Consider the following 57671-nt stretch of genomic DNA (forward strand, 5'->3'; position numbering starts at 1 on the left):
CATCCGCTGCATCTCGCGCTCTGGCACGGCTTCACCCCGGCCCTGGGCATCAGTGCGATCGTCATCGCACTCGGAGCGCTGCTCTTCGTGCTGAGACGACCCGTGGCGAAGCTCCAGGCCAGGGTGCCGGACTGGATCGAACTCTCCCGGTGGTATTCGGCGACACTCGCCGCAACCGACTGGATCTCGGCTCGGGTGACGCTGTTCGCACAGCGCGGCGGTCTGCCCGGCTACCTGGGCACCGTCTTCGTCGCCTTCGTCGCGGCGCTCGGACTGGCCCTGCTGCGCGTGCAGCTCTGGCCCGGCGAGATGGTGCCGTTCCACTCCGTCGCACAGCTCGGCATCGCCGCCCTGATGGCCGTCGCGGCCCTCGCCGCCGTCCGTGCCCGGCGCCGTCTGCTGGCCATGCTCTTGGTCGGAGCCACCGGCTACGGCATGGTCGCGCTCTTCACGCTGCAGGGCGCCCCCGACCTCGCGCTCACGCAGCTGCTGGTCGAGACCGTGACCCTCGTGATCTTCGTGCTGGTCGCGCGTCGCCTTCCTCGGCATTTCGAACGAGCCGAGGGAATCAAGCGGGTCTGGCCCAAGGCCGTCATCGCCGTCGCCGTCGGGGCGGTCATGGCCGGCGTCGCACTCGCCGTCGTGGGTGCGCGCAGCCAGACGTCGATCTCAGCGCAGATGCCCGATCTGGCATATCTCGAAGGGCACGGTCGCAACGTGGTCAACGTGCTTCTCGTCGATCTGCGTGGCTGGGACACCATGGGCGAGATCTCGGTGCTGGTCGCCGTCGCCACGGGTGTGGCCAGTCTGGTCTTCGTCACCCACCGCACCGGCAGAGTCCCTTCGATCAGCGCCCAGGGCCACCGGCGCCGTCGTCTGCAGCGTCTGGCACCCGTCGTCGAACCGGTCACCGGGGCCCTGCCCGTGGTCGACCCGAACACCGGCCGTCCCGTCAGTCAGACGGCGCTGCAGCGCACCATTGACGCGCACGACGAGGTCGACGACGACAGCACCCGCCGGAGCTGGCTGATGGCCGGCCGAACCTTGGCCCCCGATCATCGGTCGCTGATGGTCGAGGTCGTCGTCCGGCTGCTCTTCCTGCCGCTCATGCTGATCTCGGTGATGCTGCTGATCGCCGGGCACAACCAGCCCGGCGGCGGCTTCGCCGGCGGACTCGTCGCCGGTCTCGCCCTGGTGCTGCGCTATCTGGCCGCCGGCCGCTACGAGCTCGGGGAGGCCCTTCCGGTGCCACCAGGTGTCCTGCTCGGCACCGGGCTCGCCACAGCGGTCGGCACGGGAGCCCTCTCCATGCTCTTCGGCGAGCCGTTCCTCACCTCGCTGTGGTGGCAGGCGACGCTGCCGATCATCGGTGAGGTGAAGCTCGGCACCCCCACACTCTTCGACATCGGCGTCTATCTCGTCGTGCTCGGGCTGGTGTTCGACGTACTGCGCTCACTCGGCGCTGGCATCGACGAGCAGTCCGTCTCAGACGAATCGATCGTCGACGACTGGGCGGAGGGCGTGCGATGAGCGTCTCCCTCACTCTGATCGTCTTGATGGCCGTCATGTACGCCTGCGGCGTCTATGCGATGCTCGAGCGCAGCCTCAGTCGAATCCTGATCGGCTTTCTGCTCATCGGCAACGCGACGAACCTGCTTCTCATCATCGTCGCAGGCCCGCCCGGAGAGGCACCGATCGTCGAAGACGGCGTCACCAGCGATCAGATGGCCGATCCCCTGCCGCAGGCCCTCACGCTCACCGCCATCGTGATCACCTTCGGCATCACCGCGCTGCTGCTGGCCCTGATCTACCGAAACTGGCGGCTGTCTCGCCAGGAGCACACCGAGGAGCACACGGCAGTGCCCGGCTCAGACCTGCATGCCGATGACGAGACCGCCATGCTCGTGCGACAGGCCGCGGGCGACGACGCCGCTCTGCACCAGGCCATCGACGCCAGCGACGCGAACGACAGCGGCGACGATGTCTCCGACGCAGACGACTCGAGCACCGCATCCGCACGAAACCGCCACGATCGACAGAGAGGCCATCGATGAACATCGCACAGCTGCTGCCGATCATCGTCGCACTGCCGCTCGCGGCTGCGGCGACCTCGCTGCTGCTCGGGCGGCGCCCCAAGACACAGATCGTGGTCACCCTCGGCACCCTGCTCGTCGTGCTCGGCATCGGCGTCGCCACTCTGGTGGCCGCCGACCATGACAACGTCGTGAGCATCGTGCTGGGCGGCTGGCAGGCGCCATGGGGCATCTCGCTGGTGGCCGACCGGCTCAGTGCTCTGCTCGTCGTCGTCGCCACGACCATGCTGCTCGGCGTCTTGGTCTACGCCATCGGTCAGGGCATCACCGACGGAGACGCCGAGACGCCCGTGACGATCTTCCAGCCGACCTACTTGGTGCTCGCAGCCGGTCTCTTCAACGCCTTTCTGGCCGGCGACCTGTTCAACATGTTCGTCGGCTTCGAGATCATGCTCGCGGCCAGCTATGTGCTGATCACCCTCGGCGGAACCGGCCCGCGCATCCGTTCGGGAGTCATCTACATCGTCGTCTCGCTGGTCTCGTCGGTGTTCTTTCTCGTCGCGATCGCGCTGCTCTATGGCGCGACCGGCACCGTGAACATGGCGCAGCTCGCCCAGCGCATTCCCGAACTGCCTGCCGAGACGCAGACCATCGTGCATCTGTCGCTACTGCTCGGCTTCTGCATCAAAGCGGCGGTCTTCCCGCTGTCGTTCTGGCTGCCCGACTCATACCCGACCGCACCGGCGCCTGTGACGGCGGTGTTCGCCGGCCTGCTCACCAAAGTCGGCGTCTACGCGATCATCCGCACCGAGACGCTGCTCTTCGCCCATCACGACGTGAGCACGCCGCTGATGACCCTCGCCTTCTTCACGCTGCTGATCGGCATCATGGGTGCGATCGCTCAGGCCGACATCAGGCGACTGCTCTCGTTCACCTTGGTCAGCCACATCGGCTACATGCTCTTCGGCATCGCCCTGGGCACGCAGGCGGGCATCGCAGCCACGATCTACTACATGGTGCATCACATCACCGTGCAGACCACCCTCTTCCTGGCGGTCGGCCTGGTCGAACGAGTCGGCGGCACCACGTCGCTGACGCGGCTCAGCGGAGTGCTCAACGCCTCGCCGCTGATCTCGGCGCTGTTCCTGGTGCCCGCGCTCAACCTCGGCGGCATCCCGCCGTTCAGCGGGTTCATCGGCAAGCTCGCCCTGATCCTGGCCGGCGTGCAGACGGCCAACTGGCTGACTTGGGTGGTCATCGGAGCGATGATCCTCACTTCGCTGCTGACGCTGTACCCTCTGGCCCGGGTCTGGAACCTCGGTTTCTGGCGACCCGCGATCGACCCCGACCGCCGGCATAGCCGCATGCTCCGATCGCTGCAGGAGAACCCGTTGGCCCCGCCCCGCAGAGTCGCGCAGCGTGACGTGTCGAAGCTGATGATCTCGGCAACCGCAGGCATGGTCGTGCTCACCCTCTCGCTCACGGTCTTCGCCGGGCCTTTGCTGGGCTTCGCCGACCGGGCTGCGACCACCGTGGCAGACCCGCTCTGGGTGATCGCCGCCCTGCTCGGCCCGCTGAGCGGAGGTGCCGTATGAGACAGAGGCTCAGGGCCGGCTGGCAGGAGCTGCTCACCGTCATCATGCTCACGGTCGTCTGGTGCCTGCTTTGGGGCAAGCTCGACGCGTTCACCGTGATCGGCGGGCTGGTGATCAGTTGGATGCTGGTCGCGATGTTCTATCTGCCGCCGCTCGAGATCACCGGGCGTCTGCATCCGATCTCGGCGGCCTACGCCTTCGTGCGACTGACCCTCGACATCATCCGCGCCTCGATGATCGTCGCCGCGCAGGCGCTCTGGCCCTGGTGGCGGCCCACCGGTGCCGTGGTCAAATTCGATCTGCACACCACCGACGACCTCATCATCACCCTGACGGCCGAGGCGATCTCGCTGGTGCCGGGCTCACTGGTCGTCGAGATCGACCGCAACAACGGAGTGCTGTACGTGCATGCCTTCGGCGTGCGGACTGCGGCCGACATCGAACGCGCCCGCTGTCAGGCGCTCGATCAGGAGGCTCGCATCATCATGGCGTTGGGAAGTTCCGCCGAGCGACAGGCGGTGCGGGGTCTGGCCGCCCGTCGGCGTGCGGATGCGCGAAGGGGCCCGCATCACGAGAGCGGCTCCGACTCGACGCCGGCTCACACATCACCCGTCGATCTGTCGACGCCGACGTCACGAGAGGAGCGCTGACATCATGCCCACCTGGCTCACGATCCTGCTGGTGGTCGTCTACGGGGCGACTGCTGCACTGTGCATTCTGCGCATCGTGCGCGGACCGAGCGTTCTCGACCGCATCGTCGCCTCAGACGTGCTGCTGGTGACGCTGATGTGCGCTCTGGGCACCGAGATGGCCGTGACCGGACACACGCACACCATGCCGATTCTGATCGTGCTCGCGATGTTCGGGGTGATCGGGTCATTCGCCGTGTCACGCTTTCTGGTCACGGCGAAAGATCCGCTGCGCGACGAAGCACCGGAGGAGGCCGCAGATGGACGGTGACACGATTCGCTTCACGATCGCCGGGGTTCTGCTCGGCCTGGGCGCGCTGCTCTCGCTCTCGGCCGCAGTCGGCCTGCTGCGCTTTCCCGATCTGCTCTCGCGCATGCATGCGGCCACCAAGCCGCAGATTCTCGGGCTCCTCTGCGTCACCGCGGCGATCGCCGTGCTGAACCCCACTCCCCTGGTGATCGGCACCGCGATCGTGCTCATCACTCTGCAGATGCTCACCGCCCCCATCGCAGCCCATATGGTCGGGCGCGCTCACTATCGCAGCGACGATCTGCGAGACGATCTGCTCGTGGTCGACGAGCTCGCCGAGCACATCGCCGAGGCCGACGAGGAGCACAGCGGCTCCCCGAACGTGCGCTGAACGGTGCCGCGGGGCGATGATCAGCGGATGATCGTCTCGCGACTCTCGGTGACTGCGCTCTGCATCATCTGTGCCGTGGTCTGCCGGTACCCCGGCGCGGCCTGTCCGACCGCCTCGCCGACGGTGAGCACCCGCAGGTCGTTGGTCGACCCGGGGATGCCGGGCGGGCTCCCGGCGGCGACGATGACGCGCTCGCCCGGTTTCGCCCGCCCCGAGTCGATCAGGTAGGTGTCGACGCTCAGCACGATCTCGTCCGTGGTCTGCAGAAACGGCACGAGCACCGACTCCACGCCCCAGATCGGCGTCATCGCACGCCGAGTCGAATCGTCATAGGTGAAGACCAGCAGCGGCAGCTCGTCGCGCAGGCGCGAGACCCGACGTGCCGTGTTGCCGCTGGCGGTGAAGACGCACAGATACTTCGCATCGACATGGTGCGCCACCTCGACGGCCGCGCGGGTGATGGCGCCGGCCAGCGTGTGCGGCTGAGTGCCGAGCGGCGGAATGCGATGCAGGCCGTGCTGCTCGATCGACTCGATGATGTTCGACATCGTCTGCACCGTCTCGACCGGGTGGGCGCCCACTGAGGTCTCGCCGCTGAGCATGAGTGCGTCGGCACCGTCCAGCACCGCGTTCGCGCAGTCTGACGCCTCGGCGCGGGTCGGGCGTGCGCTGGTGATCATCGATTCGAGCATCTGTGTGGCGACGATCACGGGGCGGGCACACTGGCGCGCGAGCTCGATGGCACGCTTCTGCACGACCGGCACCTGTTCGAGGGGCAGTTCGACCCCCAAATCGCCGCGAGCCACCATCACCATGTCGAAGGCCTCGGTGATCGCGTCGAGCACCTCGACGGCCTGGGGCTTCTCGATCTTGGCGATCACCGGCAGCCGCACGCCATGGGCGGCCATCACTTCGCGCACCGCGGTGACATCGTCGGGGCTGCGCACGAACGAGAGTGCGATCAGGTCGACGCCGAGGTCCAGTGCCCAGTGCAGGTTCTCTTCGTCGCGATCGCTCAGTGCGGGAACATCCACCGCCACACCGGGCAGATTGATGCCCTTGTGGTCTGAGACACGGCCGCCCACGACCACCTCGCAGGTGACGTCTGTGGCGTCCACAGCAGTGGCGCGCAGCGAGATGTTCCCGTCGTCGATCAGCAGCTGGTCGCCGACGCTCACGTTCTTGGGCAGATCGGCGAAGGTGGTGCCCACGATGTCGGCGTCACCCGGCACATCGCGCGTGGTGATCGTGAACGTGTCGCCGACGGCGAGGATCTGCGGCCCCGCAGCGAACTGCGCCAGCCTGATCTTCGGCCCCTGCAGATCGACCAGCACGCCGACCGGTTTGTGCAGTCGAGCGGCGACTTCGCGCACCGTCTCGATGTAGCGCCGGTGCTGCTCGTGGTCGCCGTGGCTCATGTTGATGCGGGCGACGTCCATGCCCGCACGGATCATGCTCTCGATGACCTCGGCGTCGTCCGTCGACGGCCCCAGTGTCGCGATGATCTTCGCTCTGCGTCGCATGCCACTCCAATCGGTTCGACAGTTCGTTCTGCCGAGTCAATTCTAGGCCGCTGCGTTGAACGTGAGACGAACGTCGCGGGTCACCGCCGATGTCGGGTCACCGGACGTTCACCGCACACTCACCGCACGCTCATCGCTCGGTCGTTGGCCGCGACCGGCCGCGGAAGCACCGTCTCGCCCTCGAGGTACTGGTCGACCTGCGCGGCGGCGGCCCGGCCCTCTGCGATCGCCCAGACGATGAGCGACTGTCCGCGTCCGGCGTCGCCCGCGACGAACACGCCGTCGACGTCGGTCGAGTAGTCGTTCTCGCGCTCCAGCGCGCCCCTGCCCGTCGTCGACAGGCCGATCTGCTCGTCTGCGCCGTTGACCTCGGGACCGGTGAAGCCCATCGCGATGAAGACCAAGTCAGCCGGCAGATCGCTCTCGGTGCCGTCTTTCGGGCCTCGCGAACCGTCGGCGCGGTACTCCGTCTCGGCGATGCGCAGCGCACGTACGTGTCCGTCATCGTCGCCGACGAACGCCTCGGTGCAGGCCAGGAACCTCCGCTCGCCGCCGTGTCCGTCGGCCTCTTCGTGCGAGGTCGAGACCTCGAAGAGCTTCGGCATGGTGGGCCAGGGCTCGTGATTCGACCTGGTGATGCCCGGCTGGCGGCCGATGGCGAGGTTGGTCACCGATGCCGCCCCCTGCCGGATCGCGGTGCCGATGCAGTCTGAACCGGTGTCGCCGCCGCCGATGACGATGACGTGCTTGCCACACGCGTTGATCTGGTCGGCGACCTCGTCGCCGGCCACGACTCGGTTCGCCTGGGTGAGATAGTCCATCGCGAAGTGGATGCCGTGGAGCTCCCGCCCCGGCATCGGCAGGTCTCGCGGCGTGGTCGCGCCCGTGGTCACGACGACCGCGTCAAAGCGCTCGCGCAGCTGCTGCCACGAGATGTCGGTGCCGACGTTCACGCCGCTGCGGAAGCGGGTGCCCTCAGCCATCATCTGGTTCAGCCGGGCGTCGAGCACTTTCTTCTCGAGCTTGAAGTCGGGAATGCCGTACCGCAGGAGCCCTCCGATGCGGTCGTCGCGTTCATAGACGACCACAGTGTGCCCGGCACGAGTGAGCTGCTGCGCCGCGGCGAGTCCTGCCGGGCCTGAGCCGACGACGGCCACGCTCTTGCCGCTCAGACGCTCCGGCTGATGCGGCTCGACCCAGCCGCGATCGTAGGCCTGGTCGATGATCGAGACCTCGATCTGCTTGATCGTGACCGCCGGCTGATTGATGCCGAGCACGCAGGCCGACTCGCAGGGCGCCGGGCAGAGACGTCCGGTGAACTCGGGAAAGTTGTTGGTCGCATGCAGCCGTTCGATGGCATCCTGCGGATGCTGGCGCCAGACGAGATCGTTCCATTCCGGGATCAGGTTGCCGAGGGGGCAGCCGCTGTGACAGAAGGGCACGCCGCAGTCCATGCAGCGCGACGACTGCTCCTGCAGCTGCAGCGGATCCTGGCGCTCGTAGACCTCTTTCCAGTCCATGATGCGCACGTCGACCGGACGCCGCTTGGGCAGGGCGCGATTGCGAACGGTGAGAAAACCATGTGGGTCAGCCACGAGTGACCTCCAAGATCGTGTTCCAGACCTCGGCGCCGTCGGGGTCAAGCCCCTGCGCCTCGGCGTCCGACCGAGCTCGCAGCACACGAGCGTAGTTGGTCGGCAGCAGTTTGGTGAAGTGCGTGACCGTCTCGTCGAAGTCGGCGAGCATGCGCTCGGCGACCGTCGACCCGGTCTCAATGCGGTGGCGCTCGAGCAGGTCGTGCAGCAGCGCGATGTCGTCGGCGTCCAGCTCGAGCAGCTGCAGCTCGTTGCCCGCCAGCGCCTCGACGTTGATGCGATCGCGCTCGAGATCATGCACCAGAGCGATGCCGCCCGACATGCCTGCGCCGATGTTCCGGCCTGTGCGGCCGAGAATGACGGCCACGCCGCCCGTCATGTACTCGAGCGCGTGATCGCCCACGCCCTCGACCACGGCGGTCGCTCCCGAGTTGCGCACCAGAAAGCGTTCGCCGACGAGCCCGCGCAGCAGCATCGTGCCGCTGGTCGCCCCGTAGCCGATCACGTTGCCAGCGATGACGTTGTGCTCGGCGACGAAGCGGGTGCCTGCAGGCGGGTACAGCACGAGCTGTCCGCCGCTGAGCCCCTTGCCGACATAGTCGTTGCTGTCGCCTTCGAGACGCAGCGTGACGCCGTGCGGCAGAAAGGCGCCCAGTGACTGCCCGGCTGAGCCGTGCAGGGTGACGTCGATCGTGCCGTCGGGCAGCCCTTCGGCTCCGTGTGCCATCGTCACGTGGTAGCCGAGCATGGTGCCGACCGCACGCTCCGTGTTGCGGATGCCCAGGTCGATGTGCACTGGTTCGCCGGTCTCGATCGCGGCCTGAGAGAGTGCGATGAGCTGATTGTCGAAGTGCTGCTCGAGCTCGTGATCCTGGTTGACGAGATGTCGTCTCGGTGCGTCGGCGGGCAGTTCCGGTCCGTGCAGAATCGGGTCGAGATCGAGCCCCTGTGCCTTGAGCTCTGTAGCGGCCGGGGCCACGTCGAGCAGATCTGTGCGACCGATCAGCTCTTCCATGGTGCGCACACCGAGCTCGGCCATGTACTCGCGCACCTGCTGGGCGATGAACTCGAAGAAGGTCACCACGTACTCGGCCTTGCCGGTGAAACGCGAACGCAGCTCAGGGTTCTGCGTCGCGACGCCGACCGGGCAGGTGTCTTTGTGGCAGACGCGCATCATGATGCAGCCCTCGACGACCAGTGCCGTCGTGGCGAACCCGAACTCCTCGGCCCCGAGCAGTGCGGCGATGATCACGTCGCGTCCGGTCTTGAGCTGGCCGTCGGCCTGCACGACGACGCGGTCGCGCAGCCCGTTGAGCTGCAGCGTCTGCTGCGTCTCGGCTAGGCCGATCTCCCACGGAGTGCCCGCATGCTTCAGCGAGTTCAGCGGGCTGGCGCCGGTGCCGCCGTCATGGCCCGAGACCAGCACCACGTCGGCCTTGGCCTTGGCGACGCCTGCGGCCACCGCGCCGATGCCGTTCTCGCTCACAAGCTTCACATGGATGCGCGCGTTCGGGTTGGCCCGCTTCAGATCGAAGATGAGCTGTTTGAGATCTTCGATGGAATAGATGTCGTGATGCGGGGGCGGCGAGATCAGTCCGACTCCCGCCGTCGAGTGCCGCGTGCGCGCGATCCACGGGTACATCTTCGCCCCCGGCAGCTGGCCGCCCTCACCGGGCTTGGCTCCTTGGGCGAGCTTGATCTGCAGGTCGTCGGCGTGCGCCAGGTACATGCTGGTCACCCCGAAGCGCCCCGAGGCCACCTGCTTGATGGAGCTGCGCCGTTCGGGATCGAGCAGCCTTTCGAGGTCTTCGCCGCCCTCACCGGTGTTGGACTTGCCGCCGATGCGATTCATCGCGATCGCGAGAGTCTGGTGGGCCTCCTGCGAGATCGAGCCGTAGCTCATCGCGCCGGTCGAGAACCGCTTGAACAGCTCGCTGGCCGGTTCGACCTCGTCGATGGGGATGCTCTGGCCGGGCTCGGTGCGCAGACGGAAGAGCCCGCGAATGGTCTTGAGCTCGCGAGACTGGTCGTCGACGAGATCGGTGTACTCCTTGAAGATGTCGTAGCGACGGGTCTTGGTGGAGTGCTGCAGACGGAAGATCGTGTCAGGGTTGAAGAGGTGAGCGGAGCCGTCGCGGCGCCACTTGTACTCTCCGCCGACCGGCAGCTGCTGATGCACGGTGGCCGCAGGTTCGAGCGGGTACGCCAGTGCATGGCGTCGGGCGTTGTCGTGCTCGATCTCGAGCAGGCCGATGCCGCCGAGCTTCGAGACGGTGCCGGTGAAGAACTCGTCGATGACCTCTTGCGAGATGCCGACCGCTTCGAATGTCTGTGCGCCGACGTAGGAGGCCACCGTCGAGATGCCCATCTTCGACATGATCTTGAGCACGCCCTTGCCGAGCGCCTTGATCAGGTTGCGCACCGCGGTGTCGGCCGAGACGCCCTGCACCAGCCCGGAGCGCACAAGATCCTCAGCACTCTCCATGGCCAGATACGGGTTGACCGCACTCGCGCCGTAGCCGAGCAGAGTCGCGACGTGGTGAACCTCGCGCACATCGCCGCCTTCGGCGATCAGACCGACTCGGCGTCGACACTCCTGTCGCACCAGGTGGTGGTTGATGGCGCCGATGGCCAGCAGCGAGGGAATCGGAGCCTGTTCGGCTGTCGAGTCGCGGTCGCTGATCACGATGAACTCCACGCCGCGCTGCACGGCGGCAAGCGCTTCGTCGCACATCTCGTCGAGGCGACGGCGCAGACCGGTGACGCCGTCGTGCACCGGGTAGGTCGAGCGCAGCGTGACGGTGCCGGTGAAGCCGCTGCGGCGACCGACGTGCTGGATCTTCGCGAGCTGGTCATTGGTGATGACCGGAAAGTCGATCCGCACCTGACGAGCCGACGCCGGTTCGAGGCTGAGCAGGTTCTGCTCTGGGCCGATGCCCGCCGAGAGCGCTGTCACCAGCTGCTCACGAATCGAGTCAAGCGGCGGGTTTGTGACCTGGGCGAAGGTCTGGGTGAAGTAGTCGAAGAGCAGGCGCGGCTTCTCGCTGAGTGCGGCGATCGGCGTGTCGGTGCCCATCGCGCCGAGCGGTTCGGCGCCGGCCTTGGCCATGGGGCCGATCAGCATGGTCAGGTCTTCTTCGGTGTAGCCGAAGGTTCGCTGACGACGGGACACCGAGGCACGGGTGTGCAGGATGTGCTCGCGCTCCGGCAGATCCTTCAGAGAGACCTGCACATCGTCGAGCCATTTCTTCCACGGCTTCTGCTCGGCGAGCGTCTGCTTGACCTCGCTGTCGGGAACGATGCGACCGGCCTTGGTGTCGACCAGGAACATACGACCGGGCTGCAGCCGCCCGCGGCGCATCACGTTCTCTGGTGCGACGTCGATGACGCCGGTCTCGCTGCCGACCACGACGAGCCCGTCGCGGGTGATCACGTAGCGTCCCGGGCGCAGGCCGTTGCGGTCAAGCGTCGCGCCGACGAGCGTGCCGTCGGTGAACGAGATGGCGGCCGGCCCGTCCCAGGGCTCGATCAGGGTGGCATGGTAGGCATAGAACGCCTTGAGCTCCGGGTCCATGTGCTCGTTGTGCTCCCACGCCTCGGGCACCATCATCAGCACCGCGTGCGGCAGCGAACGACCGCCGAGGTGCAGCAGCTCGAGCGTCTCGTCGAACGACGCGGAGTCGCTGCCGCCGTCGGAGACCAGCGGAGTGAGACCGCTGAGGTCGCCGAGCAGCGGGCTGGAGATGTCCGCCTGACGGGCCCTCATGGAGTTGCGGTTGCCCTTCACCGTGTTGATCTCGCCGTTGTGCGCGATCATGCGGAACGGCTGCGCGAGGGGCCACGACGGGAAGGTATTGGTCGAGTACCGGGAGTGCACGAGGGCCAGTTCGGTCTCGAAGCGTTCGTCAGAGAGATCGGGAAAGAAGGGCTCGAGCTGCAGCGTCGTGACCATGCCTTTATAGACGATGGTGCGGCTCGACAGCGACGGGATGAAGACGTCTGTGGTCTTGCTGGCACGGCGCCGAAGTCGGTAGACGATGCGGTCGAGTTCGATGCCGCGAGCGGTCGGCCCGTCGACTCCCAGCCGAGCCACGAAGATCTGCTCGAAAGCCGGCATCGTCTCCCGCGCCTGGGTGCCAATGGCGCTGTCGTCGGTGGGCACTTCGCGCCATCCGAGCACGGTCAGCCCCTCTTCGCGGGCGATGAGATCGATGGTGCGCTTCGCGCGCTCGCGCTGCACCTGATCAAGCGGCAGATAGATCATGCCGGCTGCGTACTCGCCTTTGTCTGGCAGGGCGAAATCGACGACCTCGCTGAAGAAGCGATGCGGAATCTGCAGCAGGATGCCGGCGCCGTCACCCGTGCCGGCGTCAGATCCGACGGCACCGCGGTGTTCGAGGTTGCGCAGTGCGTTGAGCGCGTGATCGACGATGTCATGGCCGGGTGTTCCACGCAGGGTGGCCACCATGGCCAGCCCGCAGGCGTCTTTCTCTGCTTCACGTCGGTAGAGACCGGCATCGCCGGGGATGTGACTGAACCGGGTGAACTCGGAGTCGGGCGCTGTGCCCGAATGGCGATGCTCTGCAGTGGATGCGGAGTGACTCTGCATTGTAGGACTCCTTCATGCGCGCCGGCTCAGAAGCGTCTGCTCGTATGCGCTCATGGTCACGAGAGCTCGTGTTCATGACGGCCGTGTTACGGCGCCATGACATCGCATGCTGATCCAGCGAGGAAGTCCAACTTTATCCGGCTATTGTTACCGGGATCTCACATTGTGTTACAGGCACGTTACAGAACCTGCGCCGATGTCAGCTGCGCTCGCTGGCTTTCGACTCTGCTGCGGAGGCGACCTCGGCATCCGCCGAATCGGCATCGACGGCAGCAGACGAGACGGCGACCTGTTCGAGCGCCTCGAGCCGGGCCAGATGCTCCGGCCGGTACGGGCTCGGCTCGGCACCGGGGTGCCGGCGCGCCTGCACGAACATGATGACCAGGCCGATGACGACGACCGCGACGGCGCCCCACTGGTTCAGACGTGCGCCGAGGAAGACGGCGATCGGGTCGAGTCGCATGCCCTCGACGAAGAATCGGCCGATGCCGTACCAGACCAGGTAGAGGCCGAAGAGCCGGCCCCACTGCAGCGCGAAGCGGCGCCCGGCCCAGAGCAGCACGAGCACGCCGATGAGGTTCCACAGCGATTCGTAGAGAAAGGCCGGGTGGAAGAGCGTGCCTTCGGGCAGCCCGACCGGGAAGGCGCTGTTGCTCGCCGGGATCTGAATGCCCCACGGCAGGTTCGTCGGGGTTCCGAAGAGCTCGTTGTTGAAGTAGTTGCCCCACCGGCCGAGTGCCTGCGCGAGCAGGATGCCGGGGGCCGCCGCATCGAGCAGCGTGGTCAGCCGCAGGCCGGCGAGATGCGTGCCGATGACGGCTCCCACCACGCCGAGCAGCAGAGCGCCGAAGATCGCCAGACCGCCCTCCCAGATGTAGAGAAAACGCAGCGGGTCGCCGGTGCCGGTGAAGTAGTCGGCCGGATGCGTGAAGACGTGGTAGAGGCGCCCGCCGATGATGCCGAACGGCACCGCCCACAGCGCCACGTCGAGCACGGCCCAGCCGTCGGCCCCACGGTGTTTCAGGCGCACACCCGTGACCCAGCAGGCGAGCACGATGCCGATGGCGATGATCACACCGTAGTAGTGGATGGTGAGCGACCCTATGGAGAACGCTCCGGTGCCGGGGGTGGGAAAGCTGGCGAGATTCACGACTCGTATCCTAGTCTCTTCTGCTCGAGCGGCGGTCTAAGCGGTCGCTCGGGATGTCTTGCCGGCAGCGAGCTGCTCGGCGAGCGTCGCGACGGCGGAGGCTCCCCCGTCTCGCAGAGCCCGCACGAACGCCGAACCCACGATGGCGCCGTCGGCGTAGCCGAGCACGTCGGCCACCTGATCGGGGCGCGAGATGCCGAGGCCGACCGCAAGGGGGCGATCGGTGAACGCACGCAGTCGGGCGGTGAGCTTGCCGGCGCGCTCGTCGACCTCGGTGCGGGTGCCGGTGACGCCCATGGTCGACACCACGTAGACGAAGCCGCGCGAGGTGTCGGAGATCAGCCGCAGTCGTTCGTCCGACGACGTCGGAGCAGCGAGAAAGACGTGGTCGAGATCGTGCGCTTCAGCCGCGGTGATCCAGTCGGCGCCCTCGTCGGGCACCAGGTCGGGAGTGATGAGCCCGGCGCCGCCCGCCTGCTGCAGGTCGCGGGCGTACTCTTCGACGCCGTGCTGCAGAACGAGATTCCAGTACGACATGACCAGCACGGGCACGTCGACACGACGGCGGATCGCCTCGATCGCACGAAAGACGTCCGAGATGCGGAAGCCGCGCTCAAGCGCCGCACCGGTCGCCGCCTGGATGACCGGGCCGTCCATGACGGGATCCGAGTACGGCACGCCCAGCTCGATCACGTCGACGCCGTGCTCGGCCATCGCGACCACGGCGTCCACACTCGCGTCGAAATCGGGAAAGCCGACCGGCAGGTATCCGATCAGGGAGCCATGAGCACCGTCGTCACCGGATTCGGCACGGGTGCGCAGCAGCGGTTCGACGCTCATCGGCGTTCCTCCTTGGTCGCGGACTGATTCGTGTCGGCGGGCCTCTGCTCGCCGGGTCCGGCCATCTGCTCGGGGTCGGTGATGTACCCGAAATAGCGTGCCGCGGTCTCCATGTCTTTGTCACCGCGGCCGGAGAGCGAGACCAAGAGCACGGCGTCGGGTCCGAGCCGGCGGCCCTCACGGATCGCACCGGCGACGGCGTGTGCGGATTCGATCGCCGGAATGATGCCCTCGGTGCGCGACAGGTCGCGGAAGGCGCTCATGGCCTCGTCGTCGGTGACGGCCTCGTAGCGGGCACGTCCGATGTCAGAGAGCCATGAGTGCTCCGGGCCGACGCCCGGGTAGTCGAGGCCGGCAGAGATCGAATGGCTCTCGATGGTCTGGCCGTCGTCGTCCTGCAGCAGATAGCTCTTGGCACCGTGCAGGGTGCCGGAGCGGCCGCGCTCGATCGTCGCCGCATGGTGAGGTGTGTCGATGCCTTCGCCGCCGGCTTCGATGCCGAGCAGTGCCACCTCGGGGTCGTCGAGGAACGCGTTGAAGATGCCCATGGCATTCGAGCCGCCGCCGACGCAGGCGATGACTTCGTCGGGCAGCCGACCGATCTTCTCTGACAGCTGCTCGCGTGCCTCGTCGCCGATGACCTTCTGCAGATCGCGCACGATCTCGGGAAAGGGATGGGGGCCGGCGACGGTTCCCATCAGATAGTGCGTCGTGTCGAGGTTGGCGACCCAGTCGCGCAGCCCCTCGTTGATGGCGTCTTTCAGCGTGCGCGAACCGGTGCGTGCAGGCACCACCTCGGCTCCCAGCAGCTCCATGCGAGCGACGTTGAGCGCTTGGCGCTCGATGTCGACCTCGCCCATGTAGATCTGGCATTCGAAGCCGAACACCGCCGCAGCGGTCGCCGTGGCGACACCATGCTGGCCGGCCCCGGTCTCGGCGATCAGCCGTGTCTTGCCCATGCGCTTGGCGAGCAGCGCCTGCCCGAGCACGTTGTTGATCTTATGCGCGCCGGTGTGGTTGAGGTCTTCGCGTTTGAGCCAGATCTTCGCGCCCCCGGCGAGCTCGCTGAGCCGCGGAGCGAAGGTGAGCAGCGACGGCCGACCGGTGTAGTCACGGGCGAGCCGTTCGATCTCGGCCTGGAACTCGGGGTCGGCCTGGGCCTCATGCCAGGTGCGATCGAGCTCGTCGAGTGCGGTGATGAGCGGCTCGGGCACGAACCTGCCGCCAAAGGCGCCGAAGTACGGCCCTGTCGTCTCGCTGAGCTTCGTCATGCGTTCCTTCCACACTGTTCGTTCACCCACACAGATTGTCCTCTGTGTGCAGGAGTGCCACAAGAATTTGTTCAGCCGGGCCGGCCGCACGAGCGAGGTGCCTGCGGAGGCTGATCGGTCGATCGCCTGCCTGCGACCTGGTCGGGATGTGCGGCCGACTCGGTCGAATCGGCTTCAGACCCCGGTGAACTGCGGCAGCAGCTCTGCCGGGTCTCCCGTGACCAAGGCCTGGCCCACCAGCACGGCGTCTGCGCCGGCGGCGCGATAGTCGCGCACGTCTTCTGCGGTGCGCACCGCAGATTCGGCGACCTTCACGACGTCGTCGGGAATCTGTGCGGCGAGGGCGGAGAACCGCGACGGATCTTCGGCGAAGTCTTTGAGGTCACGCGCGTTGACTCCGATGATGCGTGCACCGCTGGCCACGGCTGCCCGCACCTCATCGTCATTGTGCGTCTCGACCAGTGCGTGCATGCCCAATGACTCGGCCAGCTCGCGCAGAGTGCGCAGCCGGCTCTCTGAGAGACCGGCCACGATGAGCAGCACCAGGTCTGCTCCGGCGGCACGCGCCTCGACGATCTGATACTCGGTGGCGATGAAGTCTTTGCGCAGCACCGGCACGCGAACGCGCTGACGCACCGCGCGCAGGTCATCGAGCGACCCTTTGAAGCGTGTGCGCTCGGTGAGCACAGAGATGACCGAGGCCCCGTTGGCGGCGTAGGTCTCGGCGAGCAGCGCCGGATCGGGGATGTCGGCGAGATCGCCGCGCGAGGGGCTGGCACGCTTCACCTCGGCGATCACGTGGATGTGATCGCTTCTGGTCAGCGCCGCATAGCCGTCTCGTGCGGGCGGCTGCGCCGCAGCCAGCGACTGCACCTCTGCGAGCGGCGTCTGCGCCTCGCGCACTGCGGCATCGCCCAGCGCAGCCTCATACAGGCTGTCGAGAATGGTCATCGGTCAGTGCGACTTGTGCGCATACCTCGGGCTGTGCGCACCGAACCCTGCCTTCGAGAGCACGACGCCGACGATCACACCCACGGCAGCGACGATCGCAGCGACGAGCACGCCCACCGGATGACCGGCCACGAACGCGATGGTGCCGATGATGAAAGCCGCCAGCACGATGATCACCGCCGTCCATGCGGCCGGCGAGTTGCCATGGCCGGGATTGATGATTTCTTCGCTGATCTCGCTCATTGCTCTCCTCGAGGTCTCGGATTCTGTTCAAGTGTACCCGGATCGTCCGGGCTGCCGTTGCGCCTGCGCGCTCGGTCGTCGGCCCCGTCGTCGAGATCGACGTCGTTCTCGGTCGGGTCGATTCCCACGGAGAAGGCGTCCCAGGTCTGGGCTGACTCGGCCGCATCCACCGGGCTCGGGCCTGAGACCGACGCTGCGGTCGGCTTCTGAAAACGACGCACGGTGCGCTTCCAGCGTCCGGCGACGACGAAGACCCACACCGCATGCACCACGATCAGCGCTGCTGCGGCCAGCGCCACCCAGACCCAGCCGGTCGGCGTCGGCTCGCCCACCAAAGTCGCCAGTGTGCGAGGGCCGGAGACGCCGGTCGCCTCGGCCAGCTGGTTCAGGCTGACGGCCAGCGGATCCCTCCACACGGTCTGCACCGACCAGATCGTGACCGCTCCGAGCACGCCCTCGATCACCGCGAGCACCCGGGTGAGCACGACGCCGCTGAGCCCCATCACAGCCGTCACGGCCAGGGCTGTGAGGCCGTAGGCCTGCACCGCTCCGACGGCCTGCTGCCCGGTGACGTGCACGGCTCCGTGGGCCGACCCCACTGACCAGTCCAGCCATGGCTGTGATGCGGACAGGGTCAGCACCCCGGCCAGAGCCAGCCCGATGACGACGACTCCGCCCCGGCCGCTTCCCCGTGATCGGGTCGGCTGCTTCGCCGTGCCCGCTGCGGGATGCTCGCTCATGCCCGACCCGTTCGCTCGCGTCGATCGGCGGCGGGTCGCACGGTGGATGCGATGGCCACGGCCCGAAGCGGAGCGGCCGCCTTGTTGCGCGACTCCTGATACTCGCTCTCCGGCACCGAGTCAGCGACGATGCCGGCGCCGGCCTGCACCGTGGCTCGGCCGCCGCTCAGCACAGCGGTGCGGATGGCGATGGCCAGATCGGCGTTGCCGGCGAAGTCGAAGTATCCGACCACTCCCCCGTAGACGCCACGCCCGACGGGCTCGAGGTCTTCGATGATCTCAAGCGCCCTCGGTTTGGGAGCACCACTGAGCGTGCCGGCCGGAAAGGTGGCCGCCAGCACGTCAACGGCGTCGACGCCTGCGCGGGTGACGCCCTCGACCGACGAGCTGATGTGCATGATGTGGCTGAACCGCTCGATGATCATGAACTCGCTGACCCGCACGCTGTGCGGCTCGCAGACTTTGAGCAGATCGTTACGGGCAAGGTCGACGAGCATGAGATGTTCCGAGCGCTCTTTCTCATCGGCCAGCAGTTCGTCGGCCAGGTGAGCGTCGCGCTCCGGGGTCGTGCCGCGTGGCCGCGAGCCGGCGATCGGATGCGAGACGACGGCCCCGTCGGTCACCTTCACGAGCGCCTCGGGCGACGAGCCGACCACATGCAGCAGCTCTCCGTCAGTGCCGCGGTGCGTCTGCAGATACATGTACGGACTGGGGTTCAGCGTGCGCAGCACCCGATAGACGTCGAGCGGGTCGGCCTGCGTCTCGAGGTCGAAGCGCTGGCTGATGACCACCTGGAAGATGTCGCCTGCGACGATGTGCTGCTTGGACTGTTCCACAGCGGCGAGGAAGTCGCCTCTCTCGGTGCGGTGGGCGGCCTGCGGCTCGACGTCGAAGTCCACGTCGTCGATTGTGGCCGGCGTGGGCTCGGCGAGCTCTGCGACCAGCGACCCCAGAGCATCCTGCGACTCCTGCCACAGCGCGTCAAGATCGCTGTCAGCGTCTACCAGCGCGTTGTGCACCAGCCAGATCGTGCCATATCGATGGTCGATCGCGACCAGATCGCGCACGAACGACAGGCTCACCACCGGGGCGTTCGTCTCGGGCGGGTTGCGTCGCTCGATGTGCTCGAGTTCGCGGATGGCATCCCAGGCGACGAATCCGACCAGGCCACTGGTCAGCGGCGGGACTCCGGGTACCGGTGCGGTGCGCCAGCGGCGCACGATGGTCTGAATCGCGTCGAACGCACGCTCCGGCGTGTCGCCGCCGAATGCACGCTCGGCGCTCAGTGACTCGTCATTCCAACGCGGGCGTCCGGCGGCATCCGTCGTCAGCGTGCCGTAGGAGGACGCGCCAACGAACGAGAACCGGCCCCACTCGCCGGCGCTGTCGGCCGACTCCAGCAGGAACGTGCCCGGGCGCGAGTCGGCGATCTTGCGGTAGACGCCCATCGGGGTCTCGGAGTCGCCCAAGACGCGACGCACCACGGGGACGATCGCATGGCTCTGTGCGAGTTCGCGGAACCGCTCACGGGTGGTCGCGGCCGATCCGAATGCGGTGGTCATCATGACTCCTCGATCTCGCTCCACAGGCGGCGCCCCGTGAAGCAGGTTCGCGTGCCGGTGTGGCAGGCCGCGCCGATCTGATCGACGCGTGCGAGCAGGGTGTCGCCGTCGCAGTCGGCGTCGAGGGAGACGAGACGCTGGGTGTGGCCGCTGGTCTCGCCCTTGCGCCAGATCTGCTGTCGCGACCGCGACCAGAAGACGGTGCGACCCTCGACCATGGTGAGTCGCACGGTCTCGGCGTTCATCCACGCCATCATGAGCACCTCGCCGGAGTCATACTGCTGCACGACGACGGGCACGAGTCCTTGGTCGTTGTAGCGGATGTCGTCGAGCGTGGTCATGGTCATTCCTGATTCTGAGACGCTGCTGCGGCCTGCGTCGCCTCGGTGACGGAGAAATCGGTGGTGCCCAGCCCGTCATGAGCGTCGGGCACGGCCCGCACTTCGAAGCCTGCGTCGGCCAGAGCCTGTTTGACGTCGGGGATGGCGACCTGCTGCCGGTGGAAGACGCTCGCGGCGAGAACGGCATCGGCACCGGCTCGGGCGGCCTCCACGAAGTGCGCGACGGTACCGGCACCCCCGGAGGCGATGATCGGTGCAGCGACCAGGCCCCGCAGCCGAGCGATCAGGTCGAGGTCGAAGCCGTTCTGAGTGCCATCAGCGTCGATCGAATTGACCAGCAGCTCACCGGCCCCCAAGTCGACGGCCCGCTGAGCCCACTCGAGTGCGTCGACGTCGGTCTCGGTGCGGCCGCCGTGCGTGGTGACCACGAAGCCTGATGCGGTGCGCGGACTGCGCTTGATGTCGAGTGAGAGCACGGTCACCTGCGCGCCGAATCGGTCGGCGATCTCGGTGAGCACCTCGGGACGGGCGATCGCCGCCGAGTTGATGCCGATCTTGTCGGCGCCCGACGCCAGCAGCCGAGCGACCTGGTCGACTCCGCGCACGCCCCCGCCGACGGTGAGCGGAATGAACACCTGCTCGGCGGTGCGCTGCACCACGTCATACATCGTCGCCCGGTTCTCGACCGTGGCAGTGACGTCGAGGAAGGTCACTTCGTCGGCGCCCTCGCGGTAGTAGCGCGCCGCCAGTTCGACCGGATCGCCCTCGTCGCGCAGATTCCTGAAGTTGACGCCTTTGACGACTCTGCCGTCTGCGACGTCGAGGCAGGGAATGACCCGGATCGCGAGCGTCATCTAGATTCTCGCCGTGTTCAGGGTGCTGACCAGAATGGCGCGGGCACCGGTCTTGTAGAGCTCGTCGACGGCGTCGTTGATGTGCTCGCGCGGAGCCATCGCCCGCACCGCCACCCAGTCGGCGCGCGCCAGCGGCGAGACCGTCGGCGACTCGAGCCCCGGGGTGAGCCGGATGGCTGCGTCGAGCTCGGTCTTCGGCACGTCGTAGTCGAGCAACACGTACTCGCGCGCGACGCGGACACCCTGCAGACGCTCGCTGAGCACACGGGCTTCGTCTACCAGACGGCCGTCCGTCAGCGACTGAGGTGCTCCGATGAGCACCGCAGACGACGCCAGAATGATCGGCCCGAAGATGTGCAGCCCGGCGTAGCGCAGGGTCGTGCCCGTCTCGACCACGTCTGCGACGACATCAGCCACCCCGAGACGAATGGCGTTCTCGACGGCTCCGTCGAGGTGCACAAGCTTCACTGTGATGTCGTGCTGGGCGAGGAAGTCGGCCAGCAGCTTCGGGTAGCTTGTGGCGACCCGAAGACCATCGATGTCTTCGAGGGTGCTGTACTTGCCCTCGGGGCCGGCCAGACGGAACTTCGAGCGCCCGAACTGCAGGTTGTCGACCTCGGTGGCCTCGGTCTCGGAGTCGAGCAGGAAGTCACGACCTGTGATGCCCACGTCGAGCGCACCGGCGCCGACGTAGGTGGCGATGTCACGGGGACGCAGGTAGAAGAACTCGACGCCATTGTGCTCGTCGAGCACATAGAGGTCTTTGGTGTCGCGGCGGGTCGCATACCCGGCCTGTCTCAGCATGTCGAGGGCTGCCTGACTCAGCACGCCCTTATTCGGAATCGCTACACGCAGCACTTTCTGTCTTTCTCGAGAGACGAGGCTCAGGCTCAGACGGGGCGAACCGAGGCCTCTGATCAGGTTATCGGGGAGTGAGGTCTGGGCGCCATCAGATCACACCGGACGAAGGTGCGACCGGGTGCCGCCCGACTCGTATCGGAGCGTCTGACTCAGAGTTCGCGGTAGACGTCTTCGAGGCTGATGCCCTTCTTGATGAGCATGACCTGCAGATGGTAGATCAGCTGGCTGGCCTCCATTGCGAGCGCCTGATCGGTCTCGTGCTCGGCGGCGAGCCACACTTCGGCGGCCTCTTCGACGATCTTCTTGCCAATGGCATGCACGCCCGCGTCGAGTTCGACGACGGTCTTCGACCCCTCAGGACGGGTGGCGGCCTTTTCGGTCAGTTCGCTGAACAGCTCTTCAAACGTCTTCATCGTGCTCAAGCCTACCGCGTGAATCCGTCGGGCGCGCATCCCGGCACACGAGCGGCGCGGACTGCGCTCACCGGCTGCGAACAGCACCGGCCGCGCGGTCAGCCTTGGCGTGCCAGCTCGGCCGCGGCGCGCAGCTCGGCGATCGCGACCCGCGCATCCGCCGCGGCGAAGACGCTCGAACCCGCAACCAGCGAATCCGCACCGGCAGACACCGCGATGGCGCCCGTATGCGCGTTGACTCCCCCGTCGACCTGCAGCACCAGATCGTCGAGTCCCTGCCGATCGGCGCGTTCGCGAAGCATCTGCAGCTTTCTCGTCGTGCCCGCCTCGATGTACGACTGCCCGCCGAATCCCGGTTCGACGGTCATCACGAGCACTCGGTTGAAGTATTCGAGCAGGTCGATGACAGTCTCGACCGGCGTGGCCGGCTTCAGCGCGATGCCGGCCTGCGCGCCGAGCGACCGCAAAGTGCGCGCCACGCTCAGCGGCGAGGTCGCGGCTTCGAGATGAAAGGTCACCGCGTGCGCGCCGAGTTCGGCATAGGCCGGTGCCCACCGGTCGGGGTCATCGATCATCAGATGCACGTCGAGCGGAATCGGCGAGTACTGCTGGATGTACTTCACCACCGGTGCGCCGAAGGTGAGGTTCGGCACGAAGTGGTTGTCCATCACGTCGATGTGCGCGGTGTCTGCCGTGGCGATCTGCTGAAGTGTGCCCTTCAGATCGCCGAGGTCTGCATTGAGGATGCTCGGGCTGATCTGCACGTGACGAGTGGCTGCGGTCATGCGGTCAAGTCTAGGCCGTCGCCCGAAGCGCCCGAATGCATCGACGAACCCCACTGGCAGACGGCGCCCCAGCAGCGCAGGTGTGACAGCACCCCGCCGAAATCGCACCAAAGTGACAACCGCGGTCGTTCTGACGCAGATCTGTCACATCTGTGCTGATTTGCCCGGCCGCGCTATGACACCTCGTGCGAAGATCGCCTCCGTCTGCTCGAGCGCAGCACCCTTTGTCTCAGGAATGCGCCGCAGCACAAAGAAGAACGAGAACAGGGCGACCAGCGCGTAAATCCCGTAGGTGATGGGCAGCGACCACGCGCCCATCGAGGGAAACGACACCGTCACCAAGAAGTTCGCCACCCACTGCGCCGCGGCAGCAAGACCGAGTGCCCGGCCGCGAATGCGGCTCGGGAAGATCTCGCCCAGCAGCACCCACACCAGCGGCCCCCACGAGGCTCCGAACCCAATGACGAAGAGATTGGCTGCGACCAGAGCGATGATGCCCCAGGGCGCAGGCAGGCTCGGTGCCCCGTTCACATCGACCGCGAACGAGAAACTGACCGCCATGGCGCCCAGCGACACGGCCATCAGCACCGACCCGCTCAGCAGGATCGGTCGCCTGCCCACCCGGTCCACCAGCACGATCGCGATGATCGTGACCAGCACGTTCGTCACCGATGTGATCACGCTGATCGTGAGCGAGTTGCTCTCGGTGAACCCGACCGCCTTCCACAGCGTGGTCGAGTAGTAGAAGATCACGTTGATGCCGACGAACTGCTGCAGAACCGAGAGCACGATGCCGATCCACACGATCGGCTGCAGCCCGAGCCTGGATCCGCGCAGCGACGCCTTCGACTGGCTGCGATCGGTCGCGATGGCAGCTTCGAGCTCGCCGATCGTGCCGTCCAGCGCACGGCTCGGAGTGAGTTTCGCCAGCACTGCTCGCGCCGCCTGCTCACGCCCCACGGCCACCAGAAAGCGCGGAGACTCGGGCAGCAGCACCGCAAGCACTCCGTAGACGGCGGCCGGAATCACGCCGACCAACAGCATCCACCGCCAGGCGGGCATGCCGAACCAGAGCGCCTGCGACGCACCGCCGGCACCATGTGCCAAAAGCGAATCGGAAAGCAGCGCCGCGAAGATGCCGAGCGTCACCGCGAGCTGCTGCAGTGACCCCAGACTGCCGCGAATGCGCTGCGGCGCGATCTCGGCGATGTACGCTGGCGCCACCACCGACGCGATGCCCACACCGACGCCGCTCATCACGCGCCACAGAATCAGGTCGGGCACGCTCACCGTGAACGCGGCGCCGATCGAGCTGACGAAGAACATGATCGCGCCGATGCGCATCACCCACAGGCGCCCCCAGCGATCGGCAAGCGCGCCCGCGAACATCGCCCCTGCAGCTGAGCCGAGCAGCGCGACGGCGACCACGAAGCCAGTCAGCGCATCGCCGAGCGTGAAGTGATGGTTGACCGAGTCGACTGCCCCGTTGATGACCGACGAGTCGAACCCAAAGAGAAAACCGCCCATCGCTGCGGCCGACGCAAGCACGACGGCGCGTCGTCGAAAGCGCGGCTCGAGGTCTGGGACGGGTGAGCCAAGAGTGCGTGCACCTGGAGTCGAGCAAGCGCCGGCCACACCGTGCTGCGACATCGCGCCGGCGGATGCTGCGGCATCGCGCCGCTCGGAAGTCGGCTGATTCTTGCGCTGGTTCTCGGGCCGCGGGCTCACTGGACTGTCAGGCACGGGCACTGAGTCTAGCAATGCGATGCCGACGGCTCTGCACGATCCCATCGACGATCAGCAGCACGATCGACGTCCAGATCAGTGCGAAGCCGACCAGGCGGCTCGTCGGCATCGGCTCATGCAACACGACGACGCCGATGACGAACTGCATCGTCGGGGCCAGATACTGCAAAAAGCCGATCCAACTGAGCGGCAGTCTTCTCGATGCTGCCGCGAACGTGATCAGCGGCACCGCAGTGACCACACCCGCCGATGCCAGCAGCAGCGCGTGGCCGAGGCCGGTGCGCCCGAAGGTCAGACCGGCTCCGGCGAACTCCACCACCAGCAGCACCACCACAGCGATGGGCAAGAGCAGCGTGGTCTCGATGGTGAGACCGCTGATGGCATCGACGCGCTCGCCGACCTTCGACTTGATCAGCCCGTAGAAGCCGAAGCTGAATGCGAGGCCGAGACCGATCCAAGGCAGCTGCCCGTAGGCCACCACGAGCACGACCACGGCGACCGTACTCAGGCAGACCGCCGCCCATTGCACACGGCTGAGCCGATCGTGCTGCACAAACACTGCGAGCAGAACCGTCACGATCGGGTTGATGAAGTAGCCGAGCGACGCCTCGAGCACGTGTTCGCTGGTTACGGCGATCACGTAGAGCTGCCAGTTCGCATAGATCAGCAGTGCTGCGGCGGTGAGCGTCAGCAGCACCCGCGGTTCTCGGAACAGTGCGACCAGATGCCGCCACTGCCGTGTCACAGTCACCAGCAGCACGCAGAACACCGCGGAGAAGACCACTCGCGCGGCCACGAGCTCGAACGGTCCGGTCGGCGCCATCAGCATGAAGTAGAGCGGCAGCGCTCCCCAGATCAGATAGGTGCCGATACCAAGCATCAGGCCGCTGCGACGCGGCTGTCGTGAGAGCTGCGACGGTCTCGCGGCACCCTCCGGCAGCGCAATGGGCCCGGTCGCCATCTCGGGCGAACTGTGCGGAGCCATCAGCGCCTCCTCAGCACCGAGACGAACATGCCGTCGCTCGCGTGCACATGCGGCCAGAGCTGCAGCCCTAGAGCACCTGAGCCGACCAGAGGTCTGTCACTCGCTCCGAGACCGGACGCTGCTCCGGGGCCGAGCCCGGCGTCAGCCTCGACGAGTATGCCCGCCGTGTCGAGCACATCCAGCGTTCCCGGCTGCCGCGCCAGCAGCGCGTCGATCTGTCGGCGCGTCTCAGCCAGGTGCGGCGAGCAGGTCACATAGGCGATCAGCGCACCGGGGCGCGCCGAGGCGACGGCTGCGTCGAGCAGCCGCTGCTGCAGGGCGGTCAGGTCGCGCAGATCCGTCGGCTGCTTGCGCCAGCGAGACTCCGGCCGGCGACGCAACGCCCCCAACCCGGTGCACGGCGCGTCGATCAGCAGCCGATGCCACTGCCCCGACACCCGTTCGAGCTCGGTGGCGCCGTCGTGCTGGTCGACGGTGACGGCGCCGAACCCGGACTCCTCCAGCGCCCGCCGCACCAGATCGGCGCGGTGCGGCACCGGCTCGTTGGCGCGCAGCGCAGCCTTCGGCTCGTGCCGGGCGGCGAGCGCGGCGAGCAGCGCGGTCTTGCCGCCGGGGCCGGCGCACAGATCGAGCCAACGCTCGCCCTCGTCGTCGGCGGATGCACCGGGTCGGTCGCCGCCGTCGGGTGCGGCCGCGAGCGCGAGGGCCGCCAGCTGAGAGCCGACGTCCTGCACTCGCACGCCGCGTCGACACAGCTCGAGCGGATCGCCGTGTTCGAGCACCGCGCCGAACGGCGACAACGGGCTCGCCGTGGTGCCCGGAATGTCAGCGCGGTCGGCGACGCCCGGCAGTGCGACGAGGTTGACGGCCGGTGCGGCGTTGTCGGCGGCCAGCAGCGCTTCGAGGTCTCCGTCGCGTCCGTCGGCGGCGAGCGACTTGCGCAGGGCGCGCACGATCCACTCGGGATGCGACCAGCGCACGCTCAGGTACCGGTCGGCGGGCAGTTCGGCCTGCAGCACGCTCACCCACTCGTCGAGGCTGCGCTCGGTGAGCCGACGCATGACGGCGTTGATCAGGCCCGCAGCCTTCGCCTCGCGTGTGCGCTTCGCCAGTGACACCGTCTCATTGACCGCGGCATGCCCGGGCACCCGCATGTGCAGCGCCTGATGGGCGCCGAGACGCAGGATGTCGCGCACGCGTCGGTCGAGTTCACTCGCGTCGCGACGTGCGGCGCGGCTGATCAGCTCGTCGTAGAGGGCTCGCCAGCGCAGGGTGCCGTAGACGAGTTCGGTGACGAAGCCGCGGTCTCGCGGTTCGAGGCCGCTGTCTGCCAGGCGGGCCGGCAGCAGCAGGTTCGCATAGGCGTCGTTGGCATCGACCTCTTCGAGCACGCCGAGCGCGAGCCGACGCGGGTCGGCTCGACGCTGCTGCGGGCGGTCGCCGCCACGCTCATTGCGGCCGGAATCGTGTCGGCGGCTCTGAGACCGGTCTGATCGGCGATCGTTCCGGCTCATGCGAACACCGCCAGAGGCTGGTCGGCCGCGGCGCCCTGCTGGCGCAGACCGTTGGCCCAGTCACGGGCTGCCATGCCGCGTCTGCCTGCGGGCTGCACCTCGAGCAGTTCGAGCCAGCCGTCGGCTGTCGCCACGAGCACGCGGCGCTGCCACAGCACGACGCTGCCGGCCGGCTGAAGCGACGGCGTCTGGACCGCCGGATCAGGTCGCCCTAGACGCAGGACCTTGCAGGTGTCGCCGTCGAGGGTCGTCCACGCCCCCGGTTCGGGCGTCGCTGCGCGCCAGCGGTTGAACACCTGAGCGACAGGCTGCATCCAGCTCAGGCGGCCGAATTGCCGATCGAGCTTGGCGGCCACGGTCACTTCGCCTTTCTGCGCGACAGGATGTGCGGTGCCGGCGGCCAGGCCATCCGCCACTGCCACGACGCTCTCTGCGCCCTCGACGCCCATGCGCCGCAGCACCTCTCCGGCTGTCGCGTCGTCGAGACCCGCTACCGTCTGCTGCTCGTAGACGTCGCCGGCGTCGAGTTCGCTCGTCACGCCGATGACCGAGAAGCCGAGCGGGGCATCCCCCGCTGCGATCGCCCGCTGCACGGGGGCGGCGCCGCGCCAGCGCGGCAGCAGTGAGACGTGCAGGTTGATCCAGCCGTGCGCCGGCAGGTCGAGCAGGTCGTCGGGCAGAATCGCGCCGTAGGCGACGACGACCCCGAGGTCGACTGGGCCGGCGGTCTCACGGATCTCGTCGAGCGCCTCGGCGGTGATGCGGGTGGCACGGACGACGGGCAGGCCCTCGGCCTCTGCCAGCGCGGCCACAGGGCTCGGCGTCAGACGGCGGCGGCGCCCCAGCGGGGCGTCCGGGCGGGTGACCACGGCGGCGATCTCGTGGGGTGAGTCGATGATTCGGCGCAGCACGGTGGCTGCGATCTCAGGGGTTCCGGCAAAGATGATGCGCACCGCACCAGTGTACGTGGCGCGGTGCGCATCGGGTCATGCGCGCAGCGGATGCGCGTCGGCGAGCTGACCGCAGACGCCCGTGCCGCGGTCGGTGCTCGTCGGTCAGGCCGGGAAGCGACGCAACGCGACGACCGGCCCCGTCCAGTAGTCCTGGTCGAGGACGGCTCCGCGCACGGCCACGACCTTGCCGCCGAGACGCAGCACGGTCAGCGCGATCTCGCCGAGCACGTCGTCTGAGCCCTCGTCCAGAGCCAGCGTGCCGGTCTCACCGTCGTAGTTGCCGTGCACGTGGCTGGTGATGTCGTAGTAGAGCGTATCGATCGCGCCCTGTGCTGCGGCGCGACCCACGGCGGCGAGGTCGCGCTCGACGCGTGACCCGTCGCTCTCACCGAGGCTGCGCAGCGCCGCATCGACGGTCTCGACGTTGTAGCGAGAGAGAAAATGGCGGATGCGCTCGTCGACGGCGGCGGCCTGCAGATGGTCTGCCGCCTGCTCGATCACGGTGACGTCGCGAGCGGTGCTGTCGCTCGCCGCGAAGTGCTGCGGAAACATCTCGGCCAGCGGGCTCACGGCGAAGACCACCAGCGGCACCCGGCCTTTCGGGTCTGCACGCTGGAGCTCGGCAGCGGTGGCACGAGCAACCTCGCGTGCATACGCCGCATAGTAGAGCGAGCGATCGTTCTCGATCTTGCTCGGACGGCTCGCCCGGTCTTTGCCCCCGTCGAGGTCTGGACTGCCGTTCGCCTCTTCGGCATCGGCCGGCCAGTCGCCCTCGGGCACGACCTTCTCGGCTCGGCTCTCAGGAGTCGCATGCCAGAGTGACCAGCCCTTGGCCGAGAGGGTCAGAGCATGGGCCTCCTGCAGCTGGCTGACCGCACGCAGCAGCGGGCCGACGGCGAACCGATTGCTCACGAAGACCGCGTCGTCGATGCGGCTGGGCAGCACGAAGACGTCGCTGAAGTCGGGTGAGACGAAGATGGCGAGCGACCGTGCGAGATCTGCCCAGACGTCGTTCTCAGCGAGCACCTCGTCACGACGCGTCTGAATCGCGTCGATGACGCTCTGCGGCTCACCGGCCACTTTCAGCTGCGATACGGCTTCGTCGAACAGGCTCTTCACGGCGGTCTGCGCACGTTCGCGCTCCGTCACCGTCGGCTGAGCGTCGACGTAGACCGTCACTGACGCCGGGCGCTCACCGGCGAGCTCCTGCAGAATCTCAGTGGTGGGAAGGGTGTACCGAATGGCCATGATCGCAACCTTTCACGCTGCGCGAAGCAGCGATGTTGGACGACGACGGCCGGTCACAGGTTTGCGCTGGCCGCGCATCGTGTGTGCACACCCCATGGTACCGGTCTGGCGTCCGCCGGCCACCGTGACGGTCTGATCAGCTCGTCTGCAGCATGCGCACGTCGTCGGCGTGCACGCGCAGGCGACGCTGTCTGCGCACCGGGCCGGTGGTGGCGCGCACCACTGCCGCCTTCAGCGCCCGTGCCGTGGCGGCACCGACTGAGTACGGCACCCGCAGCAGCGTCACCTCTTCGAGCGTGGGCTCGCCCTCGCCCGGCTCGCTGGGCAGCAGCTGGGTCTGAACGACTTCGACGCTCTCGGGCAGCTGCGCGTCGTCGAGCGCCTCCTGTGTACCCCCCTGGGCCGTCGAGATCGAGAAGAAGCGCACGGCCGGCGGAAACCCCAGCGCGACGCGCTGAGCCAGCTCGTCGTGGGCGAACTGCGCAGCATCCCACTGCACAAGGGCATCGGCGAGTCTGCCCTGCACGCCGGTGAGCACGACCGTGGCGTCGGATCGTGCCAGTGCAGCCGCGGCGAACCAGTGCCGCATGGCGTCTTCGCTGGCCGTCAGCCCCTCACGCGAGACGATGGAGAGCGCGTCGAGCAGCAGCACGGCTCCGTACCCGTTCGGGCACCGCGGTTCGCTGCCTGCGGTGGCCACGACAAGCGCCGGGCTCGCGCTCACCTGCTCGCGAGGCTGCTCGGCGGTGGCCACGATCACCGGCACCTCGCTGAACGCCCGGCCAAGTTCGTCGGCCGTGCGCCCGGCGCCGGCCAGCTGCCGTGTGCCTTCGTCTGTGGTGACTTCGCGCTGGTAGCCGGCACGGGCCACCTGCACGAGCACCGGCCCGCTGGCCAGGGCCCGGCGCGCGATCGTATAGGCGATCTGCGGAATGCGCGCGAGCTGCAGCATGGGGTCGTCTCCCCAGATCGCGGCAGCGGGAATCACCCGCGGATGCACCACCGGCACGCCCGGTTCGACATAGCCGATATCGACGAGACGCTGCACCGCGACCGACCGCGACGAAGAGAGGAACACCAGACGGCACCCGCTCTGCTGCTGTCGGATCAGGGCCACGTCGCGCAGATGCGCGTACGGGGCGTGCGGCTCGAGATACGAGGGGTCGCCGTCGTCGACGACGATCAGCTGCCCGAGGTGCTGGGCCGGCGCGTAGGCTGCGGCGCGCGTGGCGACGACGATGCGTGCGACCCCGCCGAGCACGTCGAGAAACGACCGATACCGGGTGTCGTCATCGACGGCTCCGTCGAGCCTCGCGACGGTCTCGTCGGGGAACCGCTCGACGAGCGCGCCGTGCGCCTGAACGACGTCGCGCTGGTCGGGAACCGCGACGATCGTCGACTCTCCCCGCGCGAGCGCTTCGCGAACCAGGCCGACCACATCGGTGACCCAGGCAGAGACCACGCGGTTGTTCGAGATGAGGTCGCAGCCCACATGCGGCTGCTGATGCACTCGGGGATGCTCCCACGAGGCCACAGGATCGGCTGTCGACGGTGCGGTGCCGGGTGCGTCTTCGACCACGCGTTCGCCGACTGCGCCGTGCTCGGTCTCGTCGTCGGAGTCGACGTCTGAGCCCGGCAGAGGCTCACCGGTGAGGCGTGCGGCGGCCTCGGGATGCTTCGTCATCCATGTGCGTTCGGCTCTGGCATGACGTGCCGGCAGTGCGAGTCGCAGCACATCGGCTGCGGTGCCCGCCTGCCGGTCGGCCACCGCACGGGTGAGCGACCAAATCGCGGGGTCGAGCGGCGGAACGCTGCCGACCACTTTGCGAATCGGCTGCAGCTGCCCCTCATAGGAGGCGCTGGCAGTGAGCGACGTCACCCATCCGTCAAGCTGCCGACGATGGCCGAACGGCACTTTGACCCGGCTGCCGACGCGAATGCGATCGACGAGATCGTCGGGAACGGCGTACTCGAAGTCGCGATCGAGATGCGGCAGCGGTGAGTCGATGCAGACGTGCGCGATGCGGGGCGTCGCGTCTGAGGTCATGCTGTCACACTACCCGACCCTGCAGACACGACCCCGCCGTCATCCGAGGCGAGCACGTGGTGCTCTGCAGGCAGGAGTGCTTCTGTTCAGAGACCGGCGGCCTCGCGCAGCTGATCGACCTTGTCGAGACGCTCCCAAGTGAACCCGGGCTCGTCACGACCGAAGTGCCCGTAGGCGGCCGTGCGCTGGTAGACGGGCTGACGCAGTTCGAGGTTCTCGAGAATCGCCTCAGGGCGCAGGTCGAACACCTCAAGCAGCGCATCGGCGATGCGCCGATCGCTGCCGAGCGTGCCCGTGCCGAACGAGTCGGCGTAGAGTCCCACCGGACGCGCCTTGCCGATCGCGTAGGCCACCTGAATCTCGAGGCGCTTCGCCAGCCCCGCCGCGACCGCGTTCTTCGCAGCGTGGCGCAGGGCGTACGCGGCGGAGCGATCGACCTTCGACGGGTCTTTGCCGCTGAAGGCGCCCCCGCCGTGGTGAGCCGCTCCCCCATACGTGTCGACGATGATCTTGCGGCCGGTGAGCCCGGCGTCAGAACCCGGGCCGCCCTCGACGAAGCTGCCGGACGGGTTGATGTACGCGGTCATGCCCGCGGCGTCCAGCCCGCTGTCTGCGAGCACCGGGTCGATCACGTGACGACGCACGGCCTCGTGGATCTCAGCGGTCGTGCGATCGGGATCATGCTGCGTCGAGACGACCACGGCATCCACCGTGCGCGGTACGGCGCCTTCATAACCGAGCGTGACCTGGGCCTTGCCGTCCGGGCGCAGCCAGGGCAGCTCGCCGCTGTGCCGCAGCTCGGCCAGCCGACGGGTGAGCTTGTGCGCCATGGCGATCGGCGCCGGCATGAACTCGGGGGTCTCGTCGGTCGCATAGCCGAACATGATGCCCTGGTCGCCGGCGCCCTGGCGGTCGAACGGGTCGGTCGAGCCGAGCTCACGCACCTCGTACGAGGTGAGCACGCCGTCGCGAATCTCCTGTGACTGCTGTCCGATCGACAGCGAGACGCCGCAGCTGCGACCGTCGAAGCCGACGTCGCTCGAGGTGTAGCCGATGCCGGTGATGACGTCGCGAACGATCTGCGGAATCTCGACGTACCCCTCGGTCTTGATCTCGCCGACGACGTGCACGAGCCCGCGGGTCGCCACCGTCTCGACGGCCGTCAGCGACTGATCGTCGACTTCGAGCAGGGCGTCGAGAATCGCGTCTGAGACCTGGTCGCAGACTTTGTCGGGGTGTCCCTCTGTGACCGACTCACTGCTGATCAGTCGCAGTTCACTCTCACTCATGCGTCGTCCTCTACCTTCGTTCGTCTTGCTCAGGTTCTCGTGTGCTCGCTCGTGCGCGCGCAGACGCGGCCGATCGTCGCCGTCAGATTGCTCATCATCGCTGCAGCGTCGAGGCTGCCGCGCCAGGCGATCCCGTCGCCGGGATCGAGCACACCGCAACCAGTGTGCGACACCCGGTCGCAGAACGCCAGTGTGTGTCGCTGCGCGTCAGATCGACAGGGCGACCTGATTCATCAGCACCTCGGCGACCTCGCGCTTGGGGCCGTTCACCTCGGCGACGATCTGCCCCTTGGCGTCGAGAATGGTCACGTCAGTGTCGTCAAAGCCGAAGGTCTTGCCCTCGCCGACCTCGTTGACCACCAGCAGATCGCAGCCCTTGCGCTCGATCTTGGCCCGGCCCAGCTCGAGCAGTCTCTCGCCCGACGCAGTCTCGGCGGCGAAGCCGACGATCAGGTTGCTGCGCCCCGAGCGGTGCGAGATCTCACTGAGGATGTCGGGGTTGGCGATCAGCCGCAGGTTCAGCTCGCTGCCCTCCTGCGCTTTCTTCAGCTTCGCGCTGGCCGGGTCGGCAGGTCGGTAGTCGGCGATGGCGGCGGCCATGATGATGCAGTCGGCCTCATCGGCGAGCGACTCGATCGCCTGCCGCATCGACTCGGTGTAGCGCGCCTTGATGACCTCGGCCCCACGCGGGGTGTGCACGTCGAGGTGCCCAGCCACGATGATGACCTCGGCCCCGCGGGCGAGAGCCTCTTCGGCGATGGCCACGCCCTGCTTGCCCGACGAGTCGTTGCCCAGAAACCGCACCGGATCGACGCGCTCTCGGGTGCCGCCGGCGCTGATCACGATCGTTCGGCCGACCAGGTCTTTGGGGCGCAGACTGCGTTCGACGGCCTCGGCGATGATCTCGGGCTCGACCATGCGGCCGATGCCCTGATCGTCGCCCGTGAGCTGACCGACGTCTGGCCCGAGAATGCTCACTCCCCGATCGCGCAGAGACTGGATGTTGGCCTGTGTCGCCGGGTGCCGCCACATCTGCGAGTGCATGGCCGGAACGAAGATGACCGGCGCCTCGGCGACCAGCAGCGACGAGGTGAGCAGGTCGTCCGCCTGGCCCTGCACGGCGCGTGCGATGAGGTCGGCCGTCGCCGGGGCGACCACGACGAGATCGGCCTGCTCGCCGATCGAGACATGACGCACCCGCGACACCTCGTCGAACAGCTCGGTCGAGACCGGGTTGCGCGAGATCGCCTCCCACGTCGGCAGGCCCACGAAGCGCAGCGCGTTCGCAGTCGGCACGACGTGTACGTCATGGCCGGCCTTCACCAGCAGACGAACAGCCTGCACGGCCTTGTACGCGGCGATGCCGCCGGCCACGCCGAAGAGGATGCGCACGGTGGTTAGTTCGCGGTGGTGTCGGCGGCAGCCGAATCAGCGGAGTCAGCGGTGCTGTCGAGCGCCTCGCCGGCGACTGCGTCTGCGGCCGCTGCGTCGAGGGCGGCCTGCTTGGCCGCAGCCTCTTCGGCCGGGTCGATCTTGGTGAGCTCGAGCTTGTCTTCGGCGATCTCGCGCAGAGCGATCGACAGCGACTCGTCTTCGACGTTCGCGTCGACCAGCGGGCCGACGTTGTTGAACAGGCTGCCGTCATGCAGATCTGAGTAGTAGTCGTTGATCTGGCGCGCCCGCTTCGAGGCGAAGATCACCAGCCCGAACTTCGAGTCGACGCGCTTCAGCAGCTCGTCGATGGGCGGGTTGATGATGCCTTCGTACGTGTTTGCCATATTCAGCGGGTCTCCTTCTGGGGATGAATTCCCATCAAGTGTACGACTTCGTTCGCGGCGCGTGCCACGGAGTCGTTCACAACTTCGTCATCGAACTCGCTTCGTGCGTCGAGTTCGACCTTTGCGGTCTCAAGTCTGCGCCGCTGCTCTTCGGCGGTCTCAGTGCCGCGCCCGACGAGGCGTCGCACCAGTTCGTCCCACGACGGAGGCGAGAGAAAGACGAGGCGGGCGTCTGGCGCGTTGCGACGCACCTGACGTGCACCCTGCAGGTCGATCTCAAGCAGCACGGGTCGGCCTTCGGCGAGCGCTCTGCGCACGGGGGCCTCTGGCGTGCCGTAGCGGTAGGAGTTGTGCACCGTCGCGTATTCGAGCAGCTCATGCTGCGCGATCATGCGATCGAACTCGGCGTCGTCGACGAAATAGTAGTGCACTCCGTCGATCTCTCCCGGTCGCGGCCTGCGCGTGGTCGCCGACACCGACAGGCACACCTGCGGGCAGTGCTCGCGAATGTAGGCGGCGACGGTGCCCTTGCCGACGGCGGTGGGGCCGGCGAGCACCGTCAGTCGCGCAGGCGTGATCTCGGATTCTGCAGCGGTGGTCATGCCTGCAATTCTCCCACAGCCTCGGCGATGCGGTCGGCCAGCCCCTCGGAACCGCCGCGCAGCACCGACCGCGAGACGTTTGCGACGACGCGATGGCGAGCGCCGGGAAACAGCGTGTCGAGCTGGCTGAGCTGCGCGCCCTGCGCCCCGAACCCGGGCACGAGCAGCGGCAGCGTCGTCGGAGTCTCACGGATGTCGAGCCCGCGTGACACCGGAGCGTGCGTCGCGCCGAAGACGATGCCGAACGAGCCGAGCTCAGCAGCGGCGGTGACGTCGGTCGCGTTCCAGCCGGCCACGGCATCCGCCACCGACTCGGCGACCGTGCGCTCTTCTGCGATCACCGTCGCCGACTGCAGCGCCTCGGCCTCGGGATTGCTCGTCGCCGCGAGAACGAACAGCCCTGCGCCCTCGGCGCGGGCCAAATCGACCAGCGGCGTCAGAGCGTCCACACCTAAGTACGGCGAGATGGTGAGCGCATCGCTCGCCAGCGGCGCCTCGGCAGCGAGCCACGCTGCCGCATAGCCCTCATTGGTCGAGCCGATGTCGCCGCGCTTGGCGTCTGCGATCACCAGCAGCCCGGCCGCCCGGGCCGCGGCGATCACACGTTCCAGCGCAGCGATGCCGCTCGACCCGAAGCGTTCGAAGAGCGCGACCTGCGGCTTGACGATGCCGACACGGCCGGCGGCGGCCTCCACGACAGTCAGGCCGAAGCGTTCGAGCGAGGCCGCGTTGTCGACGAATCCCCACTGCTCGATGAGCGCGGGGTGCGGGTCGATGCCCACGCACAGCCCGCCGAGACGCGTGATGGTCTCGGCGAGCCGTGCGCCGAACGGGCGCCGACCGGCGACCGGCAGGTCTGACTCGGTCACTGTGCTGCGGCCTCGGTGCGCAGCTGGTCGAACTCCTGCAGCGAGTGCACCTCGAACGGCCCGTCGACGACCTCGAGCGAGGTCACCAGCGCATTGAGCGCGGCGATCGTGGTGAACACCGGCACGCCGTGTGCGGTCGCCGCGGCACGAATCTCGTACCCGTCGGTGCGTCCTGTGCGCCCCTCAGGCGTGTTGATCACCAACGCGATCCTGCCCGCGGTGATCAGGTCGACGATGTCCTCCTGCGCGTCGTTCAGCTTGTGCACGAGCGACGCCTCGATGCCGTTGCGGCGCAGCACCTGCAGAGTGCCAGCGGTCGCGACGATGTCGTATCCCATGGTCTGCAGACGCAGCACCGGCAGAACGACGTTGCGCTTGTCGTCATCGGCGACCGAGACGAACACGGTGCCGCGGCGCGGCAGCGGGCCGTTGCTCGCGGTCTCGGCCTTGGCGAAGGCAACCGGGAAGTTCCAGTCGATGCCCATGACCTCGCCCGTCGAACGCATCTCGGGGCCGAGCAGCGAGTCGACGACCTTGCCCTCAGGCGTGGTGAAGCGGTTGAAGGGCAGCACGGCCTCTTTCACCGAGATCGGCGACGAGGCGGGCACGAAGGTGCTGTCCTGCTCGGGCAGCACCCCCTGCTCGCGCAGGTCGGCGATCGACTGTCCGGCCATGATGAGGCTGGCGGCCTTCGCCAGGGGCAGCCCCAATGCCTTCGACACGAACGGCACCGTGCGGCTGGCACGGGGGTTCGCCTCGATGACGTAGAGCACGCCTGCCGCGATCGCATACTGCACGTTCAGCAGCCCGTCGACGCCGATGCCCTTGGCGATGCCCAGGGTCGCCTGACGCACGGCGCGCAGGTGCGACTCGCCGAGGCTGACCGCGGGCAGCGAGCAGCTCGAGTCGCCGGAGTGGATGCCGGCCTCCTCGATGTGCTCCATGATGCCGCCGATGAAGAGCTCCTCGCCGTCGTACAGCGCATCGACGTCGAGTTCGACCGCGTCGTCCAGGAAGCGGTCGACGAGCAGCGGGTTCTCGGCGCTGACCAGCGCCTGATCTCCGATGCGCTCGAAGTAGTCGATGATCGACTCTCGGTCGTAGACGATCTCCATGCCGCGACCGCCGAGCACGAACGACGGGCGCACGAGCACGGGAAAGCCGATGTGCTCGGCCACCGAGAGGGCTTCGTCGACGTTCGTCGCGATGCCGTTGCGCGGCGCCAGCAGGTTCGCCTGTTCGAGGATCTCGGCGAACAGGCCACGCTCCTCTGCCAGGTCGATGGCCTCGGGAGTGGTGCCGAGAATCGGCACGCCCGCGGCCTTCAGCCCCTTGGCCAGCCCCAGCGGAGTCTGCCCGCCGAGCTGCACGATCACACCGACGAGTTCGCCGGCCTCGCTCTCGGCGTGGATGACCTCGAGCACGTCTTCGAGTGTGAGCGGCTCGAAGTACAGACGATCAGAGGTGTCATAGTCGGTCGACACGGTCTCTGGGTTGCAGTTGACCATGATGGTCTCGTAGCCCGCGTCGTGGAGTGCGAACGAGGCGTGCACGCACGAGAAGTCGAACTCGACGCCCTGACCGATGCGGTTCGGGCCCGAGCCGAGAATCACGATGCGCTTCTTGCCCGACTTGGCGACTTCGGTCTCCTGCTCGTAGGTCGAGTAGTGGTACGGCGTGCGCGCGGGGAACTCACCGGCGCAGGTGTCGACCGTCTTGTACACGGGGCGCAGCCCGAAGCCATGCCGGGCGTCGCGCACCTGCTGCTCGGTCAGACCGCGCAGCTGCGCGATCTGCACGTCGCTGAAGCCCTCTTCCTTGGCGATGCGCAGCACGTGCGCGTCGAGCTCGACCGCCTCAGCGATCCAGTCTGCGGTCTCGTTGATGTGCTGGATCTGGTCGAGGTACCAGGGATCGATGCCGGTCGCCTCGTGCGCCTGCTCGATCGACGCGCCGGCGCGCATCGCCTGCTGCAGAGTGACGATGCGGCCGTCGGTCGGGCGCTTCGCGATGCGCAGCAGCTCTTCGGCAGTGCTGGGCCTGCCCTCGGCATCGGTCGGCAGTTCGCCCCAGTGGAAGGTCGATCCCTTCTTCTCGACCGAGCGCAGCGCCTTCTGCAGCGCCTGTGTGAAGGTGCGGCCTATGGCCATGGCCTCGCCGACCGATTTCATCGTCGTGGTGAGCGTGTCGTCGGCGGCGGGGAACTTCTCGAACGCGAAGCGCGGCACCTTGACGACGACGTAGTCGAGCGTCGGCTCGAAGCTCGCCGGCGTCACCTGCGTGATGTCGTTGGGAATCTCGTCGAGGCGGTAGCCGATGGCCAGTTTTGCGGCGATCTTGGCGATCGGGAAGCCGGTCGCCTTCGAGGCCAGCGCCGACGAGCGCGAGACGCGGGGGTTCATCTCGATGACGATGATGCGCCCGGTCTCGGGGTTGATCGCGAACTGGATGTTGCAGCCGCCGGTGTCCACGCCCACGGCGCGGATGATGTCGATGCCGATGTCGCGCATCTTCTGGTACTCGACGTCGGTGAGCGTCAGCGACGGGGCGACCGTGATCGAGTCTCCGGTGTGCACGCCGACCGGGTCGAAGTTCTCGATCGAGCAGACGACCACCGTGTTGTCGGCGTTGTCGCGCATCAGCTCGAGCTCGTACTCCTTCCAGCCCAGAATCGACTCTTCGAGCAGCACCTCGGCCGTCGGCGAGTAGTCGAGCCCGGCACCGGCGATGCGACGCAGGTCGTCTTCGTCGTAGGCGAAGCCCGAGCCGAGCCCGCCCATGGTGAACGAGGGGCGCACGACGACCGGGTAGTGCAGGTCTTCGACCGCCTCGAGGCAGTCTTCGAGCGTGTGGCAGATGTGCGAACGAGCCACGTCGGCGCCGCACTCGACCACGAGCTCTTTGAAGATCTCGCGGTTCTCGCCGCGTTCGATGGCATCGACCTTGGCGCCGATCAGCTCGACGTCGTACTTCTCGAGAATGCCGGCCTTGTCGAGCTGGATGGCCGCGTTGAGCGCCGTCTGGCCGCCGAGCGTGGGCAGAATCGCGTCGGGCTTCTCTTTCGCGATGACGGTCTCGAGCACCTCGGTGGTGATCGGCTCGATATAGGTCGCGTCGGCGAAGTCGGGATCGGTCATGATCGTGGCCGGGTTCGAGTTCACCAGGATGACGCGGATGCCCTCGGAGCGCAGCACACGGCAGGCCTGGGTGCCGGAGTAGTCGAACTCACAGGCCTGGCCGATGACGATCGGGCCCGAACCGATGACGAGCACACTGTTGATGTCTGTTCTGCGTGGCATTACTTGTCGTCTCCTTCCAGGCCCGAAGCCTGAACGTCTGTGGCTGCGCCCTGCCCGCTGAGCACCAGCTCGCGGAAGCGATCGAAGAGGTAGCTCGCATCGTGCGGGCCGGCGGTGGCCTCGGGGTGGTACTGCACCGAGAACGCGGGGATGTCGAGGCAGCGCAGCCCTTCGACGACCTGATCGTTCAGGCCGATGTGGCTGACCTCGACGCGGCCGAAGCCCTCGGGCGAGTCGATGACGCCCTCGGTGTCGGCCTGCACCGCGAAGCCGTGGTTCTGCGCCGTGATCTCGACGCGACCTGTGGCCTTGTCGAGCACCGGCTGGTTGATGCCGCGGTGGCCGAACGGCAGCTTGTACGTGCCGAGACCGAGCGCGCGGCCGAGCAGCTGGTTGCCGAAGCAGATGCCGAAGAAGGGGATGCGATGGCCCAGCACCTCCCGCAGCGTCTCGATGACGTCGTCGCTGGCCGCGGGGTCGCCTGGTCCGTTCGAGAAGAAGACGCCGACCGGCTCGAGCCGCTGGATGTCTTCGAAGGTCGCCGTGTAGGGCAGCACATGCACGTCGAAGCCCTGTGCGGCGAGCTTGCGCACCGTCGCACGTTTGACACCGAGGTCGATGATCGCGATGTTGCCGTGCGACTGGCCGACCGCCGGCTCGACATAGGCCTCAGGCGTGGTCACCTGGGCCGACAGGTTCTGCCCGGCCATGTGCGGCGAGGCGAGAACCTGCTTCAGCTGCTCGTCCGGCGACAGCGCGGCGGCGTCTCCCGAGAAGATGCCGGCGCGCATCGCGCCTTTGTCTCGCAGGTGACGGGTCAGCGCACGGGTGTCGATGTGCGAGATGCCGATGATCCCCTGGCGCTCCAGCTCGTCGTCCAGGCTCGAGGTGGCGCGCCAGTTCGACACGATGCGACTGGGCTCGCGAACGGCATAGCCGGCGACCCAGATGCGACGCGACTCGTTGTCTTCGTCGTTCACGCCGGTGTTGCCGATCTGGGGTGCCGTCTGAATGACGATCTGCCCTGCGTACGACGGGTCGGTGAGGGTCTCTTGGTAGCCGGTCATGCCGGTGGCGAAGACGGCCTCTCCAAAGGTGGTGCCCTGTGCTCCGTAGGCGCGCCCGGTGTAGCGGGTGCCGTCTTCGAGCACGAGAATTGCTGGTTCAAACACTGGTGAGTGCTCCTTGCTCTGAATGGTCTCTGTGACGTTCGTGACGTCGTCGGTCTGATGGATGCTGGTGCAGGCTGCGGGGGATGTGCCGGAGAGCTGCGGTCTCGGTCTGCGTCTGATCAGAACATGAGATCGCGAGCCCTCCGTGCCGCAGACTGCGGTGGGGCGATGGTCCGGACGGCCGTGACGATGGCAGGGCCGTCCTGGGGTCGTCGCATGCGGAAGAACGAGGTGACCTCGCGGTCGCCCCACCGCCAGTCGATGCCGGTGAGGCCGCCCTTCTCCACGCCCTTGTCGACCGCATAGCTTTCGAGTCCGGCACCGTCGAGGCTCGGCTGTGCGATGAACAGCGGCTGAGACCCGTCGCGCTCGACGACGACTCCCTGCGCATAGACGTGCACGGTTGCGCGTGCGCGGAACCCCAAGTCGCCTGCGGTGATGCGATTCAACGGGTCGTCGGCCTCGGTCGTCGCGACGTAGAGCCCGCTGCCGGCGGCCATCGGCTCGCCGAGCTGCTCGGTCGACGGCGCCGGCTCGAGCCCGGGCAGCTCAGCCTCCTGCTGGCGGGTGCGTCGTCTCCAGCCGAGCCACATGCCGACGAATGCCGCGATCACGACGAGCACGGTCACGACGGTGGGAAGGACTTTGGGGTCTAGATCCACGTGCGCACCGCCTCGGGTGTGCACAGCGCGCCGTCGAGCACGGTCGGCACGCCACGACTGATCGTGGCCACGATTCGACCGGGCAGCTGCTCCCCCAGCCAGGGCGAGTTCCAAGACAGGCTCGCGATGTCGTCGCGCTGCAGCGTCGTGCTGCCCAGCGGATCGACCAGCACGAGGTTGGCGATCGCATCGGCGGTGAGCTGCTGCCCCTGTTCGGCGTCGCCGGCGATGGCGGCAGGGGCGCTGCTCAGGACACGGGCGAGATCGCCCCAGCTCAGCACGCCGGTGTCGACCAGCACCGCCTGGGCGACGTGCAGGGCGGTCTGCAGCCCCAGCATCCCCGGTTCGGCGTGAGCCCATTCGCACTCTTTCGCCTCGGGCGGCTGCGGAGCGTGATCGGTCGCGATCGCGTCGATGGTTCCGTCGGCCAGACCCTCGCGCAGTGCCTCGACATCGGCCTGAGCGCGCAGCGGCGGGTTGACCTTGTAGCGGGGATCGTAGCCGGCGATGAGCTCTTCGGTCAGTGCGAGGTGATGCGGGGTGACGTCGGCGGTCACGTCGATGCCCCGCTGCTTCGCCCAGCGCAGCACGTCGACGCTGCCCTTCGCTGAGACGTGGCGCACGTGCAGTCGCGCCCCGACGTGGTCGGCGAGCAGCACGTCACGGGCGATGACCGAGGCTTCGGCGACGGCGGGCCAGCCGTGCAGCCCGAGACGGCTTGAGAGCTCGCCCTCGTTCATCTCGGCGTCTTTGGTCAGCAGCGGATCCTGCGCATGCTGCGCGATGACGCCGTCGAAGGGCTTCACATATTCGAGTGCGCGACGCAGCAGCAGCGGGTCGGTGATGCCGGTCTCACTGTCGCTGAAGACCCGTACCTGTGCGGTGGAGTGCGCCATCGCACCGATCTCGGCGAGACGATCGCCCCGCATGCCGACGGTGACGGCGCCGATCGGACGCACGTCGACGTAGCCGGCGTCCAGCCCGAGCCGGTGCACCAGTTCGACGTTGCCGGCCGTATCTGCGACAGGGTCGGTGTCGGGCAGAGCGTGCACAGCGGTGAAACCGCCGAGTGCGGCTGCCTGCGACGCAGAGGTCACGGTCTCGACCTGTTCGAGGCCGGGCTGGCGCAGGTGCGCGCCGAGATCGACAAGACCGGGCAGTGCGATGAGTCCCGAGCCGTCGATGACGAGATCGGCGTCACGACCGCTCTCGCGATCGGCGGCGGATGCCGTGGTCGCGCCCGTCGGCTCGACCGACACGATCTGCTGGCAGGAGACGCGGATGTCGACGGCATCGCGACCGAGCAGCCGTGCGTTGGTGATGACGATGTCGCGGCTCATGCGAGACCTCCGTTCGTTTCGCCGAGGCCGGCTCCCATGCCTGTTCCGAGCAGCGAGTAGAGCACGGCCATGCGCACCGAGACGCCGTTGGCGACCTGCTCGCGCACGGTGGCCTGCACCGAGTCCGCGGCGAACGAGCTGATCTCGAGACCGCGGTTCATCGGGCCGGGATGCATGACCAGCGCCTGCTCGCCGAGACGGCGCAGGCGCTGCTCGCCGAGACCCCAGAGCCGGGTGTACTCCTCACTGGTCGGGAAGAATGCGTCGTGCATGCGCTCCAGCTGGATGCGCAGCATGATGACGACGTCGAACCCGGCGGCGATCGCCTCGTCGAAGTCGTCGTACACACGCACCGGCCAGCCGTCGATGCCGAAGGGAATCAGCGTGGGCGGGCCGGCGAAGGCGACCTCCGCTCCCAGCGTCGTGAGCAGCCACAGATCGCTGCGCGCGACTCGCGAGTGGTCGATGTCTCCCACGATAAGCACGCGCACGCCGTCGAGAGCGAGGCCGCGTGAGGCGTCGCCGTGCAGGCGTTTGCGGATCGTGAAGGCGTCGAGCAGCGCCTGAGTGGGGTGTTCGTGCGTGCCGTCGCCCGCGTTCACGACGCTGGCGTCGATCCAGTCTGTCTGCGCGAGACGGTGAGCCGCCCCGTCGGCGCTGTGTCTGATGACCACGCCGTCGGCGCCGATGGCCGTGAGCGTCTGGGCGGTGTCTTTGAGAGACTCGCCCTTCGTGACGCTCGAGCCCTTCGCGGTGAAGTTGATCACGTCGGCCGACAGCCGTTTCGCGGCCGCCTCGAACGAGATGCGCGTGCGAGTCGAGTTCTCGTAGAAGAGGTTGACCACGGTGCGACCGCGCAGCGTCGGCAGCTTCTTGATCTCGCGGCGGTTGACCGCATCCATGTCTTCGGCGATGTCGAGCAGGCCGACGGCGGTCGGCTGGTCGAGGTCGCGTGTGCTGAGCAGATGCTTCACGAGATCACCACCTCGTCGGTGGCGTCGAGCGGCTCGAGGTGCACCTGCACCTGTTCGCTGCGCGAGGTCGGCAGGTTCTTGCCGACGAAGTCCGCCCGAATGGGCAGCTGACGATGCCCGCGATCGACCAGCACCGCGAGGCGGACGACCTCTGGCCGCCCCAACTCGCCCAGCGCATCCAGCGCCGCGCGCACGCTGCGACCGGAGTAGAGCACGTCGTCGACGAGCACCACGGTCTTGCCGTCGATGCCGCTCAGCGGCACCTGCGTGGGCTGGGGATGCTTCAGCGGCTTGGCGCGAAGATCATCGCGATACATGGTGATGTCGATCGACCCGACGAGCGCGCCGGGATCGGGAAGCGACTCGGTCTTCGCGATCTTGGCCGCGAGACGCTGAGCCAGGGGCACTCCCCTGCTGGGAATGCCGAGCAGCACCAGATCGTCTGGGCCTTTGTTGCCTTCGAGGATCTCGAAGGCGATGCGTGTCAGGGCGCGATCGATGTCGCCCGCCTGCATCACAGTTGTTGCCACGGGGTTCTTCCTTTCCCGCCTCACAGGACGGTCGTTAAAGGATGTTCAACCGAGTGTAGCACTGGCATCAGGCTCTGCGATCGGCAGCGTGGTGCCCGAAACGGTGATGCCGCCCGACCGCGGGATGCGCACGGCGAGTCGGCTGGGACGGCCGACGTGTCTGCCCTGCAGCACGGTCACGTGGCCGGGCACCGGGGCCTGGCCCAGCGCGCGCAGGTAGCCGCCGAACGCAGCTGCCGCCGAGCCCGTCGCCGGATCTTCGACGATCTGACCGACCGGAAACAGATTGCGCGCCTCGAACCGGTTGGCCGTCTGCCGATGCATCACGGTCACGGTGCCCGGCCACCCCTGTTCGTCCATCAGTGCCCGCACGGCCTGAGGGTCGAAGGAGAACTCGTCGAACACCGCGGCGTCGGCGATGGTCAGCATCGGATGGTCGTTGCCCGCATAGGCCACCCGCGGCGGCAGCTGTCGGTCGAGATCGTCGGGCTGCAGACCGAGCAGCTGCAGCAGCTGCAGCAGCACCTGGGCCTCAATCGGCCTCACGACGGGCTCGACGCTCGTGAACGAGGCGACCGTGCCGGAATCACTGCGCACGGTGTCGACCGTGAGCGAACCGACCGCGGTCTCGAAGACGAAGCGGTGACGACCGCCGGTCGGCTCGCGCTCGGCAAGCGCCACAGCCGTCGCGATCGTGGCATGCCCGCAGAACGGCACCTCGGCCTCAGGTGAGAAATACCGGATGCCGATCTCGCCCGGGGCCTGCTCGGTCGCCGGGTGAGTCACGAACGCGGTCTCCGAGAACCCGACCTCACGGGCGATCGCGAGCATCGCATCCTCGTGGAGCTTCGAGGCGTCCAGCACAACGCCGGCGGGATTGCCGCCGCCCGGTGCGTCGGCGAAAGCGGCGAGACGGAGCACATCGACTGATTCGATCATGCGGTCATTGTGTCATGCCAGACAGCACGCCGGCCTTCTCTGTTCGACTGCTCACCACCGTGCCGTTGAAGCGGCGCGCTCTCGACGCGCGACGACCGGCCCCGATCGACAGCAATCGCAGCGCTGTCAGTTCCCAGCTGACGGAGTCGACTGCCCGGCCTGGGTGGTGGCCTTCCAATCGACGATCCATCTGCCGTCATTCTGCTTCTTCAGAACGACTGCAGCAGGCCGGTTCTGATACGTCACATTCACCGTCGCTGTGTCACCGTCAATCTGCTCACCGGTATAGACGACACTGCCAAGATCGATGTCTGCGCCTTTCCCGTCTTCGCATTGCCCCAGATCTATGCCGTCAGACTCCATCGTCGCCTTGACTTCGTTGCAGTCTCCGACGGACATCGCCTTGATGAGCCTCTTGACGACGTCTGTCGGCGAATCGACAGCAGGGCTGTTCGAACTCTGCTGCGCTGACGCACTGGCAGGATCGTTGGTCTCGGTGCTGCCGTCCTGCGCCGAGCAGCCGGCGAGCGCGAGAGCTCCGATAAGTGCGATTGTGGCGAATGCTTTCCTCATACTGTCCCCCAAAAGGTCTGACGAAAATGGATATGACCGGTTCATCTTATGGCTCACATGTCGACGAGGCACCAGCTCGCGTGCTCTGACGGCTCTCACTCCGTGGCGGCGAGCTGCCCGCAGGCGCCGTCGATCTCTTTGCCACGAGTGTCGCGCAGCGAGGCGGCGACACCGGCTGCTTCGAGACGCCGGATGAACTCGCGGGTGGCGGCGGGCGTCGATGCCGTCCAGACCGAGCCCGGCGTGGGGTTCAGCGGGATGGGATTCACGTGTGCCCAGCCCTTCCCACGCTCGTTGAGCTTCTCTGCGAGCAGATCGGCGCGCCAGCCGTGATCGTTCATGTCTTTGATGAGTGCGTACTCGATCGAGACTCGTCGACCGGTCACCTCGTAGTAGTGGTACGCGGCGTCGAGCGCCTCATCCACCTTCCACCGGCTGTTGACGGGAATCAGCTCGTCACGCAGCTCGTCGTCAGGTGCATGCAGCGACAGCGCGAAGGTCACCGGAACACCCTCGTCGGCGAGCTTGCGGATGGCCGGGGCGAGTCCGACCGACGACACCGTGATCTGACGCGCGGCCATGTTCATGCCCTCGGGCTCGGGGTCGACCATGCGGTGCACGGCACCCATCACCCGCTTGTAGTTGGCGAGCGGCTCTCCCATGCCCATGAACACCACATTGCTCACACGCTCGTCGTCACGCGTGCCGCCTTTGAGCGCACCGCTTGCGATGACCGCGTTCGCCGCGACGATCTGGGCCACGATCTCGGCAGTCGAGAGGTTGCGAGTGAGTCCGGCCTGGCCCGTGGCGCAGAACGGGCAGTTCATGCCGCAGCCTGCCTCGCTCGAGACGCAGAGTGTGATGCGCCCGGGATACCGCATCAGCACCGACTCGACGAGCGCGCCGTCGAACAGCTTCCAAAGAAATTTGATCGTGTCGCCGCGGTCGGTGACCAGGCGACGCTCCTCTGTGAGGAGCTGCGGCAGCACCGTGGCCACCAGCTCGTCACGGCCCTCTTTGGGCAGATCGCTCATCTTCGCCGGGTCGGCTGTGTGATGCACGAACCAGTGCTTCGAGAGCTGCTTCGCTCGAAAGGTCGGCACGCCGAGTTCTTTGAGCCACTCTTTGCGCTCGGCCAGGGTGAGGTCGGCGAGGTGCTTCGGCGGCTTCTTCACCCGTGGCTTCGCGGCGAACTGCAGCACTGGACGGCCGTCGGCCGCCACCTGCTGAGTCCAGCCTTCGGTGCGCGGGCGCACCTGTCTGTGTGCGCGCGCTGCAGGCTGCTGCTCGGTCACTCCGCCTCGGCAATCGCGTGCAGCACACCGCTGACGAAACGCGGCGAGCTGTCGGTGCTGAGCTCTGAAGCGAGCTTCGACGCCTCCGAGATCGCGACTGCAGCAGGAACCTCGTCGTTGTAGAGCACCTCCCACACACCGACTCGCAGAATGGCCAGGTCGACCTTGGGCAGGCGGGCCAGCGTCCAGTCCTTGGCGTAGCTCTCGATGAGTTCGTCGATGCTCGACTGGTGGTCGCCCACACCGGCGGCGATCTGCCGAGCGTAGGTGTACGTGTCGAGGTGGTCGAGTTCGCGCTCTGCCTCGAGCTGTCGCAGCCCTGCAGACTCGCTCTGCGGGCGGCTGTTCGCGAGGTTGTCTCGCGCGTTGCTCAGCCAGGCCTCGATCGCCTCTGCGACGGACTGCCCGCGCAGATCGGCGGCGTACAGCACATCGACGGCGCGCTGACGAGCCAGCGTGCGCCCGCTGAACGGGCGACGCGTGCTGTCTTCGGTCTGGTCGGTCACGGCCATCAGTCGGTCACGCGGCCGAGGTACTCGCTGGTGCGGGTGTCGACCTTCACCTTGGTGCCGGTCTCGAGGAACAACGGCACCTGGATCTCGTAGCCGGTCTCGAGCGTGGCGGCCTTCGTGCCGGCGCTCGAACGGTCGCCCTGCAGCCCGGGCTCGGTGTAGGTGACCTCGAGGGTCACCGATGCCGGCAGCTCGACGTAGAGCGGCGAGCCCTCGTGGAAGGCCACGGTGGCCTCCTGGTTCTCGAGCAGAAAGTGTTCGGCGTCGCCGACGACGTTGGCCGGCAGGGTGATGAGCTCATAGTCCGAGTTGTCCATGAACACGAAGTCTTCACCGTCTTTGTACGAGAACTGCATGTCGCGCTTGTCGACGGTCGCAGTCTCGACCTTGGTGCCCGCGTTGAAGGTACGGTCGACCACCTTGCCGGTGAGCACGTTCTTCAGCTTGGTGCGCACGAACGCCCCGCCCTTGCCCGGCTTCACATGCTGAAACTCGATGACGGTCCAGAGCTGGCCGTCGATCTTCAGCACGAGTCCATTCTTCAGGTCGTTGGTGGTTGCCACAGTCTTCCGTTCGTTCAGTCGTCTTCGGTCACGTGACGGGGATGCTGCACTCACTCGCGCTGCGTCGACATCCGTCGCGCCGGTGTCGCTCATCCGGGGAGCAGACACACTCTGCCAGTCTACTCCCTCACCTACCGGTGATGCGATCCACGTCGAGGGTCAGCGACCCTGCAGCCGTGCGATCGCCTCGAGCGCGAGCACATACGAGTCGAAGCCGAAACCGGCGATCGTCCCCGTCGCCACCGCTGAGATCACGCTGCGCTGCCGGAACCGTTCCCGCCCGGCTGGGTTCGAAATGTGCACCTCGACCAGCGGCAGGCCAGCCTCGGGAACCTGCACCGCAGCATCCGCGAGCGCGTACGAGTAGTGCGTGAACGCAGCCGGATTCAGCACGACCGGGCTGCGCTGCTCGATGGCCTCGAAGAGCCAGCCGATCAGCTCCGCCTCGTCGTCGCTCTGCCGAACGTCGACCCGCAGCCCGAGCCGCGCGCCCTCGGCGCCAAGCTCGCGGGTCAGGTCGTCGAAGGAGGCTGTGCCGTAGACCTCTGGCGTGCGGGCTCCCAGCCGACCCAGGTTCGGTCCGTTGAGCACCAGCACGGTCGGCGCCCCGGTCGTCTGCTCGGCCGCGGCCGTCATTCGGCGATCTCCTGGTAAGCAGTGAAGAGCAGATCGGGTTCGGGCCCGGTGAGCACGATCGGGCGGCCGATGCCGTCGAGAATGATGAAGCGCAGCACGTCGCCGCGGGCCTTCTTGTCACGGTGCATCACGGTGAGCAGCTGTTCCCAGGCACCATGACGGTAGGTCGTCGGCAGCCCCAGCGACTGCAGCACGCTGTAGTGCCGGTCGAGGTCTGCGTCGCTGAGATGGCCGGTGAGGTGCGAGAGATGCGCGGCGAAGACCATGCCCACCGACACTGCTGCTCCGTGCCTCCACTGGTAGCGTTCGGCATACTCGATCGCGTGCCCGAGCGTATGCCCGTAGTTGAGGATCTCGCGGCGCCCGGCCTCGCGCAGATCGCCCTCGACGACGTCGGCCTTGAGTGAAACGGCCTGGGTGAGTGCGTCGAGGAACACCGGCGACGCGGGGTCGACCGCCTGGTCGCCATGCTGCTCGATCAGGTCGAGAATCGAGTTCTGACCGATGAACCCGCACTTCGCGACCTCGGCGTAGCCGGTGAGCAGCTCGTTGCGCGGCAGCGTCTCGAGCGTCGTCGTGTCGGCGAACACCGCCGCCGGCGTGTGGAACGCACCGGCAAGGTTCTTGCCCTCGTTGGTGTTGATCCCGGTCTTGCCGCCGACGGCGGCGTCGGCCATGCCGAGCACCGAGGTGGGCACCTGAATGACTTTGATTCCGCGCAGCCACGTCGCCGCAGCGAATCCGGCGATGTCGGTGACCGCTCCCCCGCCCACACCGATGATCAGATCGGTTCGGGTGAAGTCGGCCTTGCCGAGCACCTGCCAGAGAAAACCGATCACTTCGATGCGCTTGCCCTCTTCGGCGTCGGGCACCTCGGCGGTCATCGCCTGCACCCGACCCTCGAGCTGGCCGCGCAGCCGTTCAGCGAGCGCCTGCCCGGTCGGCTGGTGCACGATCAGCACTCGCGTGACCCGGTCGTCGATGGTTTCGGCAAGCCGGTCGAGCACGTTCTCGCCGATGAAGACGTCATACGGGTGCTGCCCGCCCACGTGCACGGTGCGGGGTTCGAGCCCGCTTCCCTGCGTCACGGTCTCGTCTGCCTGCTGCATTTGTCTCCTCTGTGCGATCGCCCGTTCGACTTCGTCGGCTACCGACTCTCGATCGAGATCGCGCGTGTCGACGGTGTGGTCCGCCAGACGTGCGTAGGTGTCGAGTCTCTGATCGTAGAGCCGCTGCCATGCGTCGATACCGCCGGCCAACAGCGGTCGGGCCGTCTGCTGGTCGCCTGCACCGGCTCCGGCGTCGGCCTGCGAGGGCAGGCTGCCGTCGATGCGATCACCGACGTGTGCGGCGTCGACGTCGAGAAAGACGACGAAGTGCTCGGCGAGCAGCCACTGGGTGCTCGCTGAGAGCGGAGCCCCGCCGCCGAGGGCGACGATGGCGTCCGGGTCGTCGTCGGCGAGCGCCTGTGCGACCATACGCTCCTCTTTGCGGCGGAACTCGGCCTCGCCGTCGTGCAGGAAGATCTCGGGGATCGGCCCGTACTGCTGCGAGATGAGCACATCGCTGTCGACGAAGGGAGCTCCGAGGCGCGCCGCCACGGCTCGACCGATGCTCGACTTGCCGACTCCGGGCGGGCCGATCAGCACCGTCACCATGCGGAGTTCACCTCATGGCTGGTGCGCAGCGCGTCTGGAACGCCGGCCTGGAAGCTCTGCAGATTGCGTCGCGTCTCGGCGATCGAATCTCCGCCGAACTTCTCGAGCACGGCCTCGGCGAGCACGAGGGCGACCATCGCCTCGGCGACGACGCCGGCCGCCGGCACCGCACAGACGTCTGAGCGCTGGTGGTGGGCGCGAGCTGCTTCGCCGGTGCTGACGTCGACGGTGCGCAGCGCGTGCGGCACGGTCGCGATCGGCTTCATGGCGGCGCGCACCCAGAGTGGCAGCCCGGTCGACATGCCGCCCTCGAGACCGCCGGCGCGATTCGATGCGCGAGTGATGCGCTGCCCGGCGGGTGTCTCGACGGCCCCGATCTCGTCGTGCGCCTGCGAACCGGGCACCGCTGCGAGACCGAACCCCTGACCGCATTCGACCCCCTTGATGGCCTGAATGCCCATCAGCGCCTGGGCGAGACGGCCGTCGAGTCGGCGGTCCCATTGAATGTGCGAGCCGAGGCCGACCGGCAGACCGTAGGCGACGACCTCGACCACGCCGCCGAGTGTGTCGCCGTCTTTATGGGCCTGGTCGATGCGCTCGACAATGCGCTTCGAGGTCTCGGGATCGAAGCAGCGTACGGGATCGGCGTCGAGGCGCTCGACGTCGTCCGGCGTCGGGTGCGGCTCGTCGTCGGGTGCTGCGACGCCGCCGATGGCCGTGGTGTGGCTGACCAGCCGGATGCCGAGCTCGCCGAGGAATGCTCGGGCGACGGCGCCGAGCGCCACGCGTGCCGCAGTCTCACGTGCACTGGCGCGTTCGAGGATCGGTCGGGCCTCGTCGAAGCCGTATTTCTGCATGCCGACCAGGTCTGCGTGGCCGGGCCGAGGTCGGGTGAGCGGCGCGGCTCGACCGCCGGTGAGCGTCTGGGGGTCGACCGGGTCGGGGGTCATGACCTCCTGCCACTTCGGCCACTCGGTGTTGCCGATGCGCAGCGCGATCGGCGAGCCGATGGTGCTCCCATGCAGAATGCCGGCCGAGAGCGTGATGGCGTCCTGTTCGAACTTCATCCGGGCACCGCGGCCGTAGCCCAGTCTTCGGCGGGCCAGATCGGCAGAGATCTGCTCTCTCGTGATCGGAACGCCCGACGGAAGGCCCTCGATGAGCGCGATCAGTTCTGGGCCATGGGACTCGCCTGCAGTCAGCCAACGCAACATGTGCTCCATCTTTCCATAGGGTCGAGGGTCAAACTCGTTTCGGTGCCGAAGCCGCGGCGTCAGGGCCGCGGCAGATCTCCTGGCGGCATCCCGTTCGGCGGCAGCACCGCTCGCATCGCACGCACGATCGTCGGTTCGTCGGGCAGCTCGCGCGTGTCGTCGCCGAAGACGAAGAAGCGCACCTGTGCGACCGCCTGCCAGAGCAGCATCTCGATGCCCGAGACAGCGGTGCCGCCGATGGCCTGCCAGCGGGTCGCCAGCGTCGAGGGCCATGGGTCGTAGGCGACGTCCAGCAGCACGTCGCCCGTCGATCCGAGTCGAGGTTCAATCGCATCTGCGGCATGGGCGGGCAGCGTCGACACGACCGCCGGTGCCGTCAGCGCGAGCTCACCCCCGGTCAGCGTCACGACATCCACCGTGACGCCCCAATCGGCCGCGCGATCGACCAGCTCGCCGGCGTGCTCCGGCGTGCGTGCGTGCAGGCGGACGCTGCGGGCGCCGAGATCTGCGAGCGCCCGCAGCGAGCTCAGTGCGGTCGCACCCGAGCCGATCACCTCGGCGCTCTCGAGTCGTTCGATTCCGGCTTCGCGCAGGGCCTGCTCGATGCCCCACACGTCGGTGTTCGCCCCTTGCAGCACACGGGTGCCGGAGCTCCTGCCTGAGGCGAAGCGCAGCGTGTTGGCCACCTGCAGCTCGTTGACCAGCGGAGTCACCTCGTCGAGATAGGCGATGACCTCGCGCTTCAGCGGCATCGTCAGGCTGAGCCCGAGCCAGTCGTCGCCCAGCCCCTGCAGAAAGGGCAGCAGCTCGCCGCTGCCGACCTCTGCGCGGTCGTACTGCCAGGGCAGCCCGAGGGTGGTGTAGGCGGCATTGTGCAGCAGCGGAGACAACGAGTGCTCAATCGGGCTGCCCAGCACGGCCAGGCGCCGCTGCGACCGCACGGTCGCAGCGGAGGCATCGGCAGCCACTACTGAATGCCTTTCTGCTGCTTCCAGGCGTTGTACCGGTCGACCGACGCCTGATGCTCCTGCAGCGTCGTCGAGAAGACCGTCTCGCCGGTGTCGAGGTTCACCGTCACGAAGTACAGCCAGTCGCCGGGGGTCGGGTTGATCGACGCCTGAATGGCGTCGTCGCCCGGGTTGCCGATCGGTCCGACCGGCAGGCCTTTGTTGGCGTAGGTGTTGTACTTGTTGCTCGCATCGTCGCGTTCCTGCTTGTCAGGCTCGACGATGTCGGTGCGCCCCGATCCGTAGGTCACAGTCGAGTCCATCTGCAGCGGCATGTCCTGGGCGAGGCGGTTGTCGATCACACGCGCGACTTTGCCCATGTCGGCGACGCTGCCCGATTCGGCCTGCACGACCGACGCCTTCGTCATCACGTCATAGCGTGCCGCGTCGCCCTGCACCCCGGCGTTGTCGAGCGCCTTGTTGGCGCGATCGACCATCTGCTTGATGATGTCTTTCGGCTCGGCCTCTGGGTCGATCGTGTATGTCGCGGGGAACAGGAAGCCCTCCAGAGACTTGTGATCCTTCGCCTGCTGCGGAACGTCATAGGCGTTCACGTCGCGCGCGGCGGCCTGCAGCTTCTCGAGCGGCAGATCGACCACCTCTGAGATGCGGGCCAGAATCTGCGACTGCCGGTAGCCTTCGGGAATGACGACCTTGAGGTCGACGCGGTTCGACGGATCGCTCAGCACGTCGATGACTGTGGCAGAGGCCGACTCTTTCTGCAGCTTGTACGCTCCGGGCTGGAAGACCGGTTCGGGCGACCGTTTGTGGTACTCGTCCAAGAAGCCCTTGTACGTCTTGATCACGCCGACGTCGACCAGGTTCTCGGCGATGTCGGTGCCCGACTCGCCGTCACGGATCACGAAGGTCACGTCGTCTGTGCCCGGCCCCGGGTAGTCGACGACCTCGCCGATGCCCATCTCACGCATGAGCGACCGGCCGGCGAAGAGCAGCGCGGCGATGAAGACGGCGATCAGCACCGTTACGACGATCCAGGTGATCGTGCGTTTGCGTCGTGTGCGGCGTCTGCCTGCGTGTCTGCTCATGCATCGTTCCTTTCGACAGCGTCGCCGGGCAGTCGCCCGGTGTGCTGCTCAATCTCCAGAGCCTGCTGCAGGATGGCAACTGCGGCTGCCTGATCGATCACCGATCGCTGCTTCCCGCGTTTGCGACCACTCGGCCGCAGCTGGCGGGCCGCGACGTTGGTGGTCAGCCGTTCATCGACCAGATGGGCGGCGATGCCGGTTCTCTGAACCAGCTGCTGACAGACGTCACGGGCGTCGTCCGTCGACTGTGTGTCGCCGCCGCGCAGATTGATCGGCAGGCCGCAGACCAGGCCTACGGCGCCGTACTCCACGGCGATCTCAGCGATGCGTTGCGCCCATGAGCCGTCGGCAGTGCGCTGCACCGTCTCGACCGGGTAGGCCAAGAGGTGCTCGGCGTCGCAGGCGGCCACTCCGATGCGGGCCTTGCCGACATCGATGCCGAGCAGCACGCCGCGACGCTCACCCGCTGCTGTCACCGGTCGCGCACCTGCACACGCACCGCTTGGAGCGCGGCCTCGACTCCGCTGGTGTCGGTGCCGCCTCCCTGGGCGAAGTCAGGTTTGCCGCCGCCTCCGCCGCCCAGACGCGTCGCCGCAGCCTTGACCAGAGCACCGGCCTTGACGCCGAGGTCACGAGCCGCCTGATTCGTGGCGACGACGACCGTCGGTCGCTGACCGACGACTGCAACGAGCGCGACCACGGCTGCGTCCGCGCCCAGAGCCGACCGCACCTGCATGCCCAGCTCTCTCAGGGCATCCGCATCTGACACCTCGACGCGGGCGACGACCGCTCGCACGCCGGCGAGGTCTTCGGCACGTCCCACGAGATCGGGAACCTGTGCGCCGAGCTTGGCCTTCGTGAGATCTTTGACCTGCTTCTGTGCGGCGTGCAGCTCTTCGACCAGAGCCGAGACTCGCTGTTCGAGCTGGTCGGGCTTCGTCTTGAGCTGAGCGGCGAGCGAGGCGATGAGCTGCTGCTGGGTGATGCCGTGCTGCACGGCGTCCATGCCCACCAGTGCCTCGAGGCGACGCGCACCCGAGCCCACCGACGTCTCGCTGATCAGGTTGACGACGCCGATCTGCGAGCTGTGCGCGACGTGCGTGCCTGCGCAGAGCTCGCGTGACCACGGCCCGCCGATCTCGACGACGCGAACCTCGCGGCCGTACTTCTCGCCGAACAGGGCCATCGCGCCGGTCGCCTTTGCCGATTCGAGATCCATGATCGTAGCGCTGACCGGCAGATCGTTGCGCACGGCCTGGTTGCAGATCTCGTTAATCTCGCTGACCGTCTCAGGGCTCAGCCGATTGTTCCAGGCGAAGTCGAGACGCATGTAGCCGGGGCGGTTGAGCGAGCCCGACTGCACCGCTGTGCGGCCAAGCGTCTGACGCAGAGCGGCGTGCACGAGGTGCGTGGCCGAGTGTGCCTGACTGGCCTCAAGGCGGTGCAGCGCATCGGCGTGCACCTGCACGCGGTCGTCGACCGCCAACGTGCCCTTCGAGACCTGCACCGAGTGCACGGTGAGCCCCTTGACCGGAGCCTGTGCGTCGACGATGCGTCCGGTGAAGTTGGCGCCGACGAGCGTGCCGTGGTCTGCGGTCTGGCCGCCGCCCTCGGCATAGATCGGCGTCTCGTCCAGGATGACGTCGACCGACTCGCCCTCGGCGGCAGTCGGAACCGACTGCCCGTCGCGAATGAGGCCCAGCACACGTGCCTCGGTCGACAGCGCGTCGTAGCCGAGGAATTTGGTCGCGCCCAGCGCGCGCAGATCCCGGTAGACCGCGAGATCGACGTTGCCGGTCTTCTTCGACTTGGCGTCGGCCTTAGCGCGTTCGCGCTGCTCGGTCATGAGCTTGGCGAACTCCTCACGGTCGACGTCGAGTCCGGCCTCCTGTGCGATCTCGACGGTGAGGTCGATCGGAAACCCGTACGTGTCATGCAGAGCGAACGCCGTGTCACCCGACAGCGACGAGCTCTTCGCCTCTTTGGTGTGCTCGATCGCGAGATCGAGGATCGTCGTACCGGCGCCCAGCGTGCGCAGGAAGGAGTCCTCTTCGTTGTAGGTGATGTTCGAGATGCGCTCGAACCCGGTTTCGAGCTCGGGGTACGAAGCCTTCATGGCGTCTTTTGACACCGGCAGCAGGTCGGGCATGACCGGGCGGTCGACGCCCATCAGGCGCATGGCACGCACGGCACGACGGATCAGACGGCGCAGCACGTAGCCGCGGCCGTCGTTCGAGGGGCTGACGCCGTCGTTGATCAGCATCATCGCACTGCGCACGTGGTCGGCGACGATGCGCAGCCGTACGTCGTCGTCGTGGCTCTCGGTGCCGCCGTAGCTGATACCTGCGAGCTCGGAGGCCCGGTCGAGCACGGGGCGCACCTGGTCGATCTCGTACATGTTCTCGACGCCCTGTTTGACGAAGGCGACGCGCTCGAGCCCCATGCCGGTGTCAATGTTCTTGTGCGGCAGCTCGCCGACGATGTCGAACTCGGTCTTCGAGCGCACGTTGTTGATCTCGTACTGCATGAACACGAGGTTCCAGATCTCGAGGAATCTCGAGTCGTCCACGGCAGGCCCGCCGTCACGGCCGTATTTCGGGCCGCGATCGTAGTAGATCTCAGAGCAGGGACCGGCGGGGCCCGGCTGACCGGTCGACCAGTAGTTGTCCTCGCGGCCGAGACGCTGGATGCGATGCTCGGGCAGGCCGGCGATGCGGCGCCACAGCTCGTGGGCCTCGTCGTCGTCTTCGTAGACGGTGACCCAGAGGTCTTTCTCGTCGAACCCGTAGCCGCCGTCCGATTCGGACGAGGTCAGCAGATCCCAGGCATAGGTGATCGCGCCCTCTTTGAAGTAGTCGCCGAACGACCAGTTGCCGAGCATCTGAAAGAACGTGCCGTGGCGGGCCGTCTTGCCCACCTCTTCGATGTCATTGGTGCGGATGCACTTCTGGCAGTCGGCCGCCCGTGGGTACGGGGCGGGAACAGCGCCCGTCAGATACGGGATGAACGGCACCATCCCGGCAACGGTGAAGAGCAGGGACGGATCATCCGAGATCAACGATGCCGAGGGAACGATGGTGTGATCTTTGCTGGCGAAGTAGTCGAGCCAGCGCTGTCGGATATCCGCAGTGTACATATGCCTTCACAGACGTTTCGTAGTGGGGAAACGGGTGCCAGGTGCGGATCTCTCCGCACGATGGCACCCGTCCGGTGAATCGTTCACCGTGAGATGTGTTGGGCTCAGCGCAGATCAGTGCTGCGCGGCGTCGCGCAGTTCGTCCTGCAGATCGTCGATCGCCTCTCGAACCTCGGCGGTGCGCTCCTGAAAACTGCGTGCCACGGTGTCGGTGAAGTCGTTGACCTCGGCGAAGAATGCCTGACCCTTCTCGGTCTGAGACACCTTGTGTGCCACGAGGAATCCCGTGCCGATACCGACGATGAACCAGAATGCCTTGCCCATATTCGCCTACTTTCGCTTCGCGGTGGTCTTGGCCTGCTTCGCCGTCGTGCGACGGCTTTTGCCGAACGACGCCGCAATGCCAGCGACGCGCCCTAACGGCGAGTTGACGACCGAAGTGACCGTCGCGACCACGCCGCTGACGTTGTCGGCGACCTTCGTCAGGTTAGTCGTGATGCCGTCGACCTTGACCAGCTGCCGATTGGCCTCGGCCACGGTCGCCGTGCTCTCTTCGATCAGGGGGGCGACGTTGTCGGTGAGATCGCGCACGCTCTCGCGTGCCTCATCGAGCAGATGGCCGAGCTTCCAGAGCGGCACGATCAGCACCGCCACCAGAACGACGAAGGCGATCGCAGCGATCAGCGCTGCAATGTCTCCTCCAGTCATGACCGTTCTCCTCTCTCCCACCGACAACGTCGGTTGGGTCAGTGATCAGCGCGCAGCGTAGTACTCGACGACCAGCTGGACTTCACAGGTGACGGGCACTTCGGCACGCTTCGGGCGACGCGTCAGCGTGGCCTCGAGCTTGTCGAGCGTGACGTCGAGATACTCCGGCACGGCCGGCAGCACCTCTGCGTGGGCGCCTTCTGCGGCGACCTGGAAGACGTCGAGCTTCTCGCTCTTCTCGTGCACGTGAATGAGCTGACCCGGCTTCACGCGGAACGACGGGCGGTCGACGCGTTCGCCGTCGACCATGATGTGACGGTGCACGACCAGCTGGCGAGCCTGCTGGATGCTGCGCGCGAAGCCGGCGCGCAGAACGAGCGCGTCGAGACGCTGCTCGAGCAGCTCGACCAGGTTCTCACCGGTCAGACCCTCCTGCTTGCGGGCTTCGCTGAACACGCGGCGCAGCTGAGCCTCGCGGATGCCGTACTGGGCGCGCAGACGCTGCTTCTCGCGCAGACGCACCGCGTAGTCGGAATCGGTGCGGCGCTTCGTGCGGCCGTGCTGACCCGGGGGGAACGGACGGTTCTCCATCAGTCGGGCAGCCTTGGGGGTCAGTGCCACGCCCAGCGCGCGGGACAGACGGGTTTTGCTATGTGTACGCGACTTCGTCGCCATTGTTT

Annotated in this window: 52 protein-coding genes and 3 pseudogenes (1 of these 55 only partly in view); 6 read left to right on the top strand and 49 right to left on the bottom strand. The window is 67.3% G+C overall.

Features of this window, described 5'->3' with window-relative positions:
* The 6 genes in view from F8O06_RS06450 to mnhG are tightly spaced (at most 4 nt apart) and all read left to right on the top strand, a layout consistent with a single transcriptional unit that may run on beyond the window.
* A protein-coding gene (locus F8O06_RS06450) for a Na+/H+ antiporter subunit A (RefSeq protein WP_225733424.1) crosses the window boundary here: on the top strand, nucleotides 1-1530 show its 3' portion. 1491 nt of this gene lie to the left of the window's left edge; the window shows 1530 of its 3021 coding nt (coding positions 1492-3021); the start codon falls outside the window, past its left edge; its stop codon occupies nucleotides 1528-1530.
* Complete coding sequence (locus tag F8O06_RS06455) at nucleotides 1527-2054, top strand: NADH-quinone oxidoreductase subunit K (RefSeq protein ID WP_158038054.1); 528 nt, start codon at nucleotides 1527-1529, stop codon at nucleotides 2052-2054. The genes F8O06_RS06450 and F8O06_RS06455 overlap by 4 nt, the downstream gene beginning before the upstream one ends.
* Nucleotides 2051-3628: a Na+/H+ antiporter subunit D gene (locus F8O06_RS06460; protein ID WP_158038055.1), complete on the top strand. Its 1578-nt coding sequence runs from the start codon at nucleotides 2051-2053 to the stop codon at nucleotides 3626-3628. The genes F8O06_RS06455 and F8O06_RS06460 overlap by 4 nt, the downstream gene beginning before the upstream one ends.
* On the top strand, nucleotides 3625-4278 hold the full coding sequence (locus F8O06_RS06465; protein WP_158038056.1) for a Na+/H+ antiporter subunit E: 654 nt from the start codon (nucleotides 3625-3627) through the stop codon (nucleotides 4276-4278). The genes F8O06_RS06460 and F8O06_RS06465 overlap by 4 nt, the downstream gene beginning before the upstream one ends.
* 4 nt (nucleotides 4279-4282) lie before the next feature.
* Nucleotides 4283-4588 carry a monovalent cation/H+ antiporter complex subunit F gene (locus tag F8O06_RS06470; RefSeq protein WP_158031545.1) on the top strand — a complete coding sequence of 102 codons (306 nt, stop codon included), beginning with the start codon at nucleotides 4283-4285 and terminating at the stop codon, nucleotides 4586-4588.
* Nucleotides 4578-4958 (top strand): monovalent cation/H(+) antiporter subunit G, encoded by a 381-nt coding sequence (gene mnhG, locus F8O06_RS06475; RefSeq protein ID WP_158038057.1) that lies wholly within the window; start codon nucleotides 4578-4580, stop codon nucleotides 4956-4958. Before F8O06_RS06470 ends, mnhG begins: the two co-directional genes overlap by 11 nt.
* Nucleotides 4959-4978: 20 nt before the next feature.
* On the opposite strand, the gene pyk is transcribed toward mnhG, so the two are convergent.
* The 49 genes and pseudogenes from pyk to rpsD form a co-directional block, all read right to left on the bottom strand.
* On the bottom strand, nucleotides 4979-6481 hold the full coding sequence (pyk, locus tag F8O06_RS06480) for a pyruvate kinase (protein ID WP_158038058.1): 1503 nt from the start codon (nucleotides 6479-6481) through the stop codon (nucleotides 4979-4981).
* 119 nt (nucleotides 6482-6600) lie between these two features.
* Entirely contained in the window at nucleotides 6601-8076 is a 1476-nt protein-coding gene (locus F8O06_RS06485) for a glutamate synthase subunit beta (RefSeq protein WP_158038059.1), read from the bottom strand.
* On the bottom strand, nucleotides 8069-12685 hold the full coding sequence (gltB, locus tag F8O06_RS06490) for a glutamate synthase large subunit (RefSeq protein ID WP_158038060.1): 4617 nt from the start codon (nucleotides 12683-12685) through the stop codon (nucleotides 8069-8071). The genes F8O06_RS06485 and gltB overlap by 8 nt, the downstream gene beginning before the upstream one ends.
* 199 nt (nucleotides 12686-12884) lie before the next feature.
* Entirely contained in the window at nucleotides 12885-13835 is a 951-nt protein-coding gene (gene lgt, locus F8O06_RS06495; protein ID WP_158038061.1) for a prolipoprotein diacylglyceryl transferase, read from the bottom strand.
* Nucleotides 13836-13871: 36 nt separating this feature from the next.
* A complete protein-coding gene (gene trpA, locus F8O06_RS06500; protein ID WP_158038062.1) occupies nucleotides 13872-14675 on the bottom strand; it encodes a tryptophan synthase subunit alpha in 804 nt (267 codons plus the stop codon).
* Nucleotides 14672-15946, bottom strand: a complete 1275-nt coding sequence (trpB, locus tag F8O06_RS06505; RefSeq protein ID WP_158031552.1) for a tryptophan synthase subunit beta — start codon at nucleotides 15944-15946, stop codon at nucleotides 14672-14674. The genes trpA and trpB overlap by 4 nt, the downstream gene beginning before the upstream one ends.
* Nucleotides 15947-16120: 174 nt before the next feature.
* Nucleotides 16121-16891 carry an indole-3-glycerol phosphate synthase TrpC gene (gene trpC, locus F8O06_RS06510; RefSeq protein ID WP_412973461.1) on the bottom strand — a complete coding sequence of 257 codons (771 nt, stop codon included), beginning with the start codon at nucleotides 16889-16891 and terminating at the stop codon, nucleotides 16121-16123.
* A gap of 9 nt (nucleotides 16892-16900) precedes the next feature.
* Nucleotides 16901-17131 carry a DUF6704 family protein gene (locus F8O06_RS06515; RefSeq protein WP_412973462.1) on the bottom strand — a complete coding sequence of 77 codons (231 nt, stop codon included), beginning with the start codon at nucleotides 17129-17131 and terminating at the stop codon, nucleotides 16901-16903.
* 5 nt (nucleotides 17132-17136) lie between these two features.
* Complete coding sequence (locus tag F8O06_RS06520; protein WP_158038064.1) at nucleotides 17137-17880, bottom strand: Trp biosynthesis-associated membrane protein; 744 nt, start codon at nucleotides 17878-17880, stop codon at nucleotides 17137-17139.
* Nucleotides 17877-19442, bottom strand: coding sequence for a chorismate-binding protein (locus F8O06_RS06525; RefSeq protein WP_318655643.1), 1566 nt, complete (start codon nucleotides 19440-19442; stop codon nucleotides 17877-17879). The genes F8O06_RS06520 and F8O06_RS06525 overlap by 4 nt, the downstream gene beginning before the upstream one ends.
* Complete coding sequence (hisI, locus tag F8O06_RS06530) at nucleotides 19442-19789, bottom strand: phosphoribosyl-AMP cyclohydrolase (protein ID WP_158038065.1); 348 nt, start codon at nucleotides 19787-19789, stop codon at nucleotides 19442-19444. Before hisI ends, F8O06_RS06525 begins: the two co-directional genes overlap by 1 nt.
* On the bottom strand, nucleotides 19786-20637 hold the full coding sequence (hisF, locus tag F8O06_RS06535) for an imidazole glycerol phosphate synthase subunit HisF (protein ID WP_158038066.1): 852 nt from the start codon (nucleotides 20635-20637) through the stop codon (nucleotides 19786-19788). The genes hisI and hisF overlap by 4 nt, the downstream gene beginning before the upstream one ends.
* A complete protein-coding gene (gene hisG, locus F8O06_RS06540) occupies nucleotides 20638-21495 on the bottom strand; it encodes an ATP phosphoribosyltransferase (RefSeq protein ID WP_158038067.1) in 858 nt (285 codons plus the stop codon).
* Nucleotides 21496-21647: 152 nt separating this feature from the next.
* Nucleotides 21648-21911: a phosphoribosyl-ATP diphosphatase gene (locus F8O06_RS06545; protein ID WP_158031560.1), complete on the bottom strand. Its 264-nt coding sequence runs from the start codon at nucleotides 21909-21911 to the stop codon at nucleotides 21648-21650.
* A gap of 98 nt (nucleotides 21912-22009) precedes the next feature.
* On the bottom strand, nucleotides 22010-22696 hold the full coding sequence (rpe, locus tag F8O06_RS06550) for a ribulose-phosphate 3-epimerase (protein ID WP_158038068.1): 687 nt from the start codon (nucleotides 22694-22696) through the stop codon (nucleotides 22010-22012).
* A gap of 144 nt (nucleotides 22697-22840) precedes the next feature.
* Nucleotides 22841-24223 (bottom strand): sugar porter family MFS transporter, encoded by a 1383-nt coding sequence (locus F8O06_RS06555; protein ID WP_412973463.1) that lies wholly within the window; start codon nucleotides 24221-24223, stop codon nucleotides 22841-22843.
* Nucleotides 24224-24431: 208 nt separating this feature from the next.
* Nucleotides 24432-25427 (bottom strand): EamA family transporter RarD, encoded by a 996-nt coding sequence (gene rarD / locus F8O06_RS06560; RefSeq protein WP_318655642.1) that lies wholly within the window; start codon nucleotides 25425-25427, stop codon nucleotides 24432-24434.
* Nucleotides 25427-26941, bottom strand: a complete 1515-nt coding sequence (locus F8O06_RS06565; protein ID WP_158038069.1) for a transcription antitermination factor NusB — start codon at nucleotides 26939-26941, stop codon at nucleotides 25427-25429. Before F8O06_RS06565 ends, rarD begins: the two co-directional genes overlap by 1 nt.
* A complete protein-coding gene (gene fmt / locus F8O06_RS06570) occupies nucleotides 26938-27894 on the bottom strand; it encodes a methionyl-tRNA formyltransferase (RefSeq protein ID WP_158038070.1) in 957 nt (318 codons plus the stop codon). The genes F8O06_RS06565 and fmt overlap by 4 nt, the downstream gene beginning before the upstream one ends.
* Nucleotides 27895-27996: 102 nt before the next feature.
* The gene (locus F8O06_RS06575; protein ID WP_158038071.1) at nucleotides 27997-29142 is read right to left on the bottom strand and encodes a hypothetical protein; all 1146 of its coding nucleotides are present in this window, start codon (nucleotides 29140-29142) and stop codon (nucleotides 27997-27999) included.
* Between the two features lie 136 nt (nucleotides 29143-29278).
* Nucleotides 29279-31189, bottom strand: coding sequence for a hypothetical protein (locus F8O06_RS06580; protein WP_158038072.1), 1911 nt, complete (start codon nucleotides 31187-31189; stop codon nucleotides 29279-29281).
* Nucleotides 31190-31275: 86 nt separating this feature from the next.
* Entirely contained in the window at nucleotides 31276-32478 is a 1203-nt protein-coding gene (gene metK, locus F8O06_RS06585; RefSeq protein WP_158031566.1) for a methionine adenosyltransferase, read from the bottom strand.
* 29 nt (nucleotides 32479-32507) lie between these two features.
* Nucleotides 32508-32630: a hypothetical protein gene (locus F8O06_RS12470; protein ID WP_263970005.1), complete on the bottom strand. Its 123-nt coding sequence runs from the start codon at nucleotides 32628-32630 to the stop codon at nucleotides 32508-32510.
* 55 nt (nucleotides 32631-32685) lie between these two features.
* Nucleotides 32686-33870 carry a bifunctional phosphopantothenoylcysteine decarboxylase/phosphopantothenate--cysteine ligase CoaBC gene (gene coaBC / locus F8O06_RS06590; RefSeq protein WP_158038073.1) on the bottom strand — a complete coding sequence of 395 codons (1185 nt, stop codon included), beginning with the start codon at nucleotides 33868-33870 and terminating at the stop codon, nucleotides 32686-32688.
* A 134-nt stretch (nucleotides 33871-34004) separates the two neighbouring features.
* Nucleotides 34005-34256: pseudogene (gene rpoZ, locus F8O06_RS06595) on the bottom strand (DNA-directed RNA polymerase subunit omega); the annotation flags it as partial.
* A gap of 2 nt (nucleotides 34257-34258) precedes the next feature.
* Nucleotides 34259-34822: pseudogene (gene gmk / locus F8O06_RS06600) on the bottom strand (guanylate kinase); the annotation flags it as partial.
* A 32-nt stretch (nucleotides 34823-34854) separates the two neighbouring features.
* Nucleotides 34855-35727 carry an orotidine-5'-phosphate decarboxylase gene (gene pyrF, locus F8O06_RS06605; protein WP_225733426.1) on the bottom strand — a complete coding sequence of 291 codons (873 nt, stop codon included), beginning with the start codon at nucleotides 35725-35727 and terminating at the stop codon, nucleotides 34855-34857.
* Entirely contained in the window at nucleotides 35724-39026 is a 3303-nt protein-coding gene (carB, locus tag F8O06_RS06610) for a carbamoyl-phosphate synthase large subunit (RefSeq protein ID WP_158038075.1), read from the bottom strand. The genes pyrF and carB overlap by 4 nt, the downstream gene beginning before the upstream one ends.
* The gene (carA, locus tag F8O06_RS06615) at nucleotides 39026-40198 is read right to left on the bottom strand and encodes a glutamine-hydrolyzing carbamoyl-phosphate synthase small subunit (protein WP_158038076.1); all 1173 of its coding nucleotides are present in this window, start codon (nucleotides 40196-40198) and stop codon (nucleotides 39026-39028) included. Before carA ends, carB begins: the two co-directional genes overlap by 1 nt.
* A 119-nt stretch (nucleotides 40199-40317) precedes the next feature.
* Nucleotides 40318-40860 (bottom strand): transporter, encoded by a 543-nt coding sequence (locus tag F8O06_RS06620; RefSeq protein WP_158031572.1) that lies wholly within the window; start codon nucleotides 40858-40860, stop codon nucleotides 40318-40320.
* Nucleotides 40851-42200, bottom strand: coding sequence for a dihydroorotase (locus F8O06_RS06625; RefSeq protein ID WP_158038077.1), 1350 nt, complete (start codon nucleotides 42198-42200; stop codon nucleotides 40851-40853). Before F8O06_RS06625 ends, F8O06_RS06620 begins: the two co-directional genes overlap by 10 nt.
* The gene (locus tag F8O06_RS06630; RefSeq protein ID WP_158038078.1) at nucleotides 42197-43174 is read right to left on the bottom strand and encodes an aspartate carbamoyltransferase catalytic subunit; all 978 of its coding nucleotides are present in this window, start codon (nucleotides 43172-43174) and stop codon (nucleotides 42197-42199) included. Before F8O06_RS06630 ends, F8O06_RS06625 begins: the two co-directional genes overlap by 4 nt.
* The gene (pyrR, locus tag F8O06_RS06635) at nucleotides 43171-43689 is read right to left on the bottom strand and encodes a bifunctional pyr operon transcriptional regulator/uracil phosphoribosyltransferase PyrR (RefSeq protein ID WP_158038232.1); all 519 of its coding nucleotides are present in this window, start codon (nucleotides 43687-43689) and stop codon (nucleotides 43171-43173) included. Before pyrR ends, F8O06_RS06630 begins: the two co-directional genes overlap by 4 nt.
* Before the next feature lie 60 nt (nucleotides 43690-43749).
* Nucleotides 43750-44643, bottom strand: a complete 894-nt coding sequence (locus tag F8O06_RS06640) for a PhzF family phenazine biosynthesis protein (RefSeq protein WP_192496878.1) — start codon at nucleotides 44641-44643, stop codon at nucleotides 43750-43752.
* A gap of 126 nt (nucleotides 44644-44769) precedes the next feature.
* Complete coding sequence (locus tag F8O06_RS06645) at nucleotides 44770-45216, bottom strand: hypothetical protein (RefSeq protein WP_158038079.1); 447 nt, start codon at nucleotides 45214-45216, stop codon at nucleotides 44770-44772.
* A gap of 95 nt (nucleotides 45217-45311) precedes the next feature.
* Entirely contained in the window at nucleotides 45312-46511 is a 1200-nt protein-coding gene (gene rlmN / locus F8O06_RS06650) for a 23S rRNA (adenine(2503)-C(2))-methyltransferase RlmN (RefSeq protein ID WP_158038080.1), read from the bottom strand.
* A complete protein-coding gene (gene nusB / locus F8O06_RS06655; protein ID WP_225733428.1) occupies nucleotides 46508-47017 on the bottom strand; it encodes a transcription antitermination factor NusB in 510 nt (169 codons plus the stop codon). The genes rlmN and nusB overlap by 4 nt, the downstream gene beginning before the upstream one ends.
* A gap of 5 nt (nucleotides 47018-47022) precedes the next feature.
* A complete protein-coding gene (efp, locus tag F8O06_RS06660) occupies nucleotides 47023-47586 on the bottom strand; it encodes an elongation factor P (protein ID WP_158031577.1) in 564 nt (187 codons plus the stop codon).
* 159 nt (nucleotides 47587-47745) lie between these two features.
* Nucleotides 47746-48222 carry a type II 3-dehydroquinate dehydratase gene (locus F8O06_RS06665; RefSeq protein ID WP_158038082.1) on the bottom strand — a complete coding sequence of 159 codons (477 nt, stop codon included), beginning with the start codon at nucleotides 48220-48222 and terminating at the stop codon, nucleotides 47746-47748.
* Nucleotides 48219-49331: a 3-dehydroquinate synthase gene (gene aroB / locus F8O06_RS06670; protein WP_225733444.1), complete on the bottom strand. Its 1113-nt coding sequence runs from the start codon at nucleotides 49329-49331 to the stop codon at nucleotides 48219-48221. Before aroB ends, F8O06_RS06665 begins: the two co-directional genes overlap by 4 nt.
* Nucleotides 49332-49361: 30 nt before the next feature.
* Nucleotides 49362-49880: pseudogene (locus F8O06_RS12380) on the bottom strand (shikimate kinase); the annotation flags it as partial.
* Nucleotides 49874-51094, bottom strand: coding sequence for a chorismate synthase (gene aroC / locus F8O06_RS06675; RefSeq protein WP_158038084.1), 1221 nt, complete (start codon nucleotides 51092-51094; stop codon nucleotides 49874-49876). The pseudogene F8O06_RS12380 and the gene aroC, both read right to left, overlap by 7 nt.
* Before the next feature lie 59 nt (nucleotides 51095-51153).
* Nucleotides 51154-52062 carry a shikimate dehydrogenase gene (locus F8O06_RS06680; protein ID WP_192496879.1) on the bottom strand — a complete coding sequence of 303 codons (909 nt, stop codon included), beginning with the start codon at nucleotides 52060-52062 and terminating at the stop codon, nucleotides 51154-51156.
* Nucleotides 52062-53147, bottom strand: coding sequence for an endolytic transglycosylase MltG (gene mltG, locus F8O06_RS06685; protein ID WP_158038086.1), 1086 nt, complete (start codon nucleotides 53145-53147; stop codon nucleotides 52062-52064). Before mltG ends, F8O06_RS06680 begins: the two co-directional genes overlap by 1 nt.
* Nucleotides 53144-53623: a Holliday junction resolvase RuvX gene (ruvX, locus tag F8O06_RS06690; protein WP_158038087.1), complete on the bottom strand. Its 480-nt coding sequence runs from the start codon at nucleotides 53621-53623 to the stop codon at nucleotides 53144-53146. The genes mltG and ruvX overlap by 4 nt, the downstream gene beginning before the upstream one ends.
* Nucleotides 53620-56283, bottom strand: coding sequence for an alanine--tRNA ligase (gene alaS / locus F8O06_RS06695; RefSeq protein ID WP_158038088.1), 2664 nt, complete (start codon nucleotides 56281-56283; stop codon nucleotides 53620-53622). The genes ruvX and alaS overlap by 4 nt, the downstream gene beginning before the upstream one ends.
* A 114-nt stretch (nucleotides 56284-56397) precedes the next feature.
* A complete protein-coding gene (locus F8O06_RS06700; protein ID WP_158031586.1) occupies nucleotides 56398-56607 on the bottom strand; it encodes a hypothetical protein in 210 nt (69 codons plus the stop codon).
* A gap of 6 nt (nucleotides 56608-56613) precedes the next feature.
* Nucleotides 56614-56991, bottom strand: coding sequence for a DUF948 domain-containing protein (locus F8O06_RS06705; protein WP_158031587.1), 378 nt, complete (start codon nucleotides 56989-56991; stop codon nucleotides 56614-56616).
* A gap of 45 nt (nucleotides 56992-57036) precedes the next feature.
* Nucleotides 57037-57666 carry a 30S ribosomal protein S4 gene (rpsD, locus tag F8O06_RS06710; RefSeq protein WP_158031588.1) on the bottom strand — a complete coding sequence of 210 codons (630 nt, stop codon included), beginning with the start codon at nucleotides 57664-57666 and terminating at the stop codon, nucleotides 57037-57039.
* Between the last annotated feature and the right edge of the window lie 5 nt (nucleotides 57667-57671).

The organism is Pseudoclavibacter sp. CFCC 14310, assembly GCF_008831165.1.
Classification (GTDB): Bacteria; Actinomycetota; Actinomycetes; order Actinomycetales; family Microbacteriaceae; genus Pseudoclavibacter_A.

Bases quoted from the DNA above. Each gene is read 5' to 3' on its own strand.
- F8O06_RS06455 (WP_158038054.1), top strand. From the start codon at position 1,527: ATGAGCGTCTCCCTCACTCTGATCGTCTTGATGGCCGTCATGTACGCC.
- F8O06_RS06460 (WP_158038055.1), top strand. From the start codon at position 2,051: ATGAACATCGCACAGCTGCTGCCGATCATCGTCGCACTGCCGCTCGCG.
- F8O06_RS06465 (WP_158038056.1), top strand. From the start codon at position 3,625: ATGAGACAGAGGCTCAGGGCCGGCTGGCAGGAGCTGCTCACCGTCATC.
- F8O06_RS06470 (WP_158031545.1), top strand. From the start codon at position 4,283: ATGCCCACCTGGCTCACGATCCTGCTGGTGGTCGTCTACGGGGCGACT.
- mnhG (WP_158038057.1), top strand. From the start codon at position 4,578: ATGGACGGTGACACGATTCGCTTCACGATCGCCGGGGTTCTGCTCGGC.
- pyk (WP_158038058.1), bottom strand. From the start codon at position 6,481: ATGCGACGCAGAGCGAAGATCATCGCGACACTGGGGCCGTCGACGGAC.
- gltB (WP_158038060.1), bottom strand. From the start codon at position 12,685: ATGCAGAGTCACTCCGCATCCACTGCAGAGCATCGCCATTCGGGCACA.
- trpA (WP_158038062.1), bottom strand. From the start codon at position 14,675: ATGAGCGTCGAACCGCTGCTGCGCACCCGTGCCGAATCCGGTGACGAC.
- trpB (WP_158031552.1), bottom strand. From the start codon at position 15,946: ATGACGAAGCTCAGCGAGACGACAGGGCCGTACTTCGGCGCCTTTGGC.
- F8O06_RS06520 (WP_158038064.1), bottom strand. From the start codon at position 17,880: ATGAGCGAGCATCCCGCAGCGGGCACGGCGAAGCAGCCGACCCGATCA.
- F8O06_RS06525 (WP_318655643.1), bottom strand. From the start codon at position 19,442: ATGACCACCGCATTCGGATCGGCCGCGACCACCCGTGAGCGGTTCCGC.
- hisI (WP_158038065.1), bottom strand. From the start codon at position 19,789: ATGACCATGACCACGCTCGACGACATCCGCTACAACGACCAAGGACTC.
- hisF (WP_158038066.1), bottom strand. From the start codon at position 20,637: ATGACGCTCGCGATCCGGGTCATTCCCTGCCTCGACGTCGCAGACGGC.
- F8O06_RS06545 (WP_158031560.1), bottom strand. From the start codon at position 21,911: ATGAAGACGTTTGAAGAGCTGTTCAGCGAACTGACCGAAAAGGCCGCC.
- rpe (WP_158038068.1), bottom strand. From the start codon at position 22,696: ATGACCGCAGCCACTCGTCACGTGCAGATCAGCCCGAGCATCCTCAAT.
- F8O06_RS06555 (WP_412973463.1), bottom strand. From the start codon at position 24,223: ATGGGCGGTTTTCTCTTTGGGTTCGACTCGTCGGTCATCAACGGGGCA.
- rarD (WP_318655642.1), bottom strand. From the start codon at position 25,427: ATGGCTCCGCACAGTTCGCCCGAGATGGCGACCGGGCCCATTGCGCTG.
- F8O06_RS06565 (WP_158038069.1), bottom strand. From the start codon at position 26,941: ATGAGCCGGAACGATCGCCGATCAGACCGGTCTCAGAGCCGCCGACAC.
- F8O06_RS06575 (WP_158038071.1), bottom strand. From the start codon at position 29,142: ATGGCCATTCGGTACACCCTTCCCACCACTGAGATTCTGCAGGAGCTC.
- F8O06_RS06580 (WP_158038072.1), bottom strand. From the start codon at position 31,189: ATGACCTCAGACGCGACGCCCCGCATCGCGCACGTCTGCATCGACTCA.
- metK (WP_158031566.1), bottom strand. From the start codon at position 32,478: ATGAGTGAGAGTGAACTGCGACTGATCAGCAGTGAGTCGGTCACAGAG.
- carB (WP_158038075.1), bottom strand. From the start codon at position 39,026: ATGCCACGCAGAACAGACATCAACAGTGTGCTCGTCATCGGTTCGGGC.
- F8O06_RS06625 (WP_158038077.1), bottom strand. From the start codon at position 42,200: ATGAGCCGCGACATCGTCATCACCAACGCACGGCTGCTCGGTCGCGAT.
- pyrR (WP_158038232.1), bottom strand. From the start codon at position 43,689: ATGCAGGCGGGCGACATCGATCGCGCCCTGACACGCATCGCCTTCGAG.
- F8O06_RS06640 (WP_192496878.1), bottom strand. From the start codon at position 44,643: ATGATCGAATCAGTCGATGTGCTCCGTCTCGCCGCTTTCGCCGACGCA.
- F8O06_RS06645 (WP_158038079.1), bottom strand. From the start codon at position 45,216: ATGAGGAAAGCATTCGCCACAATCGCACTTATCGGAGCTCTCGCGCTC.
- F8O06_RS06665 (WP_158038082.1), bottom strand. From the start codon at position 48,222: ATGACGGCCGCGGCCGAGCAGACGACCGGGGCGCCGACCGTGCTGGTG.
- aroB (WP_225733444.1), bottom strand. From the start codon at position 49,331: ATGCAGCAGGCAGACGAGACCGTGACGCAGGGAAGCGGGCTCGAACCC.
- aroC (WP_158038084.1), bottom strand. From the start codon at position 51,094: ATGTTGCGTTGGCTGACTGCAGGCGAGTCCCATGGCCCAGAACTGATC.
- mltG (WP_158038086.1), bottom strand. From the start codon at position 53,147: ATGAGCAGACACGCAGGCAGACGCCGCACACGACGCAAACGCACGATC.
- alaS (WP_158038088.1), bottom strand. From the start codon at position 56,283: ATGTACACTGCGGATATCCGACAGCGCTGGCTCGACTACTTCGCCAGC.
- F8O06_RS06700 (WP_158031586.1), bottom strand. From the start codon at position 56,607: ATGGGCAAGGCATTCTGGTTCATCGTCGGTATCGGCACGGGATTCCTC.
- F8O06_RS06705 (WP_158031587.1), bottom strand. From the start codon at position 56,991: ATGACTGGAGGAGACATTGCAGCGCTGATCGCTGCGATCGCCTTCGTC.
- rpsD (WP_158031588.1), bottom strand. From the start codon at position 57,666: ATGGCGACGAAGTCGCGTACACATAGCAAAACCCGTCTGTCCCGCGCG.